This is a genomic window from Streptomyces sp. KL116D, assembly GCF_030766975.1.
GTDB lineage: Bacteria > Actinomycetota > Actinomycetes > Streptomycetales > Streptomycetaceae > Streptomyces > Streptomyces longispororuber_A.
Genome location: NZ_JASERH010000026.1, coordinates 57177 through 114089 on the forward strand (window position 1 = coordinate 57177; position 56913 = coordinate 114089).

Annotated in this window: 54 protein-coding genes and 1 riboswitch (2 of these 55 running past the window's edge); of the genes, 27 read left to right on the top strand and 27 right to left on the bottom strand. The window is 69.2% G+C overall.

Annotated features, from left to right (window positions below):
- A protein-coding gene (locus tag RBJ77_RS08110; RefSeq protein WP_372344315.1) for a metallophosphoesterase crosses the window boundary here: on the top strand, positions 1-947 show its 3' portion. It extends 148 nt beyond the left edge of the window; the window shows 947 of its 1095 coding nt (coding positions 149-1095); its start codon lies beyond the left edge, outside the window; it ends in the stop codon at positions 945-947.
- A 183-nt stretch (positions 948-1130) separates the two neighbouring features.
- Positions 1131-1988: a hypothetical protein gene (locus tag RBJ77_RS08115; RefSeq protein WP_372344316.1), complete on the top strand. Its 858-nt coding sequence runs from the start codon at positions 1131-1133 to the stop codon at positions 1986-1988.
- Positions 1989-2081: 93 nt separating this feature from the next.
- On the opposite strand, the gene thiC is transcribed toward RBJ77_RS08115, so the two are convergent.
- Positions 2082-3869, bottom strand: coding sequence for a phosphomethylpyrimidine synthase ThiC (gene thiC, locus RBJ77_RS08120; protein ID WP_372344317.1), 1788 nt, complete (start codon positions 3867-3869; stop codon positions 2082-2084).
- Positions 3862-4029: riboswitch (TPP riboswitch) on the bottom strand. Its footprint overlaps the gene before it by 8 nt.
- A 71-nt stretch (positions 4030-4100) precedes the next feature.
- On the opposite strand from thiC, the gene RBJ77_RS08125 reads away from it, so the two are divergent.
- Positions 4101-5432, top strand: coding sequence for a YibE/F family protein (locus RBJ77_RS08125; protein ID WP_372344318.1), 1332 nt, complete (start codon positions 4101-4103; stop codon positions 5430-5432).
- A 71-nt stretch (positions 5433-5503) separates the two neighbouring features.
- On the opposite strand, the gene RBJ77_RS08130 is transcribed toward RBJ77_RS08125, so the two are convergent.
- The 4 genes from RBJ77_RS08130 to RBJ77_RS08145 form a co-directional block, all read right to left on the bottom strand.
- A complete protein-coding gene (locus RBJ77_RS08130; RefSeq protein WP_372344319.1) occupies positions 5504-5971 on the bottom strand; it encodes an SsgA family sporulation/cell division regulator in 468 nt (155 codons plus the stop codon).
- Between the two features lie 100 nt (positions 5972-6071).
- Entirely contained in the window at positions 6072-6806 is a 735-nt protein-coding gene (locus RBJ77_RS08135; RefSeq protein WP_372344391.1) for an IclR family transcriptional regulator, read from the bottom strand.
- A 226-nt stretch (positions 6807-7032) separates the two neighbouring features.
- Positions 7033-7245 (bottom strand): DUF5326 family protein, encoded by a 213-nt coding sequence (locus tag RBJ77_RS08140; RefSeq protein WP_255970702.1) that lies wholly within the window; start codon positions 7243-7245, stop codon positions 7033-7035.
- A gap of 146 nt (positions 7246-7391) precedes the next feature.
- The gene (locus RBJ77_RS08145; protein WP_188337929.1) at positions 7392-7709 is read right to left on the bottom strand and encodes a cupin domain-containing protein; all 318 of its coding nucleotides are present in this window, start codon (positions 7707-7709) and stop codon (positions 7392-7394) included.
- A 59-nt stretch (positions 7710-7768) separates the two neighbouring features.
- Here RBJ77_RS08145 and RBJ77_RS08150 point away from each other — a divergent pair, with 59 nt between their 5' ends.
- From RBJ77_RS08150 to RBJ77_RS08170, 5 genes are all read left to right on the top strand, one after another.
- Positions 7769-8146, top strand: coding sequence for a phage holin family protein (locus tag RBJ77_RS08150; protein ID WP_255970698.1), 378 nt, complete (start codon positions 7769-7771; stop codon positions 8144-8146).
- Between the two features lie 22 nt (positions 8147-8168).
- Complete coding sequence (locus RBJ77_RS08155) at positions 8169-8663, top strand: low molecular weight protein-tyrosine-phosphatase (protein WP_372344320.1); 495 nt, start codon at positions 8169-8171, stop codon at positions 8661-8663.
- Positions 8660-9808: a cystathionine gamma-lyase gene (locus tag RBJ77_RS08160; protein WP_372344321.1), complete on the top strand. Its 1149-nt coding sequence runs from the start codon at positions 8660-8662 to the stop codon at positions 9806-9808. Before RBJ77_RS08155 ends, RBJ77_RS08160 begins: the two co-directional genes overlap by 4 nt.
- 191 nt (positions 9809-9999) lie before the next feature.
- Positions 10000-10905: a LysR family transcriptional regulator gene (locus tag RBJ77_RS08165; protein ID WP_372344322.1), complete on the top strand. Its 906-nt coding sequence runs from the start codon at positions 10000-10002 to the stop codon at positions 10903-10905.
- A gap of 59 nt (positions 10906-10964) precedes the next feature.
- On the top strand, positions 10965-11447 hold the full coding sequence (locus RBJ77_RS08170; RefSeq protein WP_255970689.1) for an NUDIX domain-containing protein: 483 nt from the start codon (positions 10965-10967) through the stop codon (positions 11445-11447).
- Positions 11448-11520: 73 nt separating this feature from the next.
- On the opposite strand, the gene RBJ77_RS08175 is transcribed toward RBJ77_RS08170, so the two are convergent.
- On the bottom strand, positions 11521-12966 hold the full coding sequence (locus tag RBJ77_RS08175; protein WP_372344323.1) for a globin domain-containing protein: 1446 nt from the start codon (positions 12964-12966) through the stop codon (positions 11521-11523).
- A gap of 444 nt (positions 12967-13410) precedes the next feature.
- Positions 13411-14049, bottom strand: coding sequence for an HAD family hydrolase (locus tag RBJ77_RS08180; RefSeq protein ID WP_372344324.1), 639 nt, complete (start codon positions 14047-14049; stop codon positions 13411-13413).
- 76 nt (positions 14050-14125) lie between these two features.
- On the opposite strand from RBJ77_RS08180, the gene RBJ77_RS08185 reads away from it, so the two are divergent.
- Both RBJ77_RS08185 and RBJ77_RS08190 read left to right on the top strand, forming a co-directional pair.
- The gene (locus RBJ77_RS08185; protein ID WP_372344325.1) at positions 14126-14662 is read left to right on the top strand and encodes a DUF2269 domain-containing protein; all 537 of its coding nucleotides are present in this window, start codon (positions 14126-14128) and stop codon (positions 14660-14662) included.
- A 5-nt stretch (positions 14663-14667) separates the two neighbouring features.
- Positions 14668-15534, top strand: a complete 867-nt coding sequence (locus RBJ77_RS08190; RefSeq protein ID WP_372344326.1) for a GNAT family N-acetyltransferase — start codon at positions 14668-14670, stop codon at positions 15532-15534.
- Positions 15535-15620: 86 nt separating this feature from the next.
- On the opposite strand, the gene RBJ77_RS08195 is transcribed toward RBJ77_RS08190, so the two are convergent.
- Both RBJ77_RS08195 and RBJ77_RS08200 read right to left on the bottom strand, forming a co-directional pair.
- Positions 15621-16040, bottom strand: coding sequence for a heme-binding protein (locus RBJ77_RS08195; protein ID WP_372344327.1), 420 nt, complete (start codon positions 16038-16040; stop codon positions 15621-15623).
- Positions 16041-16117: 77 nt separating this feature from the next.
- Positions 16118-17344: an MFS transporter gene (locus RBJ77_RS08200; RefSeq protein WP_372344328.1), complete on the bottom strand. Its 1227-nt coding sequence runs from the start codon at positions 17342-17344 to the stop codon at positions 16118-16120.
- A 145-nt stretch (positions 17345-17489) separates the two neighbouring features.
- On the opposite strand from RBJ77_RS08200, the gene RBJ77_RS08205 reads away from it, so the two are divergent.
- Together RBJ77_RS08205 and RBJ77_RS08210 are read left to right on the top strand one after the other, a co-directional pair.
- Entirely contained in the window at positions 17490-17948 is a 459-nt protein-coding gene (locus tag RBJ77_RS08205; RefSeq protein WP_255970676.1) for a MarR family winged helix-turn-helix transcriptional regulator, read from the top strand.
- 40 nt (positions 17949-17988) lie between these two features.
- The gene (locus tag RBJ77_RS08210; protein ID WP_372344329.1) at positions 17989-18441 is read left to right on the top strand and encodes an N-acetyltransferase family protein; all 453 of its coding nucleotides are present in this window, start codon (positions 17989-17991) and stop codon (positions 18439-18441) included.
- A 150-nt stretch (positions 18442-18591) separates the two neighbouring features.
- Here the strand turns inward: RBJ77_RS08210 and RBJ77_RS08215 are convergent, their stop codons facing one another.
- Both RBJ77_RS08215 and dnaB read right to left on the bottom strand, forming a co-directional pair.
- A complete protein-coding gene (locus RBJ77_RS08215; protein ID WP_372344330.1) occupies positions 18592-19974 on the bottom strand; it encodes a serine hydrolase domain-containing protein in 1383 nt (460 codons plus the stop codon).
- Between the two features lie 77 nt (positions 19975-20051).
- On the bottom strand, positions 20052-21530 hold the full coding sequence (gene dnaB, locus RBJ77_RS08220; protein ID WP_255970670.1) for a replicative DNA helicase: 1479 nt from the start codon (positions 21528-21530) through the stop codon (positions 20052-20054).
- Between the two features lie 460 nt (positions 21531-21990).
- Here dnaB and RBJ77_RS08225 point away from each other — a divergent pair, with 460 nt between their 5' ends.
- A complete protein-coding gene (locus RBJ77_RS08225) occupies positions 21991-23328 on the top strand; it encodes an MATE family efflux transporter (RefSeq protein WP_372344331.1) in 1338 nt (445 codons plus the stop codon).
- Between the two features lie 118 nt (positions 23329-23446).
- Here the strand turns inward: RBJ77_RS08225 and rplI are convergent, their stop codons facing one another.
- From rplI to rpsF, 4 genes are all read right to left on the bottom strand, one after another.
- Positions 23447-23893, bottom strand: a complete 447-nt coding sequence (gene rplI / locus RBJ77_RS08230) for a 50S ribosomal protein L9 (protein ID WP_018529699.1) — start codon at positions 23891-23893, stop codon at positions 23447-23449.
- An 18-nt stretch (positions 23894-23911) separates the two neighbouring features.
- Positions 23912-24148, bottom strand: coding sequence for a 30S ribosomal protein S18 (gene rpsR, locus RBJ77_RS08235; RefSeq protein ID WP_003949403.1), 237 nt, complete (start codon positions 24146-24148; stop codon positions 23912-23914).
- Positions 24149-24211: 63 nt separating this feature from the next.
- On the bottom strand, positions 24212-24820 hold the full coding sequence (locus RBJ77_RS08240; protein WP_372344332.1) for a single-stranded DNA-binding protein: 609 nt from the start codon (positions 24818-24820) through the stop codon (positions 24212-24214).
- Between the two features lie 72 nt (positions 24821-24892).
- A complete protein-coding gene (rpsF, locus tag RBJ77_RS08245; RefSeq protein ID WP_037615007.1) occupies positions 24893-25183 on the bottom strand; it encodes a 30S ribosomal protein S6 in 291 nt (96 codons plus the stop codon).
- Between the two features lie 288 nt (positions 25184-25471).
- Between rpsF and RBJ77_RS08250 the strand changes: the two genes are divergently transcribed.
- The 3 genes from RBJ77_RS08250 to RBJ77_RS08260 all read left to right on the top strand — a co-directional run bounded on the left by RBJ77_RS08250 (position 25472) and on the right by RBJ77_RS08260 (position 28221).
- Positions 25472-25792 carry a hypothetical protein gene (locus RBJ77_RS08250; protein ID WP_372344333.1) on the top strand — a complete coding sequence of 107 codons (321 nt, stop codon included), beginning with the start codon at positions 25472-25474 and terminating at the stop codon, positions 25790-25792.
- A 129-nt stretch (positions 25793-25921) separates the two neighbouring features.
- Positions 25922-27043 (top strand): peptidoglycan bridge formation glycyltransferase FemX, encoded by a 1122-nt coding sequence (femX, locus tag RBJ77_RS08255; RefSeq protein WP_255970660.1) that lies wholly within the window; start codon positions 25922-25924, stop codon positions 27041-27043.
- Between the two features lie 146 nt (positions 27044-27189).
- Positions 27190-28221, top strand: coding sequence for an alanine racemase (locus RBJ77_RS08260; RefSeq protein WP_372344334.1), 1032 nt, complete (start codon positions 27190-27192; stop codon positions 28219-28221).
- 91 nt (positions 28222-28312) lie between these two features.
- On the opposite strand, the gene RBJ77_RS08265 is transcribed toward RBJ77_RS08260, so the two are convergent.
- Positions 28313-29833, bottom strand: coding sequence for a glycosyltransferase family 87 protein (locus RBJ77_RS08265; RefSeq protein WP_372344335.1), 1521 nt, complete (start codon positions 29831-29833; stop codon positions 28313-28315).
- Between the two features lie 129 nt (positions 29834-29962).
- Entirely contained in the window at positions 29963-32719 is a 2757-nt protein-coding gene (locus RBJ77_RS08270; protein ID WP_372344336.1) for a transglycosylase domain-containing protein, read from the bottom strand.
- 370 nt (positions 32720-33089) lie between these two features.
- Between RBJ77_RS08270 and RBJ77_RS08275 the strand changes: the two genes are divergently transcribed.
- The 3 genes from RBJ77_RS08275 (at position 33090) to RBJ77_RS08285 (ending at position 36277) form a co-directional block, all read left to right on the top strand.
- Positions 33090-33770: a PadR family transcriptional regulator gene (locus RBJ77_RS08275; protein WP_255970654.1), complete on the top strand. Its 681-nt coding sequence runs from the start codon at positions 33090-33092 to the stop codon at positions 33768-33770.
- A gap of 43 nt (positions 33771-33813) precedes the next feature.
- Positions 33814-34896, top strand: coding sequence for an inositol-3-phosphate synthase (locus RBJ77_RS08280; RefSeq protein WP_372344337.1), 1083 nt, complete (start codon positions 33814-33816; stop codon positions 34894-34896).
- A gap of 124 nt (positions 34897-35020) precedes the next feature.
- Complete coding sequence (locus tag RBJ77_RS08285) at positions 35021-36277, top strand: MFS transporter (RefSeq protein ID WP_372344338.1); 1257 nt, start codon at positions 35021-35023, stop codon at positions 36275-36277.
- Between the two features lie 127 nt (positions 36278-36404).
- Here RBJ77_RS08285 and RBJ77_RS08290 read toward each other — a convergent pair whose 3' ends face one another.
- Positions 36405-37877 carry a CCA tRNA nucleotidyltransferase gene (locus tag RBJ77_RS08290; RefSeq protein WP_372344339.1) on the bottom strand — a complete coding sequence of 491 codons (1473 nt, stop codon included), beginning with the start codon at positions 37875-37877 and terminating at the stop codon, positions 36405-36407.
- A 221-nt stretch (positions 37878-38098) separates the two neighbouring features.
- Between RBJ77_RS08290 and RBJ77_RS08295 the strand changes: the two genes are divergently transcribed.
- The 7 genes from RBJ77_RS08295 to trxA all read left to right on the top strand — a co-directional run bounded on the left by RBJ77_RS08295 (position 38099) and on the right by trxA (position 47763).
- Entirely contained in the window at positions 38099-40441 is a 2343-nt protein-coding gene (locus RBJ77_RS08295) for a DUF6049 family protein (protein ID WP_372344340.1), read from the top strand.
- Positions 40442-40486: 45 nt separating this feature from the next.
- Positions 40487-42742: a murein biosynthesis integral membrane protein MurJ gene (murJ, locus tag RBJ77_RS08300; RefSeq protein ID WP_372344341.1), complete on the top strand. Its 2256-nt coding sequence runs from the start codon at positions 40487-40489 to the stop codon at positions 42740-42742.
- 120 nt (positions 42743-42862) lie between these two features.
- Positions 42863-44590, top strand: a complete 1728-nt coding sequence (locus RBJ77_RS08305) for a protein kinase family protein (protein WP_372344342.1) — start codon at positions 42863-42865, stop codon at positions 44588-44590.
- 42 nt (positions 44591-44632) lie between these two features.
- Positions 44633-45355 (top strand): RNA polymerase sigma factor SigM, encoded by a 723-nt coding sequence (sigM, locus tag RBJ77_RS08310; RefSeq protein ID WP_372344343.1) that lies wholly within the window; start codon positions 44633-44635, stop codon positions 45353-45355.
- Positions 45352-46263, top strand: a complete 912-nt coding sequence (locus RBJ77_RS08315; protein WP_372344344.1) for an anti-sigma factor — start codon at positions 45352-45354, stop codon at positions 46261-46263. Before sigM ends, RBJ77_RS08315 begins: the two co-directional genes overlap by 4 nt.
- Before the next feature lie 142 nt (positions 46264-46405).
- Complete coding sequence (gene trxB / locus RBJ77_RS08320; RefSeq protein ID WP_372344345.1) at positions 46406-47383, top strand: thioredoxin-disulfide reductase; 978 nt, start codon at positions 46406-46408, stop codon at positions 47381-47383.
- A gap of 47 nt (positions 47384-47430) precedes the next feature.
- Positions 47431-47763 (top strand): thioredoxin, encoded by a 333-nt coding sequence (gene trxA, locus RBJ77_RS08325; protein WP_111663056.1) that lies wholly within the window; start codon positions 47431-47433, stop codon positions 47761-47763.
- Between the two features lie 109 nt (positions 47764-47872).
- Here trxA and RBJ77_RS08330 read toward each other — a convergent pair whose 3' ends face one another.
- The 9 genes from RBJ77_RS08330 to rpmH all read right to left on the bottom strand — a co-directional run bounded on the left by RBJ77_RS08330 (position 47873) and on the right by rpmH (position 54887).
- Positions 47873-48490: a GNAT family N-acetyltransferase gene (locus RBJ77_RS08330; RefSeq protein WP_372344346.1), complete on the bottom strand. Its 618-nt coding sequence runs from the start codon at positions 48488-48490 to the stop codon at positions 47873-47875.
- A gap of 305 nt (positions 48491-48795) precedes the next feature.
- Positions 48796-49899: a ParB/RepB/Spo0J family partition protein gene (locus RBJ77_RS08335; RefSeq protein ID WP_372344347.1), complete on the bottom strand. Its 1104-nt coding sequence runs from the start codon at positions 49897-49899 to the stop codon at positions 48796-48798.
- Positions 49896-50972, bottom strand: a complete 1077-nt coding sequence (locus RBJ77_RS08340) for a ParA family protein (RefSeq protein ID WP_305127571.1) — start codon at positions 50970-50972, stop codon at positions 49896-49898. Before RBJ77_RS08340 ends, RBJ77_RS08335 begins: the two co-directional genes overlap by 4 nt.
- 360 nt (positions 50973-51332) lie before the next feature.
- Positions 51333-52049, bottom strand: coding sequence for a 16S rRNA (guanine(527)-N(7))-methyltransferase RsmG (gene rsmG / locus RBJ77_RS08345; RefSeq protein WP_255970628.1), 717 nt, complete (start codon positions 52047-52049; stop codon positions 51333-51335).
- A 107-nt stretch (positions 52050-52156) separates the two neighbouring features.
- A complete protein-coding gene (locus RBJ77_RS08350) occupies positions 52157-52669 on the bottom strand; it encodes a protein jag (RefSeq protein ID WP_372344348.1) in 513 nt (170 codons plus the stop codon).
- Between the two features lie 54 nt (positions 52670-52723).
- Positions 52724-54007, bottom strand: coding sequence for a membrane protein insertase YidC (gene yidC / locus RBJ77_RS08355; RefSeq protein ID WP_372344349.1), 1284 nt, complete (start codon positions 54005-54007; stop codon positions 52724-52726).
- Positions 54008-54010: 3 nt separating this feature from the next.
- Positions 54011-54361, bottom strand: a complete 351-nt coding sequence (gene yidD / locus RBJ77_RS08360; protein WP_255970622.1) for a membrane protein insertion efficiency factor YidD — start codon at positions 54359-54361, stop codon at positions 54011-54013.
- Entirely contained in the window at positions 54358-54729 is a 372-nt protein-coding gene (rnpA, locus tag RBJ77_RS08365) for a ribonuclease P protein component (RefSeq protein WP_372344350.1), read from the bottom strand. Before rnpA ends, yidD begins: the two co-directional genes overlap by 4 nt.
- A 20-nt stretch (positions 54730-54749) precedes the next feature.
- Positions 54750-54887 (bottom strand): 50S ribosomal protein L34, encoded by a 138-nt coding sequence (gene rpmH, locus RBJ77_RS08370; protein WP_006381191.1) that lies wholly within the window; start codon positions 54885-54887, stop codon positions 54750-54752.
- Between the two features lie 440 nt (positions 54888-55327).
- On the opposite strand from rpmH, the gene dnaA reads away from it, so the two are divergent.
- A protein-coding gene (gene dnaA, locus RBJ77_RS08375; RefSeq protein WP_372344351.1) for a chromosomal replication initiator protein DnaA crosses the window boundary here: on the top strand, positions 55328-56913 show its 5' portion. The gene runs 397 nt beyond the window's last position; the window shows 1586 of its 1983 coding nt (coding positions 1-1586); the start codon lies at positions 55328-55330; its stop codon lies off the right edge, out of view.

Genomic DNA, 56913 nt, shown 5'->3' on the forward strand with positions numbered 1-56913 from the left:
CCGACGGCTACACCCCGACCGCGCGCGACCTGCCGGTCATCAACCGCGGGGACACGGTCCAGGTCGAGATCCCGCAGCCGGCGCCCGCACCCGCGCCGCCGGCCGACGGGCACGGCCCGCTGTACGTCGTGGGCGACGTGCACGGTTACATCGACGAGCTGGTCGCGGCGCTGCAGGAGAAGGGCCTGCTCGACGCCGAGGGCAACTGGGCGGCGGGCAACGCGCGCCTGTGGTTCCTCGGCGACTTCACCGATCGCGGTCCCGACGGGATCGGCGTCATCGACCTCGTCATGCGCCTGTCCGCCGAGGCGGCCGCGGCGGGCGGCTACTGCAAGGCGCTCATGGGCAACCACGAGCTGCTGCTGCTCGGCGCCAAGCGGTTCGGCGACACCCCCGTGAACTCCGGCGCGGGCACCGCCACCTTCCAGGCGGCCTGGTTGCTGAACGGCGGCCAGAAGTCCGACATGGACCGCCTCCAGGACGTGCACCTGCAGTGGATGTCCCGGCTCGACGCGATCGAGCTCGAGGACGACCACCTGCTCATGCACTCCGACACCACCGCCTACCTCGACTACGGCGACTCGATCGAGGCGGTCAACGACACGGTCCGCGAGACGCTCACGCGCAACGACGCGGACGAGTGCTGGGACCTGTTCCGCAAGTTCACCAAGCGGTTCGCCTTCCGGGACGAGGAGAGCGGCCCCGGCGCCGTGCAGGAACTGCTCGGCGCGTACGGCGGCTCGCGGGTCGTGCACGGCCACAGCCCGATCCCGTACCTCCTGGGCGAGGTGGGCGCCGAAGCCGGCGCCGACAGCACCGACTCCGCCGACAGCGGGCCCGTCGTCGAGGGACCGCACGTGTACGCGGGCGGCCTCGCCATCGCGATGGACGGCGGCGTGACCATGGCCGGAAAGCTGCTGGTCCAGCAACTCCCCATGGATATCTGAGGGTTGATCGGGCAGGCGCGGTAAACGGAGGCTTCGGCTGGCCAGGGGGCCAATTTCCGGAAACCCCCTGTCACCGTGTGCCGTGACAGCTCTACCATCGGCTTATCCGTAGCAGGCTCCCCTCCGTTTCTGCCCGACGGCTCGTAACCATGCGGGCCACCAAGCCCTACGGAGCATCGGGGGATGCACATGAACAGCGCTCCGCATTTGCTGAACGAGGACCGCCCCGAGTTCGAGCGGATCCTCGATGAGGCGCTGCGTACCGCACCGAACCGGCCTGATCTCGCCGCAGTGGGCCAGCGGCTCAACCCCGAACAGCTGCGCACCATGGCGTTGAACGCCGCCGCACTGATCAGCACGGCGGCCGCCACCGAGTACCAGCATTTCGTCAAGGTCCGCGAGGAACTGCGCACCTCGCCGCGGCCCGTCCGTCCGCTACGCGAAGGAGGCACCGCCACCGAGTCCGGAAACACCACCATCGGTCTGGTCGCGGAGACCACGGGACCCGGCGTCGCCGCGGTCGCCGTCGTGCTCGCCCCGGTTCTCGCCGGGACCGCAGCCGCGATCTTCCTGCTGGTCGGCTACATCCTGAAGATGCTCAACCCGGCACCCGACTTCGCCGACACGCTCCTCGCGGCCGGCTGGATATTCGGCGCCCTCACCGCGGCGGGCATCCTCGTCGCGGCCGTCTGCCTGCTGCTGACGGCCCTGCGCAACGGGGCGACGTCACTCCAGGCGGGCGCGCACGGGGAGTCGAGCGAGGAGGTGGCGCGGGCCCGGGAAGCCTGGGGCAAAGCGCTTCTGGAGCGTGGCATCCTGCCGTTCCTGCGGGAGGCCCTCGCGGACCCCCCGACGGGCGGCGGCGCTTCGCTCGGCGGCAGCCGCGGCGGCTCCACCAGCCGCATGCCCCAACTCGGCTACAACCGGCCGGGGTTCTCCAGCCCGGACGGCGGCGGCACCGCCACCGGGCAGCGCGCCGGCTACTCCAGCCCGGACTTCTCCAGTCCGGACTTCGGCGGCCCCGAGCACCAGCCGGACTGACCTCCGGCGGGGCACGGGGCCGTGACATCGGCTCGGGGCGAACTGCGCGGGCCCCGAGCCCTCAGTCATGCCGTTGTGCTTTCGTCGCCGTGCTCAGTCGGCGATCGGCAGATAGACGCGGTTGCCCGCGTCGGCGAACTCCTTCGACTTCTGTTCCATGCCCGCCTCGACCTCCGCCTGCGTGGTGCCGTGCGCGCGGCGGATGTCCTGCGAGATCTTCATCGAGCAGAACTTCGGACCGCACATCGAGCAGAAGTGCGCGGTCTTCGCGGGCTCGGCCGGCAGCGTCTCGTCGTGGAACTCCCGTGCCGTGTCCGGGTCGAGGGCCAGATTGAACTGGTCCTCCCAGCGGAACTCGAAGCGGGCGTCGGAGAGCGCGTCGTCCCAGTCCTGCGCACCGGGGTGGCCCTTGGCGAGGTCCGCCGCGTGCGCCGCGATCTTGTACGTGATGACACCGGTCTTCACGTCGTCGCGGTTGGGCAGACCCAGGTGCTCCTTGGGCGTGACGTAGCAGAGCATCGCCGTGCCCCACCAGGCGATCATCGCGGCACCGATCCCGGAGGTGATGTGGTCGTACGCCGGGGCGACGTCGGTGGTCAGCGGGCCGAGCGTGTAGAACGGCGCCTCCTCGCAGATCTCCTGCTGGAGGTCGATGTTCTCCTTGATCTTGTGCATGGGCACGTGGCCCGGGCCCTCGATCATCGTCTGCACGTTGTGCCGCTTGGCGATGGAGTTGAGCTCGCCGAGCGTGCGCAGCTCCGCGAACTGGGCCTCGTCGTTGGCGTCCGCGATGGAGCCGGGACGCAGGCCGTCGCCGAGGGAGTACGTGACGTCGTACGCGGCGAGGATCTCGCAGAGCTCCTCGAAGTTCTCGTAGAGGAAGCTCTCCTTGTGGTGCGCGAGGCACCAGGCGGCCATGATCGAGCCGCCGCGCGAGACGATGCCGGTCTTGCGGTTGGCGGTCAGCGGGACGTACGGGAGGCGGACGCCGGCGTGGACCGTCATGTAGTCCACGCCCTGCTCGGCCTGCTCGATGACCGTGTCCTTGTAGATCTCCCAGGTCAGCTCCTCGGCCTTGCCGTCGACCTTTTCGAGGGCCTGGTAGAGCGGCACGGTGCCGATCGGCACGGGGGAGTTGCGCAGTACCCACTCGCGGGTGGTGTGGATGTTGCGGCCGGTGGAGAGGTCCATGACGGTGTCGGCGCCCCAGCGGGTCGCCCACGTCATCTTCTCCACCTCCTCCTCGATGGACGAGGTGACCGCGGAGTTGCCGATGTTGGCGTTGACCTTCACCAGGAACCGCTTGCCGATGATCATCGGCTCGATCTCCGGGTGGTTCACGTTGGCGGGCAGCACCGCGCGGCCGGCCGCGATCTCGTCGCGCACGACCTCGGGCTCGACGTTCTCCCGGATGGCCACGTACTCCATCTCCGGGGTGATCTCGCCCCGGCGTGCGTAGGCGAGTTGGGTCACGGCCTGCCCGTCCCGGCCGCGGCGCGGCTGGCGCGGACGGCCGGGGAAGACCGCGTCGAGGTTGCGCAGACCGCCGCGCGGCGACGTGTGCTTGATGCCGTCGTCCTCGGGCCGGACGGGGCGTCCCGCGTACTCCTCGGTGTCGCCGCGGCCGATGATCCAGTTCTCCCGCAGCGGCGCGAGGCCCCTGCGGACATCGGTGTCGACGGTCGGATCGGTGTACGGGCCGGAGGTGTCGTACAGCGTGACCGACTGCCCGTTGGTGAGATGCACCTGACGGACCGGCACATGGAGGTCGGGGCGTGAACCCTCGATGTACCCCTTGTGCCAGCCGATGGACTTCCCGGCCTCGTCAGCAGAGCTCTCGCCCTGGGTGGAGGCAGGCGTGCGTGCGTCCGTTGTGGTCATGAGACCTACTCCCTACGCCGGCATTACCCGGTAACAGGTTCGGCGGTCGACGCAGCGAAGTCCGTCCCAGGATGTTCCACGTCGTTTCACGTGAAACACGCTTCGGTACGAAGGTCAGCGCCCTCTCAGCCCGGTGCTCCGAGCTCCCGCGTGTGCAAAGGTGCCTCCACGCTAGCGTCATGTCGGACGCGTTGAACAGAGGGCCCCTGCCGTTCTTGCGATGATCGGGCGGTGACCACGACGCAGCAGCCCCCTCCTCCGCCGTCCCATCCTCCCCATGGGCACTCCCACAGCCACGGACCGGCGGCGCCCGTCTCGCAGCATCTGCGCAAGGTCATCGCCGCGATCCTGATCCCCTTCTCCGTCGCGGTCGTCGTGGGGCTCGCGGTGCTGTGGCCGGGCGGCGCACCGGCGCACGAACGCACCGGAGTCGGCTTCGACCGCCAGACGCAGCAGGCCACGGTCACGAAGGTCGAGAAGGTCGACTGCAAGTCCGTGCACGCCTCGGGAGGCAACCAGGCCGGCGACCCCACCACGGCCGAGGGCTCGGCCGGCACGGACCAGCCCAGCGGCACCTGCGAGAACGCGACGATCCGCATCGACACCGGCAAGGACAAGGGCCGTACGTTCACGGAGATCGTGCAGCCGGACTCACCACGGCAGTTGCACGAGGGCCAGAAGGTGATCGTCGCCTATGCACCCGACGCCCCGGAGAACCTGCAGTACTCCGTCACCGATGTGAACCGCAAGATTCCCATGGCGCTGCTGGCCGGGATCTTCGCCCTGGCCGTGGTCGTGGTGGGCCGGCTGAGGGGCCTCATGGCGCTGGTCGCGCTCGCGGTCAGCTTCCTCGTCCTGACGTTCTTCATCCTGCCCGCGATCCTCCAGGGGTCGAATCCTCTGGTGGTGGCGGTCGTCGGAGCGAGCGCCATCATGCTGATCGCGCTCTACATGTGCCACGGCCTGTCGGCCAGAACCTCCGTCGCGGTGCTCGGCACGCTCGTATCGCTGTTGCTGATCGGCCTGTTGGGCTCGTTGTTCATCGGCTGGGCCGCGCTGACGGGCAACACCGACGACAGTACCGGCCTGATCCACGGTCTGTACCCCGACATCGACATGAGCGGTCTGCTGCTCGCGGGCGTCATCATCGGCTCCCTCGGGGTGCTCGACGACGTGACGGTCACGCAGACGTCGGCGGTGTGGGAGCTGCACGAGGCCAACCCGACGATGGGCTGGCGCGGTCTGTACCGGGCGGGCATCAGGATCGGCCGCGACCACATCGCGTCCGTCGTCAACACCCTGGTGCTCGCGTACGCGGGCGCGGCGCTGCCGCTGCTGCTGCTCTTCTCGATCGCGCAGAGCGGCGTGCTCGACGTGGCCAACAGCGAGCTGGTGGCCGAGGAGATCGTGCGCACGCTGGTCGGCTCGATCGGCCTGGTGGCCTCCGTGCCGGTGACGACCGCGTTGGCCGCCCTGGTGGTCTCCGCCGACCGCCCGGGGTCCCACGGGCCCGTACAGGCCGCTCCGGTGCGTACGGGCAGAGGCCGACGGCGTAAGCGCTGAGTGCGCGGAACTGCTCGGGTGCACCGCGCTGCTGAAGCGTTACGCCTCTTGTCGTACCGTCCGACGGCGGGTCAGCCCGCGCTCTGCTCCTCGGCCAGGATCCGGTCCAGTGCCTGGTCGAGATCGGCCTCGAAGTCCGCGAGGGCCTGCTCCTGACCCAGCGGGACCAGCTTGTCCGTACGGTCGAGGAAGGCGATGATCGGGGCCACTCCGGCCCGGAACAGCGCCTGATCGTTTCCGACCTGGAGCCGGATGTGCACCTCGCCCGGCATCTCACCGGTGCCGCCACCCCCCGCGAGCTCCACGGGAGAGACTCGTACGTCGCCGTCGCCTGCCGCCCCGTTGACCCCGTCCACGAGGAGCTCCCGGCCGAACGCCCAGGTCACGGGCGCGTCTCCGGGAAGATGGAAGGTCAGCCGCACGGCGTACGGATCGGTGGACTCGTACCGGAGCTCCACCGGAATGCGGAAGGAGAGTTCCTCGGAGACGAGGAAGCTCATCATGACCTCTGCCTGAACTGCTTGTACCGACTCGCGCATCGCCTACCCCGTCAACTTGCCGTCGATTGGCCAGGAATGACCTTCCTGACACTGCTGGCATCTTGCTCAACGTACACGGAGGATCACAAGGAGTGAGTTTTCAGATGCTGATAGAGAAGGCGAGTGTCCCTACGAGCTTCCCGATCTCCTGCTGCAACTGACGTGCGGCGGGAAGCAGTTTCTCGGCCTGGTGGGTGGGGAGCGAAATGGCCAAGGTCGCCGCGGTCGACCCGATCGTGAGCGGGAAGGCGGCGCAGGCCGTGCCGAGTGCGTACTCCTGCCGCTCGATGATGGGCTCCATCCGTCCCACGGATCTCAGCTTGCGCAGGAGTGAGCGATCGTCACGCACCGTGTAGGGCGTGATGGACCGGGAGGGATAGCGCTCGAGATGGGCCAGCCGGGCCTCCTCGTCGAGCTGGGAGAGCAGGCACTGGCCGATGGCGTGCGCATGGCCGGTCTCGCGGAAGTCGGCCCATTCCTCGACGGCCGGATTGGCCGGAGTGTCGGCGACCGCCACGATCTCGATCTCGCCGTCGCGGTAGACCGCGAAGTAGATCGGGACGCCGATGGTGTCGCGCCAGTGCCGCAGCGCGTCGGTGATCATGCCGCGACGTTTCTGCTGCGCTCCGCCACTGCTCAACCGCTCGGTTGCGTCGCCGAACACGAAGACGCCGTTCTCCTTGCGGAGGTATCCCTCGTGGGCGAGCGTGCGCAGTAGGTGGTACGCCGTGGGGAGGGCGAGCCCGGCCTCCCGGGCGAGCTGCTTGGCGGGGGCCCCGTCGACGTGCGACGCGACCGCCTCGAGGAGCCGCATCGCTCGCTGGACCGAGCCGATGAGCGTCTGGGGGCTGGCGGGTGCGGGATCAGCCGTGGCCAAGGTTCACTCCCGATGCGCATGGGGTCCCCCGCATACCCGGGGCTCACGGGGGTGAAGCCGTCGGATTCCGGACTTTAACCCTTGGCCACCGCTTTGTGCGGGCCCGGAAGGGAAACTTCCCCCGGTCGTGCGAACCTTCGCACGACGCGGCGACCAGAGCCCGCACGTGTGTTCACCCCGCCGCTCACCAGTCGCTGCGCGAGGACGATCCCGTCATGAACTTCCGTACGACATAGATGAGCCCGCCCACGAGTGCGGCGAACACCAGGATCTTGAAGAGCAGGCCGATCACGAAGCCGACGACGCTGGCGATCAGCCCGCCGAACACGACCAGAGCGATGACCGGCACCGCGACCCACTTCACCCACCACGGCATGCCCGCGAATATCTCCCGCACTGCCATCGCTCCTTCGTTGACGAGAGTCCCGGTCGGGACTCTTCTGACGTCCTGCACTCGATGCTGGCACGCGGCGGACCCGAATGGGGCCCGCCGATCCCTTGTCCTCCCCTGACCCGACCCTTAGGGAACCCCGGGGTCCGGTGTCAGCCCTCGGGCGGGGAGAAGACGACCATGACCCTCAGATCCTCGCTGATGTGGTGGAACTTGTGGGCGACACCGGCCGGCACGTACACCACGCTGCCGCGGCCGACCTGGGTGGTCTCCATGCCGACCGTGATCGACGCACGGCCGCTCACCACGAGATAGACCTCGTCCTGCTGGTGCGGCTGCTGCGGATCGTGCTCCCCCGCGTTCAGCGCGTAGAGGCCGACCGACATGTTCCGCTCGCGCAGGAACTGCAGATACGCACCGTCGTTGGCGGCCCGCTCCGCCTCAAGCTCGTCCAGCCGGAATGCCTTCATCGCCGCTCGCCCGCCCCTGTCCACGTTCAACATCCGTCACGTCTGCCACGATCAGACACATGAAGAATTTCGTAGTCAAGACGATCGCCAACGCGGGGGCCCTGGCCGTCGCGGTCTGGGTGCTCGACAAGATCACGCTGACCGGCGACAGCACGGGCAAGAAGATCGGCACGCTGATCCTGGTCGCGCTGATCTTCGGCCTGGTCAACTTCATCGTGAAGCCGATCGTGAAGGTCCTCACCTTCCCGCTCTTCATCCTCACGCTGGGTCTGATCACGCTGATCGTGAACGCCCTGATGCTGCTGCTGACCTCGTGGCTGGCCGACAAGCTGGACCTGAGCTTCCACGTCGACGGCTTCTGGACCGCGGTGCTCGGCGGCCTGATCATCTCGATCGTCTCGTGGGCGCTGAACGTCGTCCTGCCCGACGAGGACTGAGACCGGGACGGGAGCCCCTCCGATGACCTTCCGCGTCTGCTTCGTCTGCACCGGCAACATCTGCCGTTCGCCCATGGCCGAGCACGTCTTCCGGGCCCGCGTCGAGGAGGCCGGTCTCTCCGGCCTCGTCGAGGTCGACAGCGCGGGCACGGACGGCTGGCACGAGGGCGACGGCGCCGACCCGCGCACCGTCCACGTCCTCGACGAGGGCGGATACACCTCCGACCACACGGCCCGCCAGTTCCGTCGCGACTGGTTCTCCCGCCTCGATCTGGTCATCGCCCTCGACGCCGGCCACCAGCGGACGCTGCGCCGGATGGCGGCGCTGCCCGAGGACGCGGACAAGATCCGTCTGCTGCGCTCCTACGACCCCGCTGCCGCCGACGGCGACCTGGACGTGCCCGACCCGTACTACGGCGACACGGAGGGCTTCGAGGAGTGTCTGCGGATGGTCGAGGCGGCGAGCGGTGGGCTGCTCGACGCCGTGCGCGCGGCGGTGGAAGGGCGGGCCGCATGACGGACGCGTCGCCCAAGCGGGCGGGGGACGGCACACGGGCGGTCCGGGCGGGTCTGCCCGAGCCGGTCAGGAACGAGCCGACCCTGCCCGGGCCGGTGTTCGCCGCACACTTCCATCTGCCCGGCGATGTGGCAGGGCCCTACACGTACGGGCGCGACGAGAACCCGACGTGGACCCATCTCGAGCGTGCCATCGGCGAGTTGGAGGCGCCGGGGCGGTCCGGCGTGCAGACGCTGGCCTTCGCCTCCGGCATGGCGGCGATCTCCGCGGTCCTCTTCTCGCAGCTGCGCGCGGGCGACGCGGTGGTGCTGCCGTCCGACGGCTACCAGGTCTTCCCGCTCGTCCGCGACCAGCTCACCGCGTACGGCATCGAGGTGCGCACGGCGCCGACCGGGGGCGACGCCCAGCTCGACGTCCTCGACGGGGCGCGGCTGCTGTGGATCGAGTCGCCGTCCAATCCCGGGCTCGACGTGTGCGACATCCGCCGGCTCACGGAGGCCGCCCACGCGCGGGGAGCGCTGGTCGCCGTCGACAACACCCTCGCGACACCGCTCGGGCAGCGCCCGCTGGAGCTCGGCGCCGACTTCTCGGTGGCCAGCGGCACCAAGCAGCTCACCGGGCACGGGGACATCCTGCTCGGCTACGTCAGCTGCGCGGACGCCGGGGCGATGACCGCGGTGCGGCGCTGGCGCAAGATCGTCGGGGCGATCCCCGGGCCGATGGAGGCCTGGCTCGCCCACCGCTCGCTGGCCACGCTGGCGCTGCGGGCCGACCGGCAGGACGCCAATGCCCTGGCGGTGGCCGAGGCCGCCCTGCGCGGGCGCGTCACGGGCCTGCGCTACCCGGGGCTTCCCGACGATCCGGCGCACGCCGTCGCCGCGCGTCAGATGCGGCGCTTCGGCTGCGTCGTCTCCTTCGAACTGCCGTCGCAGGAGCGTGCCGAACGATTCCTCGAAGCCCTCTCGCTGGTGGACGACGCGACGAGTTTCGGTGGCGTCCGGTCGACCGCCGAGCGGCGCGAACGCTGGGGCGGGGACGCGGTCTCGGCCGGCTTCATCCGCTTCTCGGCCGGCGCCGAGGACCCCGAGGACCTGGTGGCGGACGTCCTGCGGGCGCTGGATGAGTCGATCTCATCCAGTGTCTAGTACCGGGCTACGGAGAACGGACGGTCCGAGCCTCCCCCCTCGTGGCTCGGACCGTCCCGGTTCTGCGCGCGAAGAACCGCGCAAACAAGGCTAGTTGACTCTGTGTCAGTGTCCAATCACGGTAGCGACAGAGACCTATCGACATATTTATAGTTGGGCCCGACCCGGAACCGGGAGGGAGGGGCGTCGCCATGGATATCGCCCTGCTGCGCACCTTCGTGACGGTGCATCGGGCCGGTTCGTTCACGCGTGCCGCCGCCCTGCTCGGTCTGTCGCAGCCGGCCGTGACGTCCCAGATCCGCACACTGGAGCGGCAGTTGGGCCGCCCGCTGTTTCTGCGCCAGGCGCGCGGCGTGACCCCCACGACCATCGGCGACGAGCTGGCACACAAGGCCGCCCCGCATCTCGACGCCCTCGTGGAGATCACCGAGGTCGGCCTCGACGAGGAATCGGCCGTCCGCACCCTGCACCTCTCGGGCCCCCCGGAGTTCACCGCGGAACGCGCCCTGCCCGCGCTCACGGCACTGACCCGCTACGACGGCCAGAGCATCGCCCTGCGCGCGTCGTTCGGCACGGCGGAGGAGTCGCTGGAGGGCCTCGCCGCCGGACATCATGATCTCGCCATCGCCACGGCCCGTCCGAGGGGCGTCCTGCTCACGGCGACTCCGCTCTGCGACGAGGAGCACGTCCTGGTCGCCGCTCCGCGCTGGGCCGCCCGCATCGGCTCGGGGAAGCTGCACCGCGACGCGGCGCCCTCGCTGGAGAAGTTCCCGGTGGTCGAGGTCCATGAGTCGCTGCCGCTGGTGGCCCGGTACTGGACCGCGGTCTTCGACTCCCGGCCCGCGGTCTCGGGCACGGTCGTCGTGCCGGATCTACGCGCGGTGCTGTCCTGTGTGATCGCGGGGGCGGGGCTGGCCGTACTGCCGCGCTATCTGTGCGCTGCGGCCCTGGACCGCGGGGAGATCGTGGCCCTGCTCGACCCGCCCGTGCCTCCGCTGCGCACGTACTTCTTGGTCGTACGCACCGGCACACTCTCCCTGCCGCACATCGCGCGGGCGCACGAGTGGCTGCTGCGCGCTGCTGTCGACTGGTCATGAGGGGGAGCGTCGTCGGTGCGGAATGTTTCACGTGGAACCAGCCGGGCCACATTTCTCCCATGACCGTCCGACCCGTGGTCAAGCGCACCGCACGCGCCGTCCTGCTCGACGGCGACGACCTGATCCTGATCAAGCGGACCAAGCCCGGCATCGATCCGTACTGGCTGACGCCCGGTGGCGGCGTCGAGCCGGAGGACACGACCGTCGTGGACGCCCTCCACCGTGAAGTGCACGAAGAACTGGGCGCCAAGATCGTCGATGTGGTGCCCTGCTTCGTGGACACCGTCGAGCACATCGGTGAGGACGGTGGCGCGACCGGCGTGAAGGTCCAGCACTTCTTCGTCTGCCGTCTGGAGTCGATGGACCTCGACCAGCGGCACGGCCCCGAGATCGACGAGCCGTGCGGCGAGTACGAGATCGTACGGGTGCCGTTCACCCGCGTCGGCATCGCCTCGGTCCATCTGGTGCCGCTGTCGCTGCGGCACTATCTGGACGGCAACATCGAGGGCGTGCGGGCGATGCACGCACCCGATCTGGGCTGAGCCCTCCCCGCCCGGACGTCGTGCGGCGCGCAGGCGATGCGCGTACGCGATGCGCGCCCGGTTCGTGCGCGGATCAGCCGCCGGCCCCGACGAGTTCCTCCACCGAGTCGTGCCGGATGCGGTTGCCGGGGATGCCGACGGCCCGTAGCGCGTCGACCCCGCTGCGGATCATTCCGGGCGGCCCCGAGAGATAGGCGTCGTACTCGTTCCAGGGGCCGTACTCCCGTACCGCGTCCGGCAGATGGAGATGGGCCCGCTGGTCGATGACCGGCCGGACCGAGAGCCAGGGGTGGCTCTGCTGGAGTCTCAGCATCGTGTCGATGTCGTACAGGTCGTGATCGGTGCGGGCGCCGTAGAACACCTCGACCGGGCGCCGCTCGCCGTGCTCGGCGACGTCCTCGACGAGTGCCTTGATGGGGGCGATGCCGGTGCCGCCGCCCAGGCAGAGGAGGCCGCTGTCGCTGTTGTGGTCCACCGTCATGGAGCCGGCGGGCGGGCCGAGTCGCAGGACGTCTCCGGGGCGCGCGCGGTGCACCAGGGCGTTGGAGACCCAGCCCGCGGAGACCGCCTTCACGTGGAACGAGAGCAGCCCGTCGGACCGGGCCGCCGACGCGAACGAGTAGTGGCGCCAGATCCGCGGCCACCACGGCGTCTCCAGCGTCGTGTACTGCCCGGCGAGAAAGGGATAGGGCTGGTCGGGCCGGACGGTGACGACAGCGATGTCAGGGGTGCGCAGATCGTGCGAGACGACCTCGGCCATCCACCAGGCGGGGGCCGTCAGCTCGTCCACGGCCGCCGCGTCGATCATCACCTGCGAGATCGTCGTGTACGTGCGGACCCAGGCGGCCTCGGTCTCCGCGTCCCACGTGGTCGTGGCGTACCGGGTGAGCGCCGCGATGAGGCACTCGCCGACGGCCGGGTAGTGCTCGGCCTGGGTGCCGTACTTGCGGTGGCCGCGCCCGAGGTTCTTCAGGTACGCGACCAGCACGTCCTCGTTGTCGATGTGCTCGGCCGCGGTCAGCAGCGCCCGCAGGAGCCGGTCGCGCTGGGTGTCCATCGCGGCGGGGAAGAGCTGGCGCAGCTCGGGGTGGCGCACGAAGAGCAGCGCGTAGAAGTACGAGGTGACCTTGTCGGCGACGGGGCCGACTTCCTCCATGGTGCGGCGAACCAGGATCGCGTCCGGGGAACCGGTCGGCCGGGGAGGCCGGGGCGGGCGGGGGGCGGCCACGGGGCCGGTGGCGAGGGCGGGGTACTGGGTCCAGGCGCGCCCTGATGCGGCGGGTGGCTCCTCGTAGGAGCGGGGCTGCGGTATTCGGCCCTCTTCCCGGGCGTCCGCTGCGGGGACCGGTGCCGGTGCGGGGCGGCCGACAGGGCGTATGGGAGTGACCCGGCGGCCGTCCGCACCCTCATGACCTGCACCGCTGGTGGTCGGATCCGGGGCCGACGTGGTGCGCGGCATGAACCAGCCGCCCCCTTCGTCCGAACCGGAATCGGCCGACGTAGTGGTCGGAGCGTCCATCCTCAGCCTCGCCTCGAACATCTTTCGGTCGGTCTCTGTACTTCCGCGCGCTTTTCCTGCTCGCGCGTGATCGGAAGCTGGTATTCCCCCGTGTGCTGTCTCCTGCTCCCACTCACTTCGGACGGCCAATGCGGCCACATTGAACCCGTATCCCGGATTGCTACGGACAAGTAAGGCAAGAGTGTGACATTGCCCGCAGTCCCCTCACCGCAGCATGCCACCCGGTGCCATTGCACAGAACGCAAAGCGGAAAGTGCGGGTCTTCGATCTCCCCGTCCGGCTAGGCTGCGTCGGGCTGCGTGCGGTCCACGGACTTCCCCGTTGTCTTCGCACGATCCCGGACACGAACCGGAGTCGACCATACCGGCAGCCAGGAGGGGCACAAGCCCCTGCCGCCTTAACCAGCGATTAAGCGGCCGTCCCCCTTCTCCGAAATTCGCTCAATTACCGGTCGCGCCGCACCAATTCGTAGGCTTCCCGCAGATCACGCCCCACATAGGAGTGGGTGGCAAGTCCCGCTACATGCCGATCCGCATTGACCGCGACCGATATGGGCACGACGCCGAAGAGCTCCACGTCGGACAGCGAGTCTCCGTACGCGACGCAGTCCTCTCTGGCCACCCCGAACTCTTCACAGAGCCGGTCCGCGATCTTCACCTTGGCCGCGGCGCTGAGCACTCCGGCCGGGTCGACGGGCTCGGCGAACGGCACGGCGGGGAAGCGTGATCCGTACGCCGCGTGCGCGCCCCACGCCGTGAGCCGCTCGACGAAGAAGGACGGGGAGAGGGAGACGACCGCGCAGTAGTCACCGCGGTCACGGATCTCCGCCCACGTCTCCCGGATCCCACCGAGCCAGGGCGCTCCCTCGAACGCGGTCGTGACGTGATCCGCCGTCAGGCGCGCCCACAGGGCGTGGATGCGGTGCGCGTACTCCGGCGGGCCGATGCGCTGCGCTCCGATCTCGGCGTCCAGCGCGACGGTCTCGGCCTCCAGGCCCAGCTGCCGCGATATCTGCACGGGGGCCGTGGTGCCGGGCAGCAACGTCCCGTCCATGTCGAAGAGATGCAGTCTCGGTCGGGTCATGTACGCCGAGGCTAGTACCCGGGGTTACTCCCGCCGTCAGACGCCCGCGGACGCCGTTCCCGGCACCGTGTTTCACGTGAAACTTCAGCGCCGCCCTCGACGGGCACTCCTCGTTGTCCACGTCGCCGCCTCGGCCTCCTGGCTCGGCGTCTCGCTCGGGCTGCTCGCGCTGGCCGTCACGGCGACGGCCACCGGGGCCGGACCCGCCGTGGAGGCGTCGGCCCGCTCCATGAAGCTCTTCGCGGACTGGCTGGTGCTTCCACTCGCCCTGCTGACCCTGCTGAGCGGTCTGGTGCTCTCACTGGGCACGCGGTGGGGTCTCGCTCGGCACCGATGGGTCTACGTCAAGTTCTGGCTGACGCTCGCGACGACGGCGGCATCGATCTTCGCGTTGCGGCCGGGCGTCAACGACGCCGTGGCGACGCTGGCGGACGGCGGCCGGTTGACCCGCCCCACCGATCTGCTGGCGGGCCCGATCGTCTCGCTGACCTCGTACGCCTTCATGACCGCGATCTCGGTGCTCAAGCCGTGGGGACTGACCCGACGTGGCCGAAAGCACCGGGTCACTGCACGCAAAGCGGTGGACGCCACGGGGCCGAGTCCGACAGCCTGACCTGCGTGTCGACACCTTCCCTCTCCGACCTTCCCATCCGCCGTCTCACCCGACGCGACGTCCTCGCGTGCGCGGACCTCTCCGAGGACCGGGGCTGGCCCCGCGAGGAGCACAAGTGGGGCCTCCTGCTCGCCGCCGGTACCGGCTACGGCATCGACGACCCCGACGGCGGGCTCGTCGGCTGCTGCGTGGTGACCGAGTACGGGCCACGGGAGCGGCCGGAACTCGCCGCGATCGGCATGGTGCTGGTCGCCGAACGGCATGCCCGCAAGGGCGTCGGACGGCGTCTGATGCACGCGGTCGTCGAGCGGGCGGGCACGACTCCGCTGACGCTGCACGCGACGCCGTACGGGCGGCCGCTCTACGAGGAGCTGGGCTTCAAGGTGACCGGCAGGGCCGAGATGGTGCGGGGCCGCTTCACACCGGGCGGCCCCCTCCCGGACGTCACCACGCGGCCGGCCACGGCGGAGGACCTCACGGCGATCCTCCGTCTGGACGCCGAGGTGTTCGGTCCCGACCGCACGCACATCATCACGCGGCTGCCCGCCTTCGCGGACCAGCTGCGGGTGGCCGAGGACGGCGGCCAACTCATCGGCTACGCGGCCGCCTGGCCCAACATGGACACCCATGTCGTCGGACCACTGGTGGCCCGCGACACCGAGACGGCCAAGGCCCTCGTCGCCTCGCTCGCGGCGCACACGGACCGGCCGCTGCGCACCGACATCGACGTACGCCATGAAGAGCTGCTCACCTGGATCAAGGAGCGCGGCCTGGAAGGCATCGCCATGAACGCGGTGATGAACCACGGCGCACCGGACCTGCCCGGCGACTGGACCCGCCGCTTCGCCCCGCTGACAGTCGCGGCCGGCTGACCGCCGACCCGCTCCCCACGACGACTCCGCCCCCGAGCGCCGCTGAACTGCGGCCGCTCGGGGGCGGAGTCGTGGGTGCCGGTGCCTCAGACGAGCGCGTCGAGGGCCTCGCCGGCGAAGCCGTGGTCCTGCTCGGGGGCGCCGCCGCCGACACCGATGGCACCGATCAGGCGCCCCTCGCGGTGGATCGGGAGACCACCGGCGATGAACAGCAGCGGCCGGTCGAGGGCGGTCGGCAGGCTGTGGAAGGGCCCGTCGGGCTTCACCAGGTCGACGAGGTCGGCGGTCGGGGCGTTGAGCTGAAGGGCGGTGTACGCCTTGCGGGTGCTGGTCTCGCCCGAGATGAGGACCGCGCGGTCGTCACGGCGGAAGGCGAGGAGGTGGCCGCCCGCGTCGAGGACGGTGACGCTGACGGTGACCCCGGCCGCCTCGGCGGCCCTGCGAGCGGCGGAGACGAGCGTCTCGGCGTCCTGGGTGGTCAGCGGGGCGGCGACGGTGGTGCTCATGAGGGGTGCTCCTTGCGGGGTGGTGCTGGTCGTTCCGGTGAGGCGGGGACGTCGTCGGCCCCGGGGGTGGGGTTCGGTCAGTAGCGGACCGGTTCGGCGTGCTGCCGTCCAGCCGCTCCAGCGGCTCCCGCAGCTCCGGCCGCGACGAGGCTCGGGGCGGGCGAGCGGCGCTCCAGGGCGGCCGACAGGACGGCCAGGACGAGGGCTCCCGCGGCGAGCGCGGCGCCGACCCAGTTCGGGGCGGTGTAGCCGAGGCCCGCGGCGATCACCATGCCGCCGAGCCAGGCGGAGAGGGCGTTGCCGAGGTTGAAGGCGCCGATGTTGACGGCCGAGGCGAGCGTCGGGGCGCCGGACGCCTGGTCCAGGACGCGCTTCTGCAGCGGCGGCACGGTGGCGAAGCCGAGCGCACCGATCAGGGCGATGGTGATCGCGGCCAGGACCTTGTCGTGCGCGGTGACCGTGAACAGGGCCAGCACGATCGCCAGGGCGCCCAGCGAGACGTACAGCATGGGCATCAGGGCCCGGTCGGCGAACTTGCCGCCGACGAGGTTGCCGCCGACCATGCCGAGCCCGAAGAGGACGAGCAGCCAGGTGACCGAGCCGTCCGCGTAGCCGGCGATGTGGGTCATCATCGGTGCGATGTAGGTGATGGCCGCGAAGACGCCGCCGAAGCCGAGCACCGTCATCGCCATGGCGAGCAGGACCTGCACGTTCTTGAAGGCGGCCAGTTCGTGGCGCAGCTGCACGCCCTCGGGCTTGGGCAGGTCGGGCACGAGCTTCGCGATGCCGGCGAGGCCGAGGACGCCGAGCGCGGCGACGACCGTGAAGGTGACGCGCCAGCCCGCGGACTGGCCGATCAGGGTGCCGAGGGGGACACCGACGACGTTGGCCACGGTCAGGCCCGTGAACATCATGGCGATCGCACCGGCCTTCTTCTCCGGGGCGACCAGCTCCGCCGCGACGACCGAACCGATGCCGAAGAAGGCGCCGTGGGCGAGCGAGGCGACCACCCGGCCGATCAGCATGACGGCGAAGACCGGGGCAACGGCGGAGAGCAGGTTGCCGACGATGAAGAGGCCCATCAGCAGCATCAGCATCCGCTTGCGCGAGATGCGGGTGCCCAGGACCGTCATCAGCGGTGCGCCGATCATGACGCCGAGGGCGTAGCCGGTGACCAGGAATCCGGCCGTGGGGATGGAGACGCCGAAGTCACCCGCGACCTCTGGGAGGAGTCCCATGATCACGAATTCCGTGGTTCCGATCCCGAAGGCCCCGATCGCGAGGGCGAGAAGCGCGAGAGGCATGGGGGTCCACCTTCCCAGGTTGTTGCGGGTGCGCTTTACGAGACCTCACAATAATTGCAGACGCTGGCTAATTGCAAGCGCGGGCAATTTACAGGTATCGACTACCCTGGTGTGCAGCCACTCCGGGACGGAGGATCCACGAGCCATGACCGCCACAGACCCCGCACTCACCGCCCTCTCCCAGGGCTGGTGCGCCCTCTCCCTGCTGCACGGCAGGATCGAGGCCCACATCGAGCGCGCACTGCAGGCCCAGCACGACCTGAGCGTGCGCGAGTACTCCCTCCTCGACGTACTGAGCCGCCAGCACGACGGGGACGGCGGCCACCTCCAGATGAAGCAGGTCGCCGACGCCGTCGTGCTCAGCCAGAGCGCCACCACCCGCCTGGTGACCCGCCTGGAGGACCGTGGTCTGCTCGCGCGCTATCTGTGCCCCACCGATCGCCGCGGCATCTACACCAACGTCTCCGAGGCGGGCCTCAAACTCCTCGAAGAAGCCCGGCCCACGAACGAGACCGCGCTGCGCGAGGCCCTCGACACCGCCGCCGAGAACCCCGAGCTCGCGCCGCTGGTCAGGGCCGTCGAAGGGTTGCGCGTCCCCGCGTAGGGCGATGTGCCCAGGCGGCCGCCCGGCTTAGGCTGCGCCCATGGGAGATCTTGAGATCAGGCCGGCCGCGGCCGAGGACGTTCCGGCGATCGTCGCGATGCTGGCGGACGACCCACTGGGCGCTCGGCGCGAGTCCCCTGACGACCTCGCGCCGTACCTCGCCGCCCACGCCCGCCTGGCGGCCGACCCCAACCAGCACCTGGTCGTCGCCGTGCGCGAGGGCCGGGTCGTGGGCACCTTGCAGCTCACCGTCATCCCCGGACTCTCCCGGATGGGCTCGACCCGCTCGGTCATCGAAGGGGTCCGTGTCCACGCCGACGAACGCGGCAGCGGCCTGGGGACCCGGCTCATCGAGTGGGCCGTCGAAGAATCCCGGCGCCAGGACTGCCAGTTGGTGCAACTGACCTCGGACGCCACTCGCACCGACGCGCACCGGTTCTACGAGCGGCTCGGCTTCGTGGCCTCGCACGTGGGGTTCAAGCTGCCTCTCTGAGACGCCTCTGCGTCAGCGGAGTGACCCGCCGGGATGTTTCACGTGGAACCTGGAACCGTCCGGTCGGCCGTTTCACGTGAAACGGCCGACCGGACGTTGAACGCCGTTGCGCGGGCATCCCCACATGCGCGTACGGGTTCGTGGGAACGCCTACTGCGGCACCCCGCGCCATCCTTCGGGGTCCACCCCGCCGGGCACCGGAGCATTCTTGTCGTAGGGCTCGCGCGTGAACATGAACGACCCGAGGTCCAGATGGCTGACCGAGCCGTCGGGGCGGCGTACGGCCCGCAGCTGCTCCCCCGCGTAGTAGCCGTCGAGCCCGGTCCAGGTCCCGTCCCCGTTCGCCCGGAACCGGGAGCGTCGCCCGCCACCGGCCACCGGACCCAGCTCGACGCCTCCCTCGGACGCCAGCCGCAGGGCCACGGTCTGCGTGCCCCAGTACCAAGGACCCGCCAACTCCAGGACAGCCGTGTCCACTTCGGGCAGCGGCCGCCAGGGCTCGGGGATGCGAGGCTCGGCCTCGGCGACGATGTTCAGCAGCTCGGCGGCGACCGTCGCCACCGGAACGCCCGACGTGCAGTTGGCCAGGGTGACGGCCACGAGCCCGTCCTCCTCGCTCAGCCACAGCCCCGCCAGGAAGCCGGGCAGCGATCCGGTGTGGCCGGCCAGGGTGCGCCCTTCGCCGTGCACGATCTGCATCCCGAGCCCGTACGACATCTCCCGGTCGCCCGGCAGCGTCGGCGCGGCCGGCGTTCGCATCTCCCGCACGGACTCCGTGCTCAGCACGCGGTCGTCACCCGTGGAAAGGAAGGCGGCAAAGGCAGCCAAGTCACGTGTGGTGGACCACAGTTGGCCCGCCGGAGCCATCAGGCCGAGATCTTCGCTGGGCTCCGGCAGCAGCACGTCCGCGAAGGGGTGCACGGCCCAGCCACCCGCGTGCGGCATCTGCGGCTGAAGGCCGGTACGGCTCAGACCGAGCGGTTCGAGGATCTCGCCGCGCAGGGCCTCTTCCCAGGAGACACCGCGCACCTTCTCGATCAGGGAACCGAGGAGCGTGTAGCCGGGGTTGGAGTAGTGGTGACGGCGTCCCACGGGGTGCCGGAAGGGCTTCTCGCCCAGCACGTCGGCAAGGGTCGGCCGCAGCGACGCGGAACTGCGCTCCCACCACTCGCCCGGGGTCTCGGCGGCCAGCCCGCCGGTGTGCGCGAGGAGTTCGGCGATGGTGACCTCCCCCGCACCGGTTCCGGGCAGGTGCTTCTCCAGCGGGTCGCCCAGGTCGAGCAGTCCTTCGTCGCGCAGCCTCAGCACCAGCACGGCCGTGAACGTCTTCGTGATCGAGCCGATGCGGTACTGCACGTTCTCGTCGGGCCCGTGCCCGTCGACCGAGGTCCGCGACCCCGTCCAGACCAACTTCCCGTCCCGGGCGACCGCCGCCACGAGGGACGGGGCGCGGCCCTCGCTCTGGGCGACGGCGATGCGGTGCAGGAGGGCCCGGCGCGTGGCAGGCAACAGCTCTTCCAGGGGTGTCGTCATGTGCTCAGTCCACCGTGGGAGTTGCCCCGCGTCGAGCCGATTTCACCGGTGGCTGATCATTCCGTGCGACGTCCCGATCAGGTCTGCGCCATGTCCACGAAGCGCGAGTAGTGGCCCTGGAAGGCGACCGTGATCGTGGCCGTCGGGCCGTTACGGTGCTTGCCGACGATGATGTCCGCCTCGCCCGCGCGCGGGGACTCCTTCTCGTAGGCGTCCTCGCGGTGCAGCAGGATGACCATGTCGGCGTCCTGCTCGATGGAGCCGGACTCACGCAGGTCGGACACCATCGGCTTCTTGTCCGTGCGCTGCTCGGGACCACGGTTCAGCTGCGAGAGCGCGATCACCGGGACCTCGAGCTCCTTGGCGAGCAGCTTCAGGTTTCGGGACATGTCCGAGACCTCCTGCTGACGGCTCTCGGAACGCTTCGAACCACCGGCCTGCATCAGCTGCAGATAGTCGATGATCACGAGCTTGATGTCGTTGCGCTGCTTGAGGCGACGGCACTTCGCGCGGATCTCCATCATCGACAGGTTCGGCGAGTCGTCGATGTAGAGGGGGGCGGCCGAGACCTCGGGCATCCGGCGCGCGAGCCGCGTCCAGTCCTCGTCCGTCATCGTGCCGGACCGCATGTGGTGCAGAGCCACGCGCGCCTCGGCCGACAGCAGACGCATCGCGATCTCGTTGCGCCCCATTTCGAGGGAGAAGATGACGCTGGGCAGGTTGTGCTTGATCGAAGCCGCGCGGGCGAAGTCGAGCGCGAGCGTGGACTTACCCATGGCGGGACGGGCCGCGATGACGATCATCTGGCCCGGGTGCAGACCGTTCGTCAGCGAGTCGAAGTCCGTGAAGCCCGTCGGCACACCCGTCATCTCGCCGCTGCGGGAACCGATCGCCTCGATCTCGTCGAGCGCGCCCTCCATGATGTCGCCGAGCGGGAGGTAGTCCTCGCTGGTGCGCTGCTCGGTGACCGCGTAGATCTCGGCCTGCGCCTTGTTGACGATCTCGTCGACGTCGTCGTCTGCCGCGTATCCCATCTGCGTGATCCGCGTGCCCGCCTCGACGAGGCGTCGCAGGACCGCCCGCTCGTGGACGATCTCCGCGTAGTACTCGGCGTTCGCCGCGGTGGGGACCGTCTGGACGAGGGTGTGCAGATACGATGCGCCGCCGACCTTGTTGATCTCGCCGCGCTTGGTCAGCTCCGCGGCGATGGTGATCGGGTCGGCCGGCTCGCCCTTGGCGTAGACGTCGAGGATCGCCTGAAAGATCGTTTCGTGCGCGGGCTTGTAGAAGTCGGCGCCCTTGAGGACCTCGACGACGTCCGCGATCGCGTCCTTGGACAGGAGCATGCCACCGAGGACGGACTGCTCGGCATCCAGATCCTGCGGCGGTACGCGCTCGAACGTGGCCGGACCGTCGTCCCAGCCGCCGTCGTCATGACCTCGCTCGTGCTGGTCGCCCTGACCCCGGCCACCGTCGCGCCGCTTGCGGGAGGACGGCAGACGGTCACCGGGACCGCTGTCGGCCCAAGGGTCGTCCAAGGGCTCGGAGATACTCACCGGGCCGCCTCCTCCCGTCCGCCGAGCGGACCTCGCCGTGCCACTCTTTCCTACGGCACGACACTGACAAATCAGGGGGCCCGATTCCGGTTCTGACGCGTCGGTTTTGTGAGGTTTCCGAGGGCGGAGGACACGGTGGGCGCCGCACCACGGTAGGCGTGCCGGCACCGTCAGCCAATCTGGTTATCCACAGGCACTGTGGACGACGGGCCTCTCGCTGTGGAGAACCGGGGAAAACCTGTGCACGGCCCGGTGGACAGCCCTGTGAACAAGCCCTCAAGCATTTCCACACACTCACACTGACCTGCAGCTTTTCCGTCCACCGGCTGTGCAGGAGAAAAACTTCCCCAGTCGGACCAAGATCTTTGGGAAGGCCTTCACGCAACACGCGCAAGACCTCTCAAGGTAAGGGTCACTACAGCATTGCATCTCTTACCTGTGGAAGATTAGATTGGTGCCCATGACACAGGCTCCCGCGACACCCAAGGCCGCTCGACGCCGGCACGACCGAGAGATCGTCGCCCTCGCCGTTCCGGCCTTCGGCGCGCTCGTCGCCGAGCCCCTCTTCCTCATGGCCGACAGCGCCATCGTGGGCCATCTCGGCACGGCCCAGTTGGCGGGCCTCGCCATCGCCGGGGCCCTCCTCACGACCGCGGTCAGCGTCTTCGTCTTCCTCGCCTACGCGACCACGGCGGCCGTCGCCCGCCGCGTCGGCGCGGGCGATCTGCGCGCCGCGATCCAGCAGGGCATGGACGGCATCTGGCTCGCCCTGCTCCTGGGCGCCGCCGTCATAGCGATCGTCCTGCCCACCGCCCCCGGCCTGGTGAGCCTCTTCGGCGCCTCGGACACCGCGGCCCCGTACGCGGTCACCTATCTGCGGATCTCCGCCCTGGGCATCCCGGCGATGCTCGTGGTCCTGGCCGCGACCGGCGTCCTGCGCGGTCTGCAGAACACCAAGACCCCGCTGTACGTGGCCGTAGCCGGCTTCGTCGCCAACGGCGTGCTCAACGTGGGACTCGTCTACGGTGCCGATCTCGGCATCGCGGGATCCGCCTGGGGCACCGTCATCGCCCAGATCGGCATGGCCGCGGTCTACCTCGTCGTGGTCGTCCGCGGAGCCCGACGCCACGGTGCCTCTCTGCGCCCCGACGCCGCGGGCATCCGGGCCTGTGCACAAGCAGGAGCACCTCTGCTCGTCCGTACCCTCTCGATCCGCGCGATCCTGATGATCGCGACAGCGGTCGCCGCCCGGCTCGGAGACGCGGACGTGGCGGCGTACCAGATCGTCCTGTCCCTCTGGAACCTGCTCGCCTTCGCGCTCGACGCCATCGCGATCGCGGGCCAGGCCATCATCGGCCGCTATCTCGGTGCCGATGACGCCGACAGCGCACGCGACGTCTGCCGTCGGATGGTGCAGTGGGGCATCGCGGCGGGCTTGGTCCTGGGGCTTCTGGTGATCGTCACGCGACCACTGTTCGTCCCGTTGTTCACCAGCGACCAGGTCGTACAGGACGCAGCGCTGCCCGCTCTGATCGTCGTGGCGCTTTCCCAGCCGATCTGCGGGATCGTGTTCGTGCTCGACGGCGTCCTCATGGGCGCCGGCGACGGCCCCTACCTGGCCTGGGCCATGATCGTCACCTTGGCGGTCTTCACCCCGGTGGCACTTCTCGTACCGGCCTTCGGCGGCGGACTCACCGCCCTGTGGGGTGCGATGACGCTGATGATGGCGGTACGAATGCTGACGCTCTGGGCCCGCTACCGCTCGGGCCGCTGGGCCGTCACCGGCGCGACCCGCTGACCGAAGCGTGCCGTTTCACGTGAAACGGCGCATCGTGAAACCCGGACGACAAGCATGTGGGGCCGCACCCCGAAGGGTGCGGCCCCACATATCGCTTCAGCGCTGCTCAGGGCAGTGCTCAGGCAGCGACGACCTCGACGTTGACCTTGGCGGCAACCTCGGGGTGCAGACGCACGGTCGCCTCGTGGGCGCCCAGCGTCTTGATCGGCGAGCCCAGCTCGACGCGGCGCTTGTCGACCTTCGGGCCACCAGCGGTCTCGATCGCCGAAGCGACGTCAGCCTGCGTGACGGAACCGAAGAGACGACCGGCGTCGCCGGAGCGGACGGCCAGACGGACCTTCGTACCCTCGAGCTTGGCCTTGATCTCGTTGGCCTGCTCGATGGTCGCGATCTCGTGGATCTTGCGGGCGCGGCGGATCTGCGCCACGTCCTGCTCGCCACCCTTGGTCCAGCGGATCGCGAAACCACGCGGGACCAGGTAGTTGCGGGCGTACCCGTCCTTGACGTCGACGACGTCGCCGGCGGTGCCGAGGCCGGAGACCTCGTGGGTGAGGATGATCTTCATTTTTCGGTCACCCTTCCCTTATCGCGCGGTGGACGTGTAGGGCAGCAGCGCCATCTCACGGCTGTTCTTCACGGCCGTGGCGACGTCACGCTGGTGCTGCGTGCAGTTGCCGGTCACGCGGCGGGCACGGATCTTGCCGCGGTCGGAAATGAACTTCCGCAGCATGTTCGTGTCCTTGTAGTCCACGTACGTGACCTTGTCCTTGCAGAATGCGCAGACCTTCTTCTTAGGCTTGCGCACAGGCGGCTTCGCCATGGTGTTTCTCCTGTGTGATCAAGAAGTTTGGGGTACGAGCCCAGCCCCGGAAGGCGGTGATCCCTAGAAGGGGGGCTCGTCCGAGTAGCCGCCGCCGGAGCCGCCGGAGCTTCCGCCCCAGCCGCCACCGCCGCCGCCCTGCTGGCCGCCGCCGGCAGGGGCACCGGTCGCCCAGGGGTCGTCGGCGGGAGCACCGCCGCCGCCCTGCTGACCGCCGCCGGAGCCGCCGGAGTTTCCACCCCAGCTGCCACCGCCGCCGCCCTGCTGGCCGCCGCCACCGCCGCCGTAACCGCCCTGGCCACCGCGGCCGCTGGTCTTGGTGACCTTGGCCGTGGCGCTGCGGAGGCTGGCGCCGACTTCCTCGACGTCCAGCTCGTAGACCGTGCGCTTGACGCCCTCACGGTCCTCGTAGGACCGCTGCTTCAGCCGGCCCTGCACGATGACGCGCATGCCTCGCTGGAGCGACTCCGCGACGTTCTCCGCCGCCTGACGCCAGACCGAGCAGGTCAGGAACAGGCTCTCGCCGTCCTTCCACTCATTCGTCTGACGGTCGAAGGTGCGGGGAGTGGACGCGACACGGAACTTCGCGACCGCCGCACCGGAGGGGGTGAAGCGCAGCTCGGGGTCGTCGACAAGATTGCCGACGACCGTGATGACGGTCTCGCCTGCCATGGGGTACCTCTCGGCGGGTTTGCTGCGGACTGCTTGCTGCTACTCGAATCCCGAGGGACTGAACCGCGAGGTTCAGTGGGTCTCGGGGCGGAGGACCTTGGTCCGGAGGACCGACTCGTTCAGGTTCATCTGGCGGTCGAGCTCCTTGACGACCGCAGGCTCGGCCTGCAGGTCGATGACCGAGTAGATGCCCTCAGGCTTCTTCTTGATCTCGTACGAGAGACGACGACGGCCCCAGGTGTCGACCTTCTCGACCTTTCCGGCGCCCTCGCGGACGACGGAGAGGAAGTTCTCGATCAGGGGGGCGACAGCGCGCTCCTCCAGATCGGGGTCGAGGATGACCATCACCTCGTAGTGACGCATGTGGAACCCACCTCCTTTGGACTCAGCGGCCACGGTCGTTCCGTGGCAGGAGGGTTGTTATGCGTGAGCAACGGTATCGGCCACCACTGACAATCGGGCCTCGCGAGGAGAACCCTGCAGATCAGTGGGTATCAGCCCCTGGTCGGGACGTGGGCAGACACCAATGCAGACGGTACAGACTACCCGCACCTCGGCTTCCGGTTGAAATCCGACAGCGGAGCACCGCAATCTGTACACATCGGGTGTGTATGGCGCTACGATGCGCCGCCTTCCGCAGGAGGTGCCGCTATGGCACAAGTAATGCGACCGAACAGCACGGCCTCGTCGTCCCTCTTCGCGACCGATGGCAAGGCCCATCCCCTTCCGGACACCCTGCTCGCCGTGACCGCCGTGCTCGGTGCGATCGCGATCATCACCTCGATCTGGAGCGGGCTCCATCTCCTCAGTTCCTGGGCCGGGCTGGTCGGGATCCTGACGGGGGCCTACGGCCAGTTCATCTCGGAGACCACCCGGGAACGCTTCGGCCTGATCCTGGGCCTCGGGGCCTCGGCCGTCGGCTTCTTCATCGGGATGGCCCACGGAGGCCTTTTCGGCGGGGTCATCGGCTGAGGTCAGGCCCCCCTCGGAGCCCGACCTCCCATACGGCCAGTCGGGGCGCTCGCAGGGCGCAGTAGGCTTCGGCGCGAGAGCCGGAGCCCCTGTACCCATGGGGACACACCAGCCCGAGGAGCGCCCCGAATGAGCCTGACCCTGAGGACCATCAGCCGAGAGCAGCATCTGGCATACATCCAGAGCCTGCCCGCGGCGAGCCACATGCAGGTCCCGGCATGGGCAGATGTCAAGGCGGAGTGGCGCTCCGAGAACATGGGCTGGTTCGACGACCGCACCGGCGAGATGGTCGGCGCGGGCCTCGTGCTGTACCGCCAGCTGCCGAAGATCAAGCGGTATCTCGCGTACCTGCCCGAGGGTCCGGTCATCAACTGGTACGCGCCGAACCTCGACGACTGGCTGCGCCCGATGCTCGCGCATCTGAAGCAGCAGGGTGCCTTCTCCGTGAAGATGGGCCCCCCGGTGATCATCCGCCGCTGGGAAGCCGCTTCCATCAAGAAGGGCATCCAGGACCCGGACGTGAAGCGCCTGCGCGACATCGAGGCGGACTTCATCGAGCCGCGTGCCTTCGAGGTCGCCGACAAGCTGCGCCGCATGGGCTGGCAGCAGGGCGAGGACGGCGGCGCCGGCTTCGGCGACGTGCAGCCGCGCTACGTCTTCCAGGTGCCGCTCGCGAACCGCTCCCTGGAAGAGGTCCACAAAAACTTCAACCAGCTGTGGCGCCGGAACATCAAGAAGGCCGAGAAGGCCGGTGTCGAGGTCGTCCAGGGCGGCTACCAGGACCTCGCCGAGTGGCAGCGGCTGTACGAGATCACGGCCGTGCGCGACCACTTCCGGCCGCGCCCGCTCTCGTACTTCCAGCGCATGTGGACGGCCCTCAACACCGAGGACCCCAACCGCATGCGGCTGTACTTCGCCCGCCACAACGGCGTGAACCTCTCGGCGGCCACGATGCTCGTCGTCGGCGGTCACGTCTGGTACTCCTACGGCGCCTCCGACAACATCGGCCGCGAGGTCCGGCCCTCGAACGCGATGCAGTGGCGGATGCTCCGCGACTCCTACGCACTCGGCGCCACGGTCTACGACCTGCGCGGCATCAGCGACTCGCTCGACGAGACGGACCACCTCTTCGGCCTGATCCAGTTCAAGGTCGGCACGGGTGGCGAGGCCGCCGAATACCTGGGCGAATGGGACTTCCCGCTCAACAAGCTGCTGCACAAGGCCCTCGACATCTACATGTCGCGCCGCTGACCGCAGGGCGTGCACGGGGCCCGTACCGACTCGACTCGGCACTCCCTGCTCCGCTTTCGCGGCGGACCCGGCACAATTCACGTAGCTCCAAAGTTTCTTCATACCTCTGATACACCGCAGCCACGAGAAAGGTTCCGGGACCGGCCATGGCGCTCACGCTCTACGTCGACACCGCGCGCTGGCGGGCACACCACAAGCACGTGCTCGAGCAGTTTCCGGGGCTCGTCCCCGTCTGCAAGGGCAACGGCTACGGCTTCGGCCACGAACGGCTCGCGGAGGAGGCCACCCGCCTGGGCTCCGACATCCTCGCCGTCGGGACCACGTACGAGGCCGCCCGGATCAAGGACTGGTTCAGCGGTGATCTGCTGGTCCTGACTCCGTTCCGGCGCGGCGAGGAGCCGGTGCCGCTGCCCGACCGCGTCATCCGCTCCGTCTCCTCCGTCGACGGCGTGCACGGCCTCGTCGGCGCCCGCGTCGTCGTCGAGGTCATGTCCTCGATGAAGCGGCACGGCGTGAGCGAGCAGGACCTGCCGCAGCTCGCGCACGCCATCCAGGACGTCCGCCTGGAGGGCTTCGCGATCCACCTGCCGCTGGACCGCACCGACGGCTCGGACGCCGTCGAGGAGGTCATCGGCTGGATGGACCGCCTGCGTGCGGCCCGCCTCCCGCTGCACACCATGTTCGTCAGCCACCTCAAGGCCGAGGAACTGGCGCGTCTGCAGCAGCAGTTCCCCCAGACCCGCTTCCGGGCCCGGATCGGCACGCGGCTGTGGCTGGGCGACCACGAGGCGACCGAGTACCGCGGCGCCGTCCTGGACGTCACCCGCGTCTCGAAGGGCGACCGGTTCGGTTACCGCCAGCAGAAGGCCGCCTCCGACGGCTGGCTGGTGGTCGTGGCGGGCGGTACGTCGCACGGCGTGGGCCTGGAGGCCCCGAAGGCGCTGCACGGCGTCATGCCGCGCGCCAAGGGCGTCGCCAGGGCCGGTCTCGCGACGGTGAACCGGAACCTCGCGCCGTTCGTCTGGTCGGGCAAGCAGCGCTGGTTCGCCGAACCGCCGCACATGCAGGTGTCGATCCTCTTCGTGCCGGCGGACGCCGCCGAGCCGAAGGTCGGCGAGGAACTGGTCGCCCATCTGCGGCACACCACCACGCAGTTCGACCGGATCGTGGACCGCTGAGCCGGAGCACCACCCACAGGGCATGAAGAAGGGGCCGCGCACCCAGGAGGTGCGCGGCCCCTTCCTCGTTCCCGTCACGGGCCCGGTTCGCTCAGAGTGAACGCCCGGGGTCCTTGCCCCAATCGCCGGGATCCGCGCCCCAGTTCACGGCCGGGGGCTGCTCGCCGCCGTGGCCCGCGTGCCGTGGGGGATGGGCCGCGTACCCGAGCACGAAGACGTCCTCCGCCCCGTCCAGCACGCCGCCCGACGGGTCGTCGTCCCCGGAGCGCCGCACGACGTCCCTGTCGGGCATCCAGATGTCCCGCACGATGACGGCGCAGAGGTACAGCGTGCCCAGCAGATGTGCGGCGATGGCCAGTTGGTAGCCGTCCGTCGGCAGGCCCTGATGCTTGTCGCCGCTGGTGGTGTACGCGAGGTACAGCCAGATCCCCAGGAAGTACGCGACCTCGCACGCCTGCCAGATCAGGAAGTCCCGCCACTTCGGGCGGGCCAGAGCGGCGAGCGGGATCAGCCACAGGACGTACTGCGGCGAGTAGACCTTGTTGGTGAGGATGAAGGCGGCGACCACCAGGAACGCGAGCTGCGCGAAGCGCGGCCGGCGGGGGGCGGTCAGCGCGAGGGCCGCGACGCCCAGGCAGGCCAGCACCATCAGGGCCGTGGCCAGCGTGTTGACGACGTCGGTGTCGAGCGGCGAGTCCATGTGCTGGGAGATGACCAGCCAGAAGGAGCCGAAGTCGACACCGCGCTCCTGGCTGAACGTGTAGAACTTCGACCAGCCGTCCGGCGCCATGATCATCACCGGTAGGTTCACGACCAGCCAGGCTCCGGCCGCCCCGAGCGTCGCGACCCCGAAGTCCCGCCACTTGCCCGCCCGCCAGCACAGCACGAACAGCGGGCCGAGGAGCAGGACGGGGTAGAGCTTGGCGGCGGTCGCGAGTCCCAGCAGCACGCCGAAGGCAAGGGCACGCCCGCGCGACCACATCAGCATGGCGGCCGCTGTGAGGGCCACGGCGAAGAGATCCCAGTTGATGGTGGCGGTCAGCGCGAACGCGGGCGCCAGGGCCACCAGGAGGCCGTCCCAGGGCCGCCTGCGGTGGGTGCGGGCGACGCAGACGGCGATGACCGCGGCGCAGATCATCAGCATCCCGGCGTTGACCATCCAGTACACCTGCTCCTGGTGCTGGATGGATCCGCTGCCGGGCGTCAGCCACGCGGCGACCTCCATGAACACACCGGTGAGGACCGGGTACTCGAGGTAGTCCATGTCGCCGGGCAGCTTGTCGAAGTAAGGGACGAGCCCGTCGGCGAACCCGCGCCCCTGATAGAGGTGCGGAATGTCCGAATAGCACGCGTGCGTGTACTGGGAGCTCGCCCCGTAGAACCAGGCGCCGTCGTAGCAGGGGAACTTCTGCACCATGCCGAGCGCGAACATGCCCAGCATGACGAGCGCGATGACGCGCACCGGGGTCCACCACGAGCGGCCGAGCAGGGCACGCCGTCCGATGGGGCCTCCAATGAACTCGCTGCCGGCCTCCGCGACCTCGTCCTCTCTGGTCGGCCGCACGGGGTCCGGCTGCTGCGGGTTCGCTCGTGTCGTCTCTGCACTGGGCATGCCGCACATCCTGCCGTACGCGGCTGAGAACGCGGCGAGGGCCGCCGCACCTGGTCGGTGCGACGGCCCTCGATCGACGTGGAACACGCAGCGTTTCACGTGAAACACGGAGCGTTGGTGCTGCCCCGGTCAGCCTCCTCCGCCGAAGAGGGTTCCTCCGTTTCCGTTCCCTCTGGTGTTTCCGTTGCCGTCGGTCTCGGTGGCCGTCGGCGTCGACGTCACTCCGCCGTCCGTCGTGCCACCGTCCGCCGCACCGCCGTTCGCAGCACCGCCGTTCTGGTTGCAGTTCCAGTCCCACTGGCTGCAGCTCTCGCTGGTCGACGGCGAGGGATCGGCCGTCGACTGGCTCGGGGTCGGCGAGGGCGGAGCGGACGAGGACGGCGGCGCGGTGGCCGACGGGGTCGGCGTCGGGCTCGGAGTCTCGCCGATCACCTTGCCGATGGGCTCGGGCGTCGGGAAGGACTCGTACTTCAGGCCCTTCATCGCCTGGGACATGTAGTCGTGCCAGATCTCGGCCGGGAACGACGCACCGTGGATCTTGTCCTGGCCACCCGTTCCGTACATCTCCAGGAACTTGCGGTCCTTGGCCTTCTCGTTGTCGTCCATCCGGTACATCGTGATCGCGGTGGACAGCTGCTTCGTGTAGCCGACGAACCAAGCGGACTTGTTGCCGTCGGTGGTACCGGTCTTGCCGGCCACGTCCCGGCCCGGCAGCCGCGCCGCGGTACCCGTTCCCTTGTCGACGACGGTCTTGAGCACGTCGGTCACGTTGTCGGCGACCTGGGGGTCGAAGGCGCGCTTGGGCTTCGCCTCGTGCCGGTAGACGGTCTCGCCCTCGTGGTCGACGGACTTCACCGAGTACGGGTCGTTCTGCTGGCCACTGGTCGCGAACGTCCCGTAGGCACCCGCCATCCGGATCGCGCTCGGGTCGGACGTACCGAGGGAGAACGACGGGAAGTTGGCGCTGGCGAAGCTGCCATCGAGGATGCCGGCGCTCTGAGCGGATTCCTTGACCTTGTCGAGGCCGACGTCCATGCCCAGCTGGACGTACGCGGAGTTGACGGACTCCCGCATCGCCTCACGCAGGTCGATCTGGAAGCTCGGCCGGTTGTAGGAGGCGCCGCCGTCGTTGGTCTGCAGCCACTCCTTGCCCTTCTGGTCCTTCCAGGGCACGCCGTCGTACGTCTCGATCTTGAGCTTGTTCTTGCCGCTGTACAGGCTCTTCGGCGAGACGATCGTGCGCTCGGACTCGCCCTGGTCCGCCAGGCCGTCCGGATCCCGCACGCCGTACTTGAAGGCCGCGGCCAGCACGAACGGCTTGAAGGTCGAACCGACCTGGGCACCGGTGACGTCGGCGTTGTTGGTGAAGTGCTTGGTCGCGTCCTCACCGCCGTAGATGGCCTGGATGGCCCCGTCCTTGGGGCTCACGGACGCGCCACCGAACTGGACGTACTTGTCGACGTACTCGCCCTTGAACTTGCGCTTGGGGTCGAGGTTCTCCTTGCGGACCTTCTTCACCGCGTCCTCGAGCTCCTTCACCTTCTTCCTGTCGAAGGTGGTGTGGATCTCGTAGCCGCCCTGCTGCAGCTTCTCGGCGGTGATCCGCCCGCCGCTGTTGTTGATGACGTACGCCTTGGCCAGGTCGACGAGGTAACCGATCTGACCGCCGAGCTGCGCGTTGGTACGGGGGTTCTGCAGCTTCGGGAAGCCCTTCTTGTCGAAGTCGCTCCGCTGCGAAGCCGACAGACGGCCGTCCTTGACCTCTTCGTCGAGGATCCACTTCCAGCGGTCCTCGGCACGCTGGCGGTTCTTCGCCGCCGTCGCGTTGAGCGGATCGATCTCGGGCGAACCAGCAGGGTCGTAGTACGTGGCGCCCTTGAGCACGGCCGCGAGGAAGGCGGTCTGGCTCGCGTTGAGATCCGAGGCGTCCTTGCCGAAGTAGGTACGAGCCGCGGCCTGGATGCCGTAGGCGCCACGCCCGTAGTAGGCCGTGTTCAGGTACCCGGCCATGACCACGTCCTTGTCGACCGTGCGGCCGACCTTTATGGAGACGAGGAGCTCCTTGAACTTTCGCGAGACCGTCTGCGACTGGTCGTCCAGCATCGCGTTCTTCACGTACTGCTGCGTGATGGTCGAGCCGCCCTGCGTCTCGCCGCCCTTGGCCATGTTGAACACGGCACGGGCGATGCCCATCGGGTCGACGCCCTTGTCGGTCTCGAAGGTCTTGTTCTCCGCCGACATCACGGCGTAGCGCATGGACTTCGGGATGTCCTCGTACTTGATGATCTGCCGGTTGGTCTCACCACCGGTCGCGATCATCTGCTTGCCGTCGGCCCAGTAGTAGACGTTGTTCTGCGCCTTGGCGGTCAGGGCCTCCTTCGGCGTGTCCACCAACGCGTACGCGATGCCGGCCGCCACCATCAGGCTCCCGAAGAAGCCGACGCACACGCCCGTCACCAGACGCCAGGACGGCATCCACCGTCGCCACCCGTCCTTGTAAGCACGCGGGTAATCGATGAACTTCTTCTTCCCCGGGCGACCCCGTCCGCGCCCCGGCCCGTTCGGGCCTCCGGGGCCCCCGCCACCACGGCGGCCGCCGCCACCTGCGCCACCGCGTCCGGCGCCGCCGTCAGGCGCCCTGCGCCTGCCGCCGCCGGTACTGCGCTGGGCCGCGCGGCGCGCTTCGGCACGGCCGCCCCACTGACGGTCCTCGCCCGCGCTCCCGGACGAACCCGACGGACTCGGGCCACCGTAGGAATCGGAGGGGGAAGCGGTGCTGCCACGCGGTGCCGCGCGACGGCCCGATGACGCTCCGGATGCTCCGCGACGGGCCGCGGCGCGCCCGCCACCCTGCGGCGGCGGCGGTTTGCGACGGTGCTCGCTCATCGAACGACTACTCCTCGGGCAGGCGCGGCATGCGCGCCTGGACGGCAGCTGGTTTCCGGTCCCCCCGAAGTACGGATGTGCCTCGTCCGGCACTCACCCGCACTGCCCCGGGGACGACGACGCCCCCAGGCGTCACTTGGTTCCCGGTGGTCTGCATGGCGGACAGACTACGCACCGTCAAAACCCTCCTAGGGCCGAAGTTCACCCCAAATCAGGCAAGTTGCTTCCTACGAATCGGTGATGTGACGCCGTTCACCGTGATCCCTCTTGTCGCAGTCGCAGGGTCGTTCTATCGTCGAGATGTATCGAGCCGATACATCAGCACGACATAAAGAGTCGATATACGGGACCGCGACAGTGAGGAGGCGACATGAGCCGGCGCTCCGGCATCCTTGAGTTCGCCGTACTCGGCCTGCTCCGTGAGTCCCCGATGCACGGCTATGAGCTGCGCAAACGACTCAATACGTCGCTCGGCGTCTTCCGAGCCTTCAGTTACGGGACGCTGTACCCCTGCCTCAAGACGCTGGTCGCCAACGGCTGGTTGATCGAGGAGTCGGGGAACAATCCCGCCGATGCCCTGGCGACACCACTCGCAGGGCGTCGCGCCAAGATCGTCTATCGGTTGACGGCGGAAGGTAAGGAGCACTTCGAGGACCTGCTCTCGCAGACCGGCCCCGATGCGTACGAGGACGAGCACTTCGCCGCGCGATTCGCCTTCTTCGGGCAGACGTCGCGTGATGTGCGGATGCGCGTCCTCGAGGGCCGTCGCAGCCGGCTGGAGGAGCGCCTCGAGAAGATGCGCCTCTCCTTCGCCCGCACCCGGGAGCGCCTGGACGACTACACGCTCGAGCTGCAGCGCCACGGCATGGAGTCCGTGGAGCGCGAAGTGCGCTGGCTGAACGAGCTCATCGAGAGCGAGCGCGCGGGCCGCGACCAGCGACGGTCGGGCCCGGGGGACGCAGCTCAGCAGGACACATCTGGAGAGACGGGCGGCCTGCCCCGGCACCGGGACAGCACCCGGCCGGATCCGTCCGACGACACCGCCACGTGAAGTCCGATCAGGACTTCACCAGTACACACAGGGAGCAACCGGAATGGGTTCGGTTCGCGTAGCCATCGTCGGCGTGGGCAACTGCGCCGCCTCGCTGGTGCAGGGCGTCGAGTTCTACAAGGACGCTGACCCGGAGACCAAGGTCCCCGGCCTCATGCACGTCCAGTTCGGCGACTACCACGTCGGCGACGTCGAGTTCGTCGCCGCGTTCGACGTCGACGCGAAGAAGGTCGGCCTCGACCTCGCGGACGCCATCGGCGCCTCCGAGAACAACACCATCAAGATCTGCGACGTCCCGAACACGGGCGTCCAGGTTCAGCGTGGCCACACGCTCGACGGTCTGGGCAAGTACTACCGCGAGACGATCGAGGAGTCCGCCGAGGCCCCCGTCGACGTCGTCCAGATCCTCAAGGACAAGCAGGTCGACGTTCTCGTCTGCTACCTGCCCGTCGGTTCCGAGGACGCGGCGAAGTTCTACGCCCAGTGCGCCATCGACGCCAAGGTCGCGTTCGTCAACGCTCTGCCGGTCTTCATCGCCGGCACCAAGGAGTGGGCGGACAAGTTCGTCGAGGCGGGCGTCCCGATCGTCGGCGACGACATCAAGTCGCAGGTCGGCGCGACCATCACGCACCGCGTGATGGCGAAGCTGTTCGAGGACCGCGGTGTCCGTCTTGAGCGCACCATGCAGCTCAACGTCGGCGGCAACATGGACTTCAAGAACATGCTCGAGCGTGACCGCCTCGAGTCGAAGAAGATCTCGAAGACGCAGGCCGTCACCTCGCAGATCCGTGACCGTGAGCTGGGCGAGAAGAACGTCCACATCGGCCCGTCGGACTACGTCGCGTGGCTCGACGACCGCAAGTGGGCGTACGTCCGCCTCGAGGGTCGCGCCTTCGGCGAGGTCCCGCTGAACCTCGAGTACAAGCTCGAGGTCTGGGACTCCCCGAACTCGGCCGGTGTCATCATCGACGCCCTGCGCGCCGCGAAGATCGCCAAGGACCGCGGCATCGGTGGCCCGATCCTCTCCGCGTCCTCGTACTTCATGAAGTCCCCGCCGGTTCAGTACTTCGACGACGAGGCCTTCGAGAACGTCGAGAAGTTCATCAAGGGCGAGGTCGAGCGCTGACCTCCCGCTGACCGGGCCGCGCGGTGTTTCACGTGAAACACCGATCGCCCAAGGGTTGTCGAGGCCCCTGGATCGCACACGTCGTGCGTTCCAGGGGCCTTCCTCGTATGTGAGGCTGTGCCTCATGGCTGTCGTCCGTGACCTGCGCGTACTGCTGCGCCTGCGTGACTTCCGGCGCCTGCTCACGCTGCGGCTGCTCTCCCAGGGCGCGGACGGCGTGTACCAGGTCGCGCTCGCCACCTACGTCGTCTTCTCCCCGGAGAAGCAGACCTCGCCCGGGGCGATCGCCTCGGCGATGGCCGTCCTGCTGTTGCCGTACTCGCTCGTCGGACCCTTCGCGGGCGTCCTCCTCGACCGCTGGCGCCGCCGCCAGGTCTTCCTCTACGGGAATCTCCTGCGGGTCCTGCTGGCGTCCGTGACGGCCGTCCTCATGCTGAGTCACGCACCGGACTGGCTCTTCTACGCATCGGCCCTCTGTGTGACCGCGGTCAATCGTTTCGTCCTGTCGGGCCTCTCGGCGGCGCTGCCGCGGGTCGTGGACGCCGACCGTCTCGTCATGGCGAACTCGCTCTCACCAACCGCGGGGACCCTCGCCGCGACACTGGGCGGTGGCCTCGCCTTCGGTGTCCGCCTGCTCGCCTCGGACTCCGACGCGGCGGTCGTTCTGCTCGGCGCCTTCCTCTATCTCTGTGCGGCACTCGCGTCCCTGCGGATGGACGTACAGCTCCTCGGCCCGGATCCCGAGCTGGTGCAGCCCCGGCTGCGGGCCGCGCTGGCCGGCACCGCACAGGGACTGCTCTCGGGCGTCCGCCACCTCACCGCCCGGCCGGCGGCCACACGCGCGCTGGCCGCGATAACGGTGATGCGGTTCTGCTACGGCGCCCTTCTGGTCATGGTGCTGATGCTCTGCCGGTACGCCTGGTCGTCGACGGAGTCCGAAGGCCTGGCCCTGCTCGGCCTCGCCGTGGGCATCTCGGGGGCCGGCTTCTTCGTGGCAGCAGCCATCACACCGACCGCCGTCGGGCGCTTCGGAGCCGGCGGCTGGATCATGATCTGCGCCGGCGTCGCGGCGATCCTGGAGCTGGCTCTGGGGCTCACCTTCGAGCCCGCGCCGATCATGGTGGCCGCCTTCGTCCTCGGTCTCACCACCCAGGGCGCGAAGATCGCCACTGACACGGTCGTGCAGTCGTCCGTCGACGACGGCTTCCGCGGCAGGATCTTCTCCGTCTACGACGTGCTGTTCAACGTCTCGTTCGTCGGCGCGGCCGGAGTGGCGGCCTTGATGCTTCCGCCGGACGGCCGCTCGATCCAGCTCGTGGTCCTGGTGGCCGCCCTCTACGGAGCGGTCGCGATCGCCGTGTCCCGCTTCCGCACGCGCTAGGGGTTGCCGTTCGGTCGGACACACGTAGGCGTTGTTTCACGTGAAACAACGCCTCCCGGCCGACAACCCAGACACGACTCGGGGCTCTGTTTCACGTGAAACAAAGCCCCGAGTGATGTCGTGGGTGTCAGTCCTGCTCGCGGGCGGCCCACCACTCCTTGAGCGCCGCCACCGCCGCGTCGTACTCCATCGGCCCGTTCTCCAGACGCAGCTCCAGCAGGAACTTGTACGCCTGACCGATCACCGGCCCCGGCGTCACGTCCAGGACCTCCATGATCTGGTTGCCGTCCAGATCGGGCCGGATCGAGTCCAGCTCCTCCTGCTCCTGCAACCGCTCGATGCGCTCCTCAAGGCCGTCGTACGCCCGCGAGAGGGCATTGGCCTTCCGCTTGTTGCGCGTCGTGCAGTCGGAGCGGGTCAGCTTGTGCAGCCGGCCCAGGAGCGGCCCGGCATCGCGTACGTAGCGACGCACGGCGGAGTCCGTCCACTCACCGGTGCCGTAGCCGTGGAAGCGCAGGTGCAGCTCGACCAGGCGCGAGACGTCCTTCACCAGTTCGTTGGAGTACTTGAGCGCGGTCATGCGCTTCTTCGTCATCTTCGCGCCGACCACCTCGTGGTGGTGGAAGGAGACGCGGCCGTCCTTCTCGAAGCGACGCGTACGCGGCTTGCCGATGTCGTGCAGCAGCGCCGCGAGACGCAGGGTCAGGTCGGGCCCTTCGGTCTCCAGCGCCATCGCCTGTTCCAGGACGATCAGCGTGTGGTCGTAGACGTCCTTGTGCCGGTGGTGCTCGTCGCGCTCCAGGCGCAGGGCGGGCAGCTCGGGCAGGACGTGGTCGGCGAGGCCCGTGTCGACGAGCAGGGTGAGCCCCTTGCGCGGGTGCGCCGAGAGGATCAGCTTGTTCAGCTCGTCCCGGACACGCTCCGCCGAGACGATCTCGATACGACCGGACATCGCCTTCATCGCCGCGACGACCTCGGGAGCGACCTCGAAGTCCAGCTGCGCGGCGAACCGGGCGGCCCGCATCATCCGCAGCGGGTCGTCCGAGAACGAGTCCTCGGGGGTGCCGGGTGTGCGCAGGACCTTCTCGGCGAGGTCGTCCAGGCCGCCGTGCGGGTCGATGAAGTCCTTCTCCGGGAGCGCGACGGCCATCGCGTTCACGGTGAAGTCGCGACGGACGAGGTCTTCCTCGATCGAATCGCCGTAGGACACCTCGGGCTTGCGCGAGGTCCTGTCGTAGGCCTCGGAGCGGTAGGTCGTGACCTCGACCTGGAAGCTCTGGTCGACGCCGTCGACGCGGGCGTCCTTCTGGCAGCCGACGGTGCCGAAGGCGATCCCGACCTCCCACACCGCGTCGGCCCACGGGCGCACGATCTTCAGGACGTCCTCGGGGCGGGCATCGGTGGTGAAGTCCAGGTCGTTGCCGAGCCGGCCGAGCAGTGCGTCCCGGACCGAACCGCCGACCAGGGCGAGAGAGAACCCGGCCTCCTGGAATCGGCGGGCGAGGTCGTCCGCGACAGGCGAGACCCGCAGCAGCTCGCTGACCGCGAGACGCTGTACCTGGCTCAGGGCACTGGGGTTGTCTTCATTGGCGTTCGGCACAACAGGACAGGGTACGTGGCCCGGGCGGCCCGCACCGAACCGTTTGCCGGGCCACCGGTCGGACCGTCCGGGCGGCCCCCTACTCTGGCTCCACGATCTTGTGAGGCAGACCCGGGCACTCAGCCACAGTGCTCCTCGTTACCATGCGTGGACACATCTGCGACCACTGACGACGACGAGGGACGGACGAGCGCGTGGCCGAGGCGGCAGACTTCCCAGGGATGAGTCCCTCACCTGCCCGCCGACTGCTGCGGCACGCGGGAGCCCTGCTCGCCGCGGCGCCGCTCGTGGCGGCGCTCCCCCTGCTGTCCGGAGCCACTCCCGCCCAGGCCTCGGCACCGTCCGCGGCCACGGCCGCCGCGACGGGCACGACCACGGTCGACGTCGCGGTGAACCAGCTCACGCCCGGCGCGCCGAGCGAGAGCGACACGATCACCGTCAAGGGCCGGATCACCAACAACGGCAAGCAGGCCGTCACCGGCGCGCACCTGGCCCTGCGCGTCGGCACGTCCTACGGCGGCCGCTCCCAGATCGACGCCGCCGCCAAGAGCAGCACGGGCGGCACGCCCGACGGCCGGGAGATCGGCGGCAAGTACGCCAAGAAGGTCGCCACGCTGGCGCCCGGCGCACAGCAGGACTTCACGCTCTCCGTCCCGGCGAAGGCGCTGCAGCTCGGGTCAGAGGGCGTCTACCAGATCAGCGTCGCCCTCATGGGTCAGACGGCCGCGCAGCCGTACCCGCAGACGCTGGGCATCCAGCGGAGCTTCCTGCCCTGGCAGCCCGACGGCGCCGGCCCCCGGACGAAGACCACGGTGCTGTGGCCGCTGATCTCCAGCACCCACCTGACGGCCGAGACGGGCACGAACGAAGAGCAGACGCCCGTCTTCAACGACGACAGCCTGGCCGAGCAGATCGGCGCCGGCGGCCGCCTCCAGCAGATGCTGGAGCTCGGCAGCGAACTCGACGTCACCTGGGTGATCGACCCCGACCTGCTGGCCTCCGTCGACGCGATGACGGAGTCGTACAAGATCAAGGAAGCGGACGGAAAGCTCACGTCCGGCAAGGACCAGTCGACGGCCAAGGCGTGGCTGAGCGAACTGGAGACCGCGGTGCAGGGCCAGAAGGTGGTCACGCTGCCGTTCGCGGACCCGGACCTGGCCTCCCTCGCCCACAGCGGCACGAAGGTCTCCGGCTCCCTCGGCCACCTCAAGAACGCCACGGACGCCGCCGAGAAGACTGTGGACACGATCCTCCACGTGAAGCCGGACACCTCGTACGCCTGGCCCGCCGACGGCGCCGTCGACCCCGACATCGTCAAGGTCGCGACGTCCGCGGGCGCGGACAAGATCATCGCGCGCAGCGACAGCCTCCGGGAGACGGGCACCCTCACGTACACCCCGTCCGCCGCGCGCCCCATCGGCGGCGGGGCCACGGCCGTGGTCGCCGACGCACGGCTGTCGACGGCGTTCCAGGGCGACATGACGGGCGCCGAGAGGTCCACGCTCGCCGTGCAGGAGTTCCTCGCCCAGAGCCTCATGTTCGACCTGCAGACGGACAAGCAGCGCAGCGTCGTCGTGGCCCCGCAGCGGATGCCCACGGCGAGCCAGGCCCAGACGATGGCCGAGGCGGTCGGCATCCTGCAGAGCGGCACCTGGTCGCAGCCCCAGAGCCTGGCGGCCGCCGCCAAGGCGAAGCCCGACCCGGGCGCCACGACCCGCGTGCCGCGCTCCTACCCGGCGTACCTCCGCAAGCAGGAGCTGAAGCCGCCCGCCTTCGAGCAGATCGCGGCCACCGAGAGCGACCTCGAGAACTTCAAGGTCATCCTCACCGACAAGTCGCGCGTGGTGACTCCGTTCGGCCGGGCGATGGACCGCGAGGTGTCCACGTCGTGGCGGGGCCGGGCCGGCACGGCGACGACCTTCCGGGACGGGGTCTCCATCTATCTGCGCGGCCTCACCGATCAGGTGATGCTGATCGAGAAGTCCGAGGTGAAGCTCTCCGGCCGCAGCGCCACCATCCCGGTGTCGGTGCAGAACAACCTGTGGCAGGACGTCGACCACCTGACCCTGCGCCTCACCTCCGGCAACGGCACCCGCCTCAAGATCAACGGCGAGACGTTCCAGGACCAGCCGGTGAAGATCTCCAGCGGCCACAGCCAGTCCGTGAAGTTCACCACCACCGCCAAGGCGACCGGCCCGGTCACGGTCCACGCCCAGCTCTTCACCCGCGACGGTGACGCCTACGGCCAGGAGGTGTCCTTCCAGGTGGATGCCAACGAGGTCACACCGACCGTGATGCTCGTCATCGCCGGCGGAGTCCTGCTGCTGGTCCTGGCCGGGTTCCGGATGTACACCCAGCGCAAGCGCGCCGCCGCCGACAAGGCGGCCAAGGCCGGCGAGGACGCCCCGGACAGCGACTCGGAGGCCGCGGCGGAGCCCGCGCCGGAGGACGAGTCGGCTCCCACCGCCCGGGCAGACGTTCCGCAGCAGCCGAGTGACCCGACGGCTGACACCTCCTCCGAAAGCACGGCCCCGTCGGGGACGGGTGAGAGAGTGGACCGTTGAGCGATGTCGTGGCCGGTGGGCCGGGGACGATGAGGTGGGGTATCCATGAACGCGCCGTACGACGGTGACCGTGGCCAGGGCTCGGGCGGCTCTGCCTCGGGCGATGGCCACCCGTACGCCGGCTCGCACGGGGCAGGCGGACAGGTCCCGCCGCCCCAGCCCGCGCCCGACGCGTATCCGCAGGACGCGTACCTCCAGGACGCGTACGACCAGGACCCGTACCGGGCCAACGACCTGGCCGCCCAGGACCCGGTGACCGAGGCGCTGTACGACCGCGCCGCGCACCCGCCGCCGCCCCCGGGCACGTACCAGCAACAGCAGCCGCTCTACGCCCAGCCGCCCGCGAACCAGTACCAGCCTGACCCGCGCGTGTGGGCGCAGACGCCCGCGCCGGAGCCGGACAGTGCCACCCAGTACCTGCCGTACGGCGACGACGCGCGGACGACGCAGTTCGTGGGCGTCGACGACCTCGTGACGCAGGCGAGCGAGGAGCGTCACGAGCCGGACGCCTTCGCCCACCTCTTCCGCGACCAGCAGCCCGGCTACGGCGGCGGCCGCGCCCCGGCGGAGCAGCCGGTGGACGACCCGACCCAGTTCCTCGGTCAGGCGCCCGTGCCGGTGCCTCCGCCGGCAGCCGCGCCCGCCCCGGCCCCGGCGCCCGCGAAGAAGGGCGGCCGCGCATCCAGCCTGATGAAGTCGAGCGCGGTGATGGCTGCGGGCACGCTCGTCTCCCGCCTCACCGGCTTCGTCCGCACCATGGTGATCACCGCGGCGCTCGGCGCCGGACTGCTCGGTGACACCTGGACCGTCGCGTACACGCTGCCGACGATGATCTACATCCTGACCGTCGGCGGCGGTCTGAACTCCGTGTTCGTGCCGCAGCTCGTCCGTTCCATGAAGGAGGACGATGACGGCGGCGAGGCCTACGCCAACCGGCTGCTGACGCTCGTGATGGTGGCCTTGGCGGCGATCGTCGTGATCGTCGTCGTCGCCGCGCCCCTGCTGATCAACCTGATGTCGAGCACGGTCTCGAACAACCCGGACGCCGACAACGTCGGCGTCACCTTCGCCCGCTACTGCCTGCCCACGATCTTCTTCATGGGTGTGCACGTGGTCATGGGCCAGATCCTGAACGCCCGCGGCAAGTTCGGCGCGATGATGTGGACCCCGGTCCTGAACAACATCGTCATGATCTTCACGTTCGGCATGTTCATCTGGGTCTACGGCACCGCGGCCGAGTCCCACATGGGCGTGACGACGATCCCGGACGACGGCGTCCGCCTCCTCGGCATCGGCACGCTGCTCGGTCTGACCGTGCAGGCGCTGGCGATGATCCCGTACCTGCGCGAGACCGGCTTCCGCTTCCGTCTCCGCTTCGACTGGAAGGGCCACGGCCTGGGCAAGGCCGTGAAGCTCGCCAAGTGGACCGTGCTGTTCGTCCTCGCCAACCAGGCCGGCGTCATCGTCGTCACCCAGCTCGCCACGGCCGCGGGCGAGGCGTCCCCGGTCAAGGGCACCGGCATCCTGGGCTACTCCAACGCCCAGCTGATCTGGGGCATGCCGCAGGCGATCATCACCGTCTCGGTCATGGCCGCGATGCTGCCGCGCATCTCCCGGTCCGCGCACGACGGCGACCCCGGAGCGGTCCGCGACGACATCTCCTCGGGCCTGCGGACCTCGGCGGTGGCGATCGTCCCCGTCGCCTTCATGTTCGTGGCGCTCGGCGTGCCGATGTGCACCCTGCTGTTCGGCTCCAGCGGCACCGAGGCCGCCCAGTCCATGGGCTACATCCTCATGGCGTTCGGACTCGGCCTCATCCCGTTCTCCGTGCAGTACGTGGTGCTGCGCGGCTTCTACGCGTACGAGGACACCCGGACGCCCTTCTACAACACGGTCATCGTCGCCGCGGTCAACGCCGCCGCCTCGGCCGTCTGCTACGTCATCCTGCCCGCCCGGTGGGCGGTCGTCGGCATGGCCTTCTCGTACGGTCTCGCCTACGCGATCGGGGTCGGCGTCGCCTGGAAGCGGCTGGGCAAGCGGCTCGGCGGCGACCTGGACGGCCCGAACGTCGTGCGTACGTACGCCCGCCTCTGCCTCGCGTCCGTGCCTGCCGCGGTGATCGGCGGCGGAATCGGGTACGCGCTCACGAAAGCCCTCGGCCACGGCGCGGTCGGATCGATCGCGGCACTGGTCGTCGGAGGTGCGGTGCTGCTGGGAGTCTTCTACGTGGCGGCCCGGAAGATGAGGATCGAGGAGCTCAATTCGATGGTCGGAATGGTGCGTGGCCGTCTCGGCCGCTGATCCGACCGGAAGTGCGTGCAACCATCGGCGGCTACCGCGTGTCGTGCATAGCGCCGGACTGTGGGCACAATTGGCTTTGACGTCGCAGTGAGTGCAACGGATGGGGAGGCAGGAACGACGGTGGCGGAACGGAGCACGGCTGCCGTCGACGTGGCCGACAACGGCGGCGACGAGCCGCTGGCCGCCAAGGCGGACAAGGCGGAGCAGGCCACGGCCGACGGGGTGGCCCAGACCGGGGAGCGGGACACGGCGGCACGCGAGGAACCCGCGGACACCGCGGAGACGGGGACACACGTGAGCCCCGGGAAGACGACACCACCCGAGCTGCACAGCGGGCACAAGCTCGCCAGACGCTACCGGCTCGAGGAGTGCGTCACCCGTCTGGACGGTTTCAGCAGCTGGCGTGCGGTGGACGAGAAGCTCCGCCGCGCCGTCGGCGTGCACCTGCTGCCCGCCGATCATCCGCGGGCCCGCTCGGTGCTCGCCGCGGCCCGCTCGTCGGCGCTGCTCGGCGACCCGCGGTTCGTCCAGGTCCTCGACGCCGTCGAGGAGAACGATCTCGTCTACGTCGTCCACGAGTGGCTGCCCGACGCCACGGAGCTGACCGCGCTGCTCGCCGTGAGCTCGCTCGAGGCGCACGACGCGTACCAGATGGTCAACCAGGTCTCCCACGCCATGGCGGCGGCACACCGCGAGGGCCTGGCCCATCTGCGGCTCACGCCGAGCGCCGTGCTGCGTACCTCCACGGGCCAGTGGCGCATCCGCGGCCTCGCCGTGAACGCCGCGCTGCGCGGCATCACGTCCGACACCCCGCAGCGCACCGACACCGAGGCGATCGGCGCGCTGCTGTACGCCGCCCTGACCCAGCGCTGGCCGTACGAGAACGACGCGTACGGTCTGTCGGGGCTGCCCAAGGGCGTCGGCCTCATCGCGCCCGACCAGGTCCGGGCCGGCGTGCACCGCGGCCTCGCGGAGCTCGCCATGCGCGCGCTCGCCAACGACGGGGCGACGGCGTCCCGCCAGGAGCCCGCGTGCACCACGCCGGAGGACCTGGTGAAGGCCATCGGCGAGATGCCCAGGATCCGCCCGCCGGAGCCCGCCTTCACCGCTCCGCCGGAGTACCAGCGGACCACCTACCAGCAGGGCACCTACGGCCGCCAGGCCGCGCCCGGCGTCACCCAGCCGGTGCCCGCCCCGCCGCCCCCGCTGCAGAGCCGTACCGGCAAGGCCCTCAAGTGGGCCGTGTCGGCGCTGCTCATCGCCGCGCTGGGGCTCGGCAGCTGGCAGCTCGCGGACGCCCTCATGGACCAGAGCAAGTCCGGCGACTCCGAGACCACGCACACGACCGACGGTGACGGCGGCAAGGACGACAAGAAGCCCGCCAAGCCGCACACCATCAAGGGCGCTCAGGAGTACGTCGCCAAGGGCGACCCCCAGGCGCCCAACGACGTCGCGGACACGTACGACGGCGACAGTTCCACGTACTGGCGCACCAAGTCGTTCCTCGACGGCCCCGACATGGTCATAAAGCCGGGTGTCGGCATCGTGTACGACCTCGGTTCGGCCCAGGACGTGTCCGCCGCGTCGATAGGGCTGCGCTACGGCGGCGACCACACCACGGTCTCGCTGTACGCGGCCGACTCGCTCTCACCGGCCTCCGTGGACGGTCTGAAGCGGATCGGGCCCCAGACCAAGACCCGGGCCAAGACGGCGAGCGTCAAGGCCGACAAGCCGGTCAAGACGCGGTACGTACTCGTATGGCTGACGGCACTGCCGCACGCGGGTCAGGATGGGTACAGCCAGGCCGGCTACAAGCAGGGCATCACGGATGTGAAGTTCACCGGCTGACCACCGGCACACCGTGACTCACCAGGGGGAGGGGGTTCGGCAGTGGACGACGCCTACGGCGGAGCGAGCGATCAGGACCTCCTCGCCCGCCACGTCGCGGGGGACAAGGACGCCTTCGGCGAAATCGTGCGACGGCACCGGGACCGACTGTGGGCGGTGGCGCTGCGGACGCTGGGAGACCGCGAGGAAGCCGCGGACGCGGTGCAGGACGCGCTGGTCTCCGCCTACCGCGCCGCGCACACCTTCCGCGGCCAGTCCGCCGTCACGACCTGGCTGCACCGCATCACCGTGAACGCGTGCCTGGACCGGGCGCGCAAGATGGCATCGCGGAAGACATCACCCGTGGACGACGCCGATCGCCTGGACCAGCTCCTGGAGCCGCACGAATCGGCGGCCGCGCCCGCCGAGCGCAACGACCTCCACCGCGAGCTCCTGGCCGCCCTGGGATCGCTGCCGACGGACCAGCGGGCCGCGCTCGTCCTCGTCGACATGCAGGGCTACCCGGTGGCTGAGGCCGCCCGGCTCCTCGACGTCCCCACCGGAACGGTCAAGAGCCGCTGTGCGCGCGGCAGAGCCAGACTGCTTCCCCTCCTGACCCATCTCCGTACGGAGAGCGGGGACAAGGAAGGTGCCGAAGGTGGCGAGAACCCGACCCCTGGAAGGAACCGGACGCAGGGGACATCCGTCCCACCCGCAGCGGGTCCTCGGGACGACGCAGGACCAAATGATTCGGCTGCGGTGAAGGGCGGAGGTGGGCGAGCGTGACATCCACGACCGACACGGCGGAGCACCCGGAGGTCACCGAGATCTCCGATCTCGCCGAAGGCCTGCTGCCACCCTCGCGCACCTCCGACATCCGGCGTCATCTCGACGGCTGCGTGCTCTGCGCGGACGTCTATGCCTCCCTGGAGGAGATCCGCGGCATGCTCGGCACCCTGCCGGGTCCGCCGCGGATGCCCGAGGACGTCGCCACGCGCATCGACGCGGCACTGGCCGCCGAAGTGCTTCTGGACAGTGTCACCACGGTCCCGGAGCACGAGCTCGCCGAGACCCCGCCGCGTGAAACCACGGAGCCTGTTTCACGTGAAACATCGACGGCCGACGCCGCCGAGCCCTCGCTGCGGTCCACGGACCGGCCCGCAGGACACGCACGCGCCGCCACGGGTCCGGGGCGCAAGCCTCGCTTCACACGGCGCCGCACCGGCGCCGCCATCGGCTCCGTCCTGACGGTGGCCGCGCTCGGGGTGGGCGCGCTGCTGATGCAGAACACCGGCGGATCCCCGACGGCGAAAGCGCCGACGAGCAGCGCGTCGGACACCTTCGCGCAGAGCACGCTGCAGGCCAAGGTCTCGAAGCTGCTCGGCACAGGGCCGTCCAGCAAGGAGCCGTTCGGCACCGAGGACACCGGGCCCAAGGCTCCGGGCTCGAACTCGCCGATGAAGAAGCAGGCGCCCTACGCGCCGCCCTGCGTCCAGCAGGGCACCCAGCGCAACGAGGACCCGCTGGCTGTGGAGAAGGGCACGTACCAGGGGAAGGACGCCTACCTCGTCGTCCTGCCCCACGAGTCCGACCCGGCGCATCAGGTGACCGCGTTCATCGTGGATTCCTCCTGCGTGAGCCGGCACGCGTCCAAGGGCGAGCTGCTGTACACCCACTCCTACAAGCGTCGCTGAGGGGCACCCGAACGCACTCCCGACGTGCACCCGGACACGTCGGGAATGCATGCCCCGTAGGATCCGTTGGGTGGGGTGAGAGTCCTGAGAAGAGGCTCCCCCGGCAGTACGCAGCAGTCCCGCAGAGACGAGGAATCAAGCCGTGAGCGACGTCCGTAACGTGATCATCATCGGCTCCGGGCCCGCCGGCTACACGGCGGCGCTCTACACCGCGCGCGCGTCGCTGAAGCCGCTTGTGTTCGAGGGCGCCGTCACCGCAGGTGGCGCGCTGATGAACACGACCGAGGTGGAGAACTTCCCGGGCTTCCAGGACGGCATCATGGGCCCCGAGCTCATGGACAACATGCGCGGCCAGGCCGAGCGCTTCGGCGCCGAGCTCGTGCCCGACGATGTCGTGGCCGTGGACCTGTCCGGTGAGATCAAGACCGTGACGGACACCGCCGGCACCGTGCACCGCGCGAAGGCCGTCATCGTCACCACCGGTTCCCAGCACCGCAAGCTCGGTCTGCCGAACGAGGACGCGCTGTCCGGCCGTGGCGTCTCCTGGTGCGCGACCTGCGACGGGTTCTTCTTCAAGGACCAGGACATCGCCGTGATCGGCGGCGGCGACACCGCGATGGAGGAGGCCACCTTCCTGTCGCGCTTCGCCAAGTCCGTGACGATCGTGCACCGCCGCGACACCCTGCGCGCCTCCAAGGCCATGCAGGAGCGCGCCTTCGCCGACCCGAAGATCAAGTTCGTCTGGGACAGCGAGGTCGCCGAGATCAAGGGCGACCCGAAGCTCGCCGGTCTGACGCTGCGCAACCTCAAGACGGGCGAGACGTCCGAGCTGCCGGTGACGGGTCTGTTCATCGCGATCGGCCACGACCCGCGGACCGAGCTCTTCAAGGGTCAGCTCGAGCTGGACGACGAGGGCTACCTGAAGGTCGACGCCCCCTCGACGCGCACCAACCTGACGGGCGTCTTCGGCGCCGGCGACGTTGTGGACCACACCTACCGGCAGGCGATCACGGCGGCCGGCACCGGCTGCTCCGCCGCTCTCGACGCCGAGCGCTTCCTGGCCGCGCTGGCCGACGGTGAGGCCGCCGAGCCCGAGAAGACCCAGACCGCCAGCGTCTGACCCGAACTTCCCTCCCGACCCTCCCCCCAAGAAATGAGGAGCCTGCTGTGGCCGGCAACCTGAAGAACGTGACGGACGCCTCCTTCGACGAGGACGTCCTCAAGAGCGACAAGCCCGTCCTGGTGGACTTCTGGGCGGCCTGGTGCGGCCCGTGCCGCCAGATCGCGCCGTCGCTCGAGGCCATCGCTGCCGAGTACGGCGACAAGATCGAGATCGTCAAGCTCAACATCGACGAGAACCCGGGCACGGCCGCCAAGTACGGCGTCATGTCGATCCCGACCCTGAACGTCTACCAGGGTGGCGAGGTCGCCAAGACCATCGTCGGTGCCAAGCCGAAGGCCGCCATCGTGCGCGACCTTGAGGACTTCATCGCCGAGTAGTCGACGACGCCTTTCGCGAACGGCAGACGCTGTTTCACGTGAAACACGAACGGGCCAGCCCCTCCGGGCCGGCCCGTTCGGCGTTTCCCAGGCAGTCACCCCGCGGCCGTCACAGGGGCCGAAGCGCGGGTTCCTTCTGCACGGCGCCCAGGAGCCGGTCCAGCGCCAGCTCCACGTCCTCTTTCCAGGACAGTGTCGTACGCAGCTCCAGGCGCAGCCGGGGGTGCAGGGGATGGGGCCGCACCGTCTTGAAGCCGACCGAGAGCAGATGGTCCGCGGGCAGCAAGCAGGCCGGCTCTTTCCACTGGGCATCACCGAAGGCTTCGATCGCCTTGAAGCCCCTGCGCAGAAGGTCCTTGGCGACCGTCTGCACGATGACCCGGCCCAGACCCTGGCCCTGATAGCTCGGCATGATCCACGCGGTCATCAGCTGGACGGCGTCGGGGGACACGGGACTCGTCGGGAAGGATGCCGCCCGGGGGACGTACGCGGGCGGAGCGTAGAGCACGAAGCCGACCGGAACGTCATCGACGTAGACGACGCGTCCGCAGGACCCCCACTCCAGGAGGACCGCGGAGATCCAGGCTTCCTTCTCCAGTTCGGGGGTGCCCGCCTTTACCGCGGCCTCGCCACTGACCGGGTCCAGCTCCCAGAAGACACACGACCGGCAGCGCTTGGGAAGGTCCGGAAGGTTGTCCAGTGTGAGCGGTACGAGCCGACGCCCCATGAAGGCAGTTCCTCGCTTCCTTCGCCCGCGGCGACGCGGGCGGCTGTCAGAGCGCTCCGTTCCCTGAGCAGGCTGCCGACGAATCCGCCGACGGCACCGAGCCCGAGACCTGCGGTCATCAGTCCGCTGCGACTCACCGATCGCATGACCCCCGCCTCCCCTATGAGGTGCTGCCGGGTGGATGCGCTCTTCCCGTCGCATCGTAACCACGATGCGATTCCATCGATACCGTAAGAAAGCAAAGAGCGGGCCGTGTTCCGGTACACACCGGACACAGCCCGCTCCAGGTCACTGCGGTGCAGTGGTCAGTCCTGCTCGTCGTCCTCGGCCGACTCCGGGAGGGCGTTCTGCAGAACCGGTCCCTCGCCGGGGGCGAGCGAGCCGAGGATCCGCTCCAGGTCGTCCATCGACGCGAACTCGACGACGATCTTGCCCTTCTTCTGACCCAGGTCGACCTTCACCCGCGTCTCGAACCGGTCCGAGAGCCGCGTGGCGAGCTCACTCAGCGCCGGGGAGACTCGCGTACCGGCCCTCGGCCCCTTCGCCCGCGTCGTGCTCGTGGGCCGGGACCCCATCAGGGTCACGATCTCCTCGACGGCACGCACCGAGAGCCCCTCGGCGACGATGCGGTGAGCCAGACGGTCCTGCTCCTCCGAGTCCTCGACGGACAGCAGAGCACGCGCGTGGCCGGCGGACAGCACACCCGCCGCGACCCGGCGCTGCACGGCCGGAGAGAGCTTCAGCAGACGCAGAGTGTTGGAGACCTGCGGACGGGACCGGCCGATGCGGTCCGCCAGCTGGTCGTGCGTGCAGTGGAAGTCCTTGAGCAGCTGGTCGTAGGCGGCAGCCTCTTCCAGCGGATTCAGCTGGGCACGGTGCAGGTTCTCCAAGAGCGCGTCGAGGAGCAGCTTCTCGTCCTCGGTGGCGCGCACGATGGCCGGGATGCGCTCCAGACCCGCCTCACGGCAGGCCCGCCAGCGCCGCTCGCCCATGATCAGCTCGTAGCGGCCGGGACCCACCTGCCGCACCACGACGGGCTGCAGCAGGCCGACTTCCTTGATGGACGTGATGAGCTCGGCAAGGGCGTCCTCGTCGAACACGTCACGCGGCTGGCGCGGGTTGGGCGTGATGAAGTCGAGCGGCAGTTCCGCGAAGTGCGCCCCTGCGGGGCTCTCGAAACCGTCCACCGCGGCCGTCGCAGGTTCCTCGGTTTCCCGTGAAACATTCTGCTGCGACAGCGATGCCACCTTGGCCGCCGCGACCCCACGCTCCGCCGTCAGCACCGGCACGGCGGCGGGAGAAGCCGAAACTCCTCCTGCCGGACTCGCCGGCGTCGTCTTCTCAGGTGTGGGGGCAGCCGGGATCAGCGCGCCGAGACCACGGCCCAGTCCCCTCCGTCGCTCGCTCACTGAATACCCTCCGGCGTGCTCTGCTGGTCAAGTTGAGTGCCCGCGTGGGCATGCTGGGCGTCGTAGTGGATCCCGACCCCGCGCAGCGCCATCTCCCGCGCCGCTTCGAGGTACGAGAGCGCACCGCTCGATCCTGGATCGTAGGTCAGCACGGTCTGCCCGTAGCTGGGCGCCTCCGAGATACGGACCGAGCGCGGGATGCTCGTCCGCAGAACCTCTCCACCGAAGTGGTTGCGGACTTCGTCGGCGACCTGGGAAGCCAGCCGCGTACGTCCGTCGTACATCGTGAGGAGGATCGTCGAGACGTGCAGGTCGGGGTTGAGGTGCCCCCGCACGAGATCCACGTTCCGCAGGAGCTGGCCGAGCCCCTCCAGTGCGTAGTACTCGCACTGGATCGGGATCAGCACTTCCGCCCCCGCGACGAGAGCGTTGACCGTCAGCAGACCGAGCGACGGCGGGCAGTCGATGAGGATGTAGTCCAGCGGCTGCTCGTACGCCTGGATGGCTCGCTGCAACCGGCTCTCACGCGCCACCAGGGAGACCAGCTCGATCTCCGCACCGGCGAGATCGATGGTGGCCGGGGCGCAGAAGAGCCCTTCGACATCAGGGACGGGCTGAACTACTTCGGAGAGCGGCTTACTCTCGACCAACACGTCGTAGATGGACGGCACTTCTGCGTGGTGGTCGATACCCAGAGCCGTGGAGGCGTTGCCCTGTGGATCCAGGTCGATCACCAGCACGCGTGCGCCGTGCAACGCGAGCGAGGCGGCAAGGTTGACCGTCGTGGTGGTCTTGCCGACCCCGCCCTTCTGGTTGGCCACCACCATGACGCGGGTCTGCTCAGGACGTGGCAGGCCCTCGCCCGCACGACCAAGAGCTTCTACTGCCAGTTGGGCAGCACGACCGATGGGGGTGTCGTCCATCGGAGGCGGTGTTTCACGTGAAACATCCTCCCCCGCCGACTCGGTACGGGGACCGGGGACCGGATCGGTCATCGGTCCCGCGATGTTGGCGTCGGACCGCAAGGATTCACTCTCCTCGACTTCAGGCTCGCAATGAACAGAGCCTCCCATGCCTTCGGGGTCAAGAACCAGCGAGGCCCGGTCTTCTGTGGATGAATCCCCCTCTGTGGACAACTCCGTGCCCGTATCGAGGGATCCGAGAGGTCTACGGTCGCGGGGAGCGGCCGCTGCGCGGCCGCGACTGATGATGCCATGCAGCAGTGAGCGACGTTTCACGTGAAACACGATGCACCGCAGGGTGGTGCGCTCCCTTGCGACACCCCGAGATGCGTACGTTTGACAGCTTTTGTGGAGTACCGCTGGTCGTCAGGACGGATCAGCGGTACTCATCATCACGCCAAGAATTGCGCCAGGAGATCACGCCAGGGAATCACGCGGGAAGGTCACTCCCGCACCGCGCGCGACCGGCGATCAGCGCCTGCGACGCGCCCGTCCCGTACGAGCCGCCTTGGCGCGCTTGGCGGCGAACCGCACACCGCCGGGGCTCTCTCCGACCTCGACGCGCACCACGGTGGAGAGCGGGTCGACCACGCCCTCGCCGACGTGAAGGACCGACGTCTCCACGGCACCGAGCTTGCTCAGGGCGGCGCCGGCCCCCTTGAGCTCCTCCTCCGCGGTGTCGCCCTTGAGGGCGAGCATCTCTCCGTACGGCCGCAGCAGGGGCACGCCCCACGCGGCCAGCCGGTCGAGCGGCGCCACGGCCCGTGCGGTGACGACATGGACGGGCTGCAGCTTCCCGAGGACCTCCTCGGCGCGGCCCCGCACCACCGTCACGTGATCGAGCCCGAGCAGCTCGACGACCTCGGTGAGGAACGTCGTACGCCGCAGCAGCGGCTCCAGCAGCGTGATCTTGAGATCCGGCCGGACCAGGGCCAGCGGAATGCCCGGCAGCCCCGCGCCGGAGCCCACGTCGCAGACGGTGACGCCTTCAGGGACCACCTCGGAGAGCACAGCGCAGTTGAGGATGTGCCTCTCCCACAGGCGCGGCACCTCGCGCGGGCCGATCAGACCACGCTGCACTCCCGCGTCAGCGAGAAGCTCCGCGTACCGCACAGCGTCCGGGAAGCGCTCGCCGAACACCGTCCGGGCCTGCTCGGGAGCAGGGGGGAGTTCTGCTGCCTCCGTCACGGGGACCGTCCTTCCGTACCGCACTACCGCACTGGGGTGGCTGACTAACAGGCTGACAAAGATCGGCCCCGCCTGCGAACAGACGGGGCCGGAGAGCGACGTGCCGTTCAGGCAGGAAGCACGACGACGAAGCGCTGCGGCTCCTCGCCCTCGGACTCGCTGCGCAGGCCGGCGGCCTTGACCGCGTCGTGCACGACCTTGCGCTCGAAGGGCGTCATCGGGTTCATCTTGACCGGCTCACCGCTGCTCTTCACCTCGGCCGCGGCCTTGGCGCCCTGCTCGGTGAGCTCGGCGCGCTTCTTGGCGCGGTACCCGGCGATGTCGAGCATCAGGCGGCTGCGGTCCCCGGTCTCCCGGTGGACGGCAAGGCGGGTGAGCTCCTGGAGGGCCTCGAGAACCTCTCCGTCGCGCCCGACCAGCTTCTGCAGATCACGGCCGCCCGAGTCGCTGACGATGGACACCGCGGCACGGTCGGCCTCGACGTCCATGTCGATGTCGCCGTCGAGGTCGGCGATGTCCAGCAGACCCTCGAGGTAATCCGCGGCGATCTCGCCTTCCTGCTCGAGGCGGGACAGGGTGTCGCCACCCTCAGGAGCGGCGGAGGTGGTGCCTTCCGTCACGGGATGGACTCCTTCTTGCGTCAAAGGCTTGCGCCAAAGTCTTACGTCGAGGTCTTACTTCTTGGACGGGGACTTGGGCCGCTGCGGGCCCTTGCGCTGTCCGGACTTGGCCTTGCTCCGCTGCTGCGTGCCGCCGGCGGGCTTGGCGCCACCGGCCTGCTTGGCCTGCGGCTTCGCGTCCTGCGGCTCGTCCGTCTTCTCGAGCGACGTCTTCGGCTCGGAGGAGGAGTCCTCCTTGGCCGTGGTCGTCCCGGACTGGCGCTGCGACTTGGACTGCCGCTTGGGCTGCTGCCGCTTCGGGGTCGCGGTCGACGCGGGAGCGCCGTCCTCGTCCAGCACCGCGGTCGCCGTGCTCTTGGCCACCTGGCCGTCGGCCTGGGCCGCGAGACCGGCCTTGGTCAGACCGTTGATGAACTTGCGCTCGAACTCGTTGCGGTCGCGGCCCTTGGAGACGATCGCCTTGACGACGTTGCGATCGCGGCGGGTGCGGATCTTCTCGGCGTGCGTGACGTGCTTGAGCAGGCGCTCCAGGTAAGCGGACTGGGCCTTGGAACCCGGCGTCGGGTTGTTGCGGATCACGTACATCTGCTGGCCCATGGTCCACACGTTGGTGGTCAGCCAGTAGACGAGGACACCGACGGGGAAGTTGATGCCGAAGACGGCGAACATGACGGGGAAGACGTACATCAGCATCTTCTGCTGCTGCATGAACGGCGTCTTCACCGTGGTGTCGACGTTCTTCGTCATGAGCTGGCGCTGCGTGAAGAACTGCGACGCCGACATCAGGACGATCATGATCGCCGTGACGACGCGGACGTCGGTCAGCGTGGCGCCGAGCGAGGCGACCTTGTCGGCGCTGTCCGTGAACTTCGCGGCCAGCGGGGCACCGAAGATGTGCGCCTTGCGCGCGCTCGCCAGCAGCGGCTCGTCGATGACACCGATCGTCGAGCCCGTCGCGATGCCGTTGAGCACGTGGTACAGGGCGAAGAAGAACGGGGACTGCGCCAGGATGGGAAGGCACGAGGAGAGCGGGTTGGTACCCGTCTCCTTGTACAGCTTCATCATCTCTTCGGACTGGCGCTGCTTGTCGTTCTTGTAGCGCTCCTGGATCTTCTTCATCTCGGGCTGCAGCGTCTGCATCGCCCGAGTCGACTTGATCTGCTTCACGAAGAGCGGGATCAGGCAGATCCGGATCAGGACCACCAGGGACACGATCGACAGGCCCCAGGCCCAGCCCGTGTCGGGACCGAAGATCTTCCCGTACAGCGAGTGGAACTGGACGATGACCCACGAAACTGGTGTCGTGATGAAGCTAAAAAAACCGGCAATCGTGTCCACTAATCAGGCTCCTTGAGCATGGGACGGGGTCTCGGCGGCCAGGCTCTCGGGGGAGCCTTGGGCAGGCGCGCCGGCGGCGGAAGGCCCGCCCTTGCGTTCGCGCCAGGCGTTGCGCAGCATTTCGTGCCACCGCGGACGCTTACGCGGCGGAACATGATCGACACCGCCGAGCGACCACGGATTGCACCGAAGGATCCGCCAGGCGGTGAGGGCTGTCCCCTTGATCGCACCGTGCCGGTCGATGGCCGTGAAGCCGTAGTGGGAGCACGACGGGTAGTACTTGCACACCGGACCGAGCAGCGGACTGATGGTCCACTGGTACAGCTTGATCAATGCGAGCAGTGGGTACTTCATCGCGTGCCCCCTCCCAGCAGCCGCTGCAGGGCGGCATCCAGGTCTCGGGCCAGTTGTGCGTGGGTGGCGTCGCCCGCAGGGGGCAACGCGCGTACGACTACCAGGCTACCTGGGGGCAACAAGGCCATTCGGTCGCGCATGAGGTGCCGAAGCCTGCGCTTCACCGCGTTCCGTACGACGGCTCCACCCACGGCCTTGCTCACGACGAAACCCGCACGCGGTGGGGAAACGCTCTCCCCAGGCGCGTGCGGGTCCGTTGAACCGCTACGTAGATGGACGACGAGAAGCGGGCGTCCGGCCCGGCGTCCTCGGCGTACCGCGGTCGCGAAGTCTTCGCGCCGCCTCAGCCGATACTCGGTAGGCAGCACGTCATGACCTGATTACGAAATCAGGCGGACAGGCTGGCGCGACCCTTGCCACGACGGTTGGCGAGAATCGCACGACCGGCGCGGGTCCGCATGCGAAGGCGGAAACCGTGGGTCTTGGCGCGACGACGGTTGTTCGGCTGGAAGGTGCGCTTGCTCACTCGGGGGCTCCAGAGAAATTCGGGTGGTGGCGGGACATCGCCTGGCTGTCACCGTGCGCCCACGAGAAGCTCGCAATACGCCCGAGTGCACCGCTACACAGACTGCAAAGAACTTGCGGACCATGACCTTGCCCATCGGAGGCAGGCGGCAGCAGCCATCGACAACTCGACCTGGTTACGGTACGCGCGGCTACGCCATCCGGTCAAACCAGGGTCACGCGGGAGACACTGTCCACAGGCTGGGGACAACAACTTGAACCGCAGCGGTCGCGCTGACTACCGTGGCTGAACTCCGATTCGTTCCCTTCTCACCACCCCACCCGATTTTCTGCCCGACCCGGGCGTCGAACCTCCCACCCAACCCGTCCCAGGAATCACACGTTCGTGGGACCAGCGAGAGAGCGTGCCCTGTGGCTGACGTACCTGCCGATCTTGCCGCAGTGTGGCCACGAGTACTGGAGAAACTCCTCGGGGAAGGTCACGGGCAGGGCGTCGAGACGAAGGACGAACACTGGATCCGGCGCTGCCAGCCACTGGCACTCGTCGCCGACACCGCCCTCCTGGCGGTCCCCAACGAATTCGCGAAGGGCGTACTCGAGGGCCGTCTCGCCCCGGTGGTCAGCGAGACCCTGAGCCGCGAGTGCGGCCGCCCGATCCGGATCGCGATCACGGTCGACGACTCCGTGGGCGAGGCCCCCGCGCCGCCCGCCCCGCCCGTCCAGCAGCACCGCTACGAGGACACCGAGCCCCCCGCCGCTCCCGGCCAGGGCCAGGGCCACGACACGTACGAGAGCCGCGACGCGTACGACGGCCGGGACGCCTACGACAGCTATGACGGCTACGACCGTCGCGGCAGGGACGAGCAGGGGCAGGGCCCGCGCGGCGACCAGCCCCAGGCCCCCCGCCCCGACCAGCTGCCGACCGCCCGCCCCGCCTACCCGGACTACCAGCGCCCCGAGCCGGGCGCCTGGCCACGGCCGCAGCAGGACGAGTACAGCTGGCAGCAGCCGCGGCTCGGCTTCCCGGAGCGCGATCCGTACGCGACGCCTCCGCAGCAGCCGCAGCACGACTACCGGCAGCAGGAACGGTCGCCCTACGACCAGCAGGGCTACGAGACCGAGCGCGGCCGCTACGACCAGCAGCCGGAGCGCTCCCCGTACGAGCAGCAGCCCAAGGAGCGCTCGCCCTACGAGGACCGTGCGGCGTACGAGGAGCGCGGCTCCTACGAGCAGCCGCACGAGCGTCAGCAGCGGCGCGATCCGGGCGAGCACGCGATGGGCGGCCGGCCGGGGCAGGACGGTGGTCCGGGTCACGGCGGACGCGGCGTGCCCACGGGTGCGCCCGGTCCGCTGGCCGCGCAGCCCGCGCCGGCGACCGGTCCCGGCGAGCCGACCGCGCGCCTGAACCCCAAGTACCTCTTCGACACGTTCGTCATCGGTGCGTCGAACCGTTTCGCCCACGCGGCGGCGGTCGCCGTCGCCGAGGCGCCGGCGAAGGCCTACAACCCCCTCTTCATCTATGGGGAGTCGGGCCTCGGCAAGACGCACCTCCTGCACGCCATCGGGCACTACGCCCGCAGTCTCTATCCGGGCACGCGCGTGCGGTACGTGAGCTCCGAGGAGTTCACCAACGAGTTCATCAACTCGATCCGCGACGGCAAGGGCGACTCCTTCCGCAAGCGGTACCGCGAGATGGACATCCTTCTCGTCGACGACATCCAGTTCCTCGCGGACAAGGAGTCGACGCAGGAGGAGTTCTTCCACACTTTCAACACGCTCCACAACGCCAACAAGCAGATCGTGCTCTCCAGCGACCGGCCGCCGAAGCAGCTGGTGACCCTGGAGGACCGGCTGCGCAACCGGTTCGAGTGGGGACTGATCACGGACGTCCAGCCGCCCGAGCTGGAGACCCGTATCGCGATCCTTCGTAAGAAGGCGGTGCAGGAGCAGCTCAACGCCCCGCCGGAGGTGCTGGAGTTCATCGCGTCCCGCATCTCGCGCAACATCCGTGAGCTGGAAGGGGCGTT

Coding starts and splice junctions, on each gene's coding strand:
- RBJ77_RS08115 (WP_372344316.1), top strand. CDS start 1,131: ATGCACATGAACAGCGCTCCGCATTTGCTGAACGAGGACCGCCCCGAG.
- thiC (WP_372344317.1), bottom strand. CDS start 3,869: ATGACCACAACGGACGCACGCACGCCTGCCTCCACCCAGGGCGAGAGC.
- RBJ77_RS08130 (WP_372344319.1), bottom strand. CDS start 5,971: ATGCGCGAGTCGGTACAAGCAGTTCAGGCAGAGGTCATGATGAGCTTC.
- RBJ77_RS08145 (WP_188337929.1), bottom strand. CDS start 7,709: ATGAAGGCATTCCGGCTGGACGAGCTTGAGGCGGAGCGGGCCGCCAAC.
- RBJ77_RS08150 (WP_255970698.1), top strand. CDS start 7,769: ATGAAGAATTTCGTAGTCAAGACGATCGCCAACGCGGGGGCCCTGGCC.
- RBJ77_RS08155 (WP_372344320.1), top strand. CDS start 8,169: ATGACCTTCCGCGTCTGCTTCGTCTGCACCGGCAACATCTGCCGTTCG.
- RBJ77_RS08160 (WP_372344321.1), top strand. CDS start 8,660: ATGACGGACGCGTCGCCCAAGCGGGCGGGGGACGGCACACGGGCGGTC.
- RBJ77_RS08165 (WP_372344322.1), top strand. CDS start 10,000: ATGGATATCGCCCTGCTGCGCACCTTCGTGACGGTGCATCGGGCCGGT.
- RBJ77_RS08170 (WP_255970689.1), top strand. CDS start 10,965: ATGACCGTCCGACCCGTGGTCAAGCGCACCGCACGCGCCGTCCTGCTC.
- RBJ77_RS08175 (WP_372344323.1), bottom strand. CDS start 12,966: ATGGACGCTCCGACCACTACGTCGGCCGATTCCGGTTCGGACGAAGGG.
- RBJ77_RS08180 (WP_372344324.1), bottom strand. CDS start 14,049: ATGACCCGACCGAGACTGCATCTCTTCGACATGGACGGGACGTTGCTG.
- RBJ77_RS08195 (WP_372344327.1), bottom strand. CDS start 16,040: ATGAGCACCACCGTCGCCGCCCCGCTGACCACCCAGGACGCCGAGACG.
- RBJ77_RS08200 (WP_372344328.1), bottom strand. CDS start 17,344: ATGCCTCTCGCGCTTCTCGCCCTCGCGATCGGGGCCTTCGGGATCGGA.
- RBJ77_RS08205 (WP_255970676.1), top strand. CDS start 17,490: ATGACCGCCACAGACCCCGCACTCACCGCCCTCTCCCAGGGCTGGTGC.
- RBJ77_RS08210 (WP_372344329.1), top strand. CDS start 17,989: ATGGGAGATCTTGAGATCAGGCCGGCCGCGGCCGAGGACGTTCCGGCG.
- RBJ77_RS08215 (WP_372344330.1), bottom strand. CDS start 19,974: ATGACGACACCCCTGGAAGAGCTGTTGCCTGCCACGCGCCGGGCCCTC.
- RBJ77_RS08225 (WP_372344331.1), top strand. CDS start 21,991: ATGACACAGGCTCCCGCGACACCCAAGGCCGCTCGACGCCGGCACGAC.
- rplI (WP_018529699.1), bottom strand. CDS start 23,893: ATGAAGATCATCCTCACCCACGAGGTCTCCGGCCTCGGCACCGCCGGC.
- rpsR (WP_003949403.1), bottom strand. CDS start 24,148: ATGGCGAAGCCGCCTGTGCGCAAGCCTAAGAAGAAGGTCTGCGCATTC.
- RBJ77_RS08240 (WP_372344332.1), bottom strand. CDS start 24,820: ATGGCAGGCGAGACCGTCATCACGGTCGTCGGCAATCTTGTCGACGAC.
- rpsF (WP_037615007.1), bottom strand. CDS start 25,183: ATGCGTCACTACGAGGTGATGGTCATCCTCGACCCCGATCTGGAGGAG.
- RBJ77_RS08250 (WP_372344333.1), top strand. CDS start 25,472: ATGGCACAAGTAATGCGACCGAACAGCACGGCCTCGTCGTCCCTCTTC.
- femX (WP_255970660.1), top strand. CDS start 25,922: ATGAGCCTGACCCTGAGGACCATCAGCCGAGAGCAGCATCTGGCATAC.
- RBJ77_RS08260 (WP_372344334.1), top strand. CDS start 27,190: ATGGCGCTCACGCTCTACGTCGACACCGCGCGCTGGCGGGCACACCAC.
- RBJ77_RS08265 (WP_372344335.1), bottom strand. CDS start 29,833: ATGCCCAGTGCAGAGACGACACGAGCGAACCCGCAGCAGCCGGACCCC.
- RBJ77_RS08270 (WP_372344336.1), bottom strand. CDS start 32,719: ATGAGCGAGCACCGTCGCAAACCGCCGCCGCCGCAGGGTGGCGGGCGC.
- RBJ77_RS08275 (WP_255970654.1), top strand. CDS start 33,090: ATGAGCCGGCGCTCCGGCATCCTTGAGTTCGCCGTACTCGGCCTGCTC.
- RBJ77_RS08280 (WP_372344337.1), top strand. CDS start 33,814: ATGGGTTCGGTTCGCGTAGCCATCGTCGGCGTGGGCAACTGCGCCGCC.
- RBJ77_RS08285 (WP_372344338.1), top strand. CDS start 35,021: ATGGCTGTCGTCCGTGACCTGCGCGTACTGCTGCGCCTGCGTGACTTC.
- RBJ77_RS08295 (WP_372344340.1), top strand. CDS start 38,099: ATGAGTCCCTCACCTGCCCGCCGACTGCTGCGGCACGCGGGAGCCCTG.
- murJ (WP_372344341.1), top strand. CDS start 40,487: ATGAACGCGCCGTACGACGGTGACCGTGGCCAGGGCTCGGGCGGCTCT.
- RBJ77_RS08330 (WP_372344346.1), bottom strand. CDS start 48,490: ATGGGGCGTCGGCTCGTACCGCTCACACTGGACAACCTTCCGGACCTT.
- RBJ77_RS08340 (WP_305127571.1), bottom strand. CDS start 50,972: ATGGGAGGCTCTGTTCATTGCGAGCCTGAAGTCGAGGAGAGTGAATCC.
- yidD (WP_255970622.1), bottom strand. CDS start 54,361: ATGAAGTACCCACTGCTCGCATTGATCAAGCTGTACCAGTGGACCATC.